46 protein-coding genes are annotated in these 41,308 nt (G+C 64.8%); 23 read left to right on the top strand and 23 right to left on the bottom strand.

Features of this window, described 5'->3' with window-relative positions:
- Window positions 1-910, bottom strand: a 910-nt coding sequence (locus B3E94_RS25095; RefSeq protein WP_286915621.1) for a cbb3-type cytochrome c oxidase subunit I, incomplete at its 3' end; no start/stop codon positions are given.
- Window positions 911-953: 43 nt separating this feature from the next.
- Entirely contained in the window at window positions 954-2,081 is a 1,128-nt protein-coding gene (gene coxB, locus B3E94_RS25090; protein WP_236236224.1) for a cytochrome c oxidase subunit II, read from the bottom strand.
- Between the two features lie 368 nt (window positions 2,082-2,449).
- Between coxB and B3E94_RS25085 the strand changes: the two genes are divergently transcribed.
- The 4 genes from B3E94_RS25085 (at window position 2,450) to B3E94_RS25070 (ending at window position 6,501) form a co-directional block, all read left to right on the top strand.
- Window positions 2,450-3,091 carry a hypothetical protein gene (locus B3E94_RS25085; protein WP_176511701.1) on the top strand — a complete coding sequence of 214 codons (642 nt, stop codon included), beginning with the start codon at window positions 2,450-2,452 and terminating at the stop codon, window positions 3,089-3,091.
- Window positions 3,092-3,200: 109 nt separating this feature from the next.
- The gene (locus B3E94_RS25080) at window positions 3,201-4,562 is read left to right on the top strand and encodes a CHASE2 domain-containing protein (protein WP_286915620.1); all 1,362 of its coding nucleotides are present in this window, start codon (window positions 3,201-3,203) and stop codon (window positions 4,560-4,562) included.
- On the top strand, window positions 4,559-4,924 hold the full coding sequence (locus B3E94_RS25075) for a hypothetical protein (protein WP_176511703.1): 366 nt from the start codon (window positions 4,559-4,561) through the stop codon (window positions 4,922-4,924). Before B3E94_RS25080 ends, B3E94_RS25075 begins: the two co-directional genes overlap by 4 nt.
- Entirely contained in the window at window positions 4,921-6,501 is a 1,581-nt protein-coding gene (locus B3E94_RS25070; protein ID WP_286915619.1) for a M48 family metallopeptidase, read from the top strand. The genes B3E94_RS25075 and B3E94_RS25070 overlap by 4 nt, the downstream gene beginning before the upstream one ends.
- Before the next feature lie 6 nt (window positions 6,502-6,507).
- Here B3E94_RS25070 and B3E94_RS25065 read toward each other — a convergent pair whose 3' ends face one another.
- From B3E94_RS25065 to prlC, 5 genes are all read right to left on the bottom strand, one after another.
- Window positions 6,508-8,028, bottom strand: coding sequence for a SulP family inorganic anion transporter (locus tag B3E94_RS25065; protein WP_286915618.1), 1,521 nt, complete (start codon window positions 8,026-8,028; stop codon window positions 6,508-6,510).
- Between the two features lie 196 nt (window positions 8,029-8,224).
- Window positions 8,225-8,944 carry a carbonic anhydrase gene (locus B3E94_RS25060; protein WP_008092112.1) on the bottom strand — a complete coding sequence of 240 codons (720 nt, stop codon included), beginning with the start codon at window positions 8,942-8,944 and terminating at the stop codon, window positions 8,225-8,227.
- Between the two features lie 271 nt (window positions 8,945-9,215).
- On the bottom strand, window positions 9,216-10,274 hold the full coding sequence (locus tag B3E94_RS25055) for a PA0069 family radical SAM protein (protein WP_236236220.1): 1,059 nt from the start codon (window positions 10,272-10,274) through the stop codon (window positions 9,216-9,218).
- 80 nt (window positions 10,275-10,354) lie between these two features.
- Window positions 10,355-10,636 (bottom strand): YheV family putative zinc ribbon protein, encoded by a 282-nt coding sequence (locus B3E94_RS25050; protein WP_176511707.1) that lies wholly within the window; start codon window positions 10,634-10,636, stop codon window positions 10,355-10,357.
- A complete protein-coding gene (gene prlC / locus B3E94_RS25045) occupies window positions 10,633-12,720 on the bottom strand; it encodes an oligopeptidase A (RefSeq protein WP_286915617.1) in 2,088 nt (695 codons plus the stop codon). The genes B3E94_RS25050 and prlC overlap by 4 nt, the downstream gene beginning before the upstream one ends.
- A 66-nt stretch (window positions 12,721-12,786) precedes the next feature.
- Here prlC and B3E94_RS25040 point away from each other — a divergent pair, with 66 nt between their 5' ends.
- On the top strand, window positions 12,787-13,335 hold the full coding sequence (locus B3E94_RS25040; protein WP_286915616.1) for a gamma carbonic anhydrase family protein: 549 nt from the start codon (window positions 12,787-12,789) through the stop codon (window positions 13,333-13,335).
- A 19-nt stretch (window positions 13,336-13,354) separates the two neighbouring features.
- Window positions 13,355-14,005 (top strand): HAD family hydrolase, encoded by a 651-nt coding sequence (locus B3E94_RS25035; protein WP_176511710.1) that lies wholly within the window; start codon window positions 13,355-13,357, stop codon window positions 14,003-14,005.
- A gap of 32 nt (window positions 14,006-14,037) precedes the next feature.
- On the opposite strand, the gene B3E94_RS25030 is transcribed toward B3E94_RS25035, so the two are convergent.
- Window positions 14,038-15,111 carry an aminopeptidase gene (locus B3E94_RS25030; RefSeq protein ID WP_286915615.1) on the bottom strand — a complete coding sequence of 358 codons (1,074 nt, stop codon included), beginning with the start codon at window positions 15,109-15,111 and terminating at the stop codon, window positions 14,038-14,040.
- Window positions 15,112-15,195: 84 nt separating this feature from the next.
- On the opposite strand from B3E94_RS25030, the gene B3E94_RS25025 reads away from it, so the two are divergent.
- Both B3E94_RS25025 and B3E94_RS25020 read left to right on the top strand, forming a co-directional pair.
- Window positions 15,196-15,609, top strand: coding sequence for a hypothetical protein (locus B3E94_RS25025; RefSeq protein WP_286915614.1), 414 nt, complete (start codon window positions 15,196-15,198; stop codon window positions 15,607-15,609).
- Window positions 15,610-15,663: 54 nt separating this feature from the next.
- On the top strand, window positions 15,664-16,077 hold the full coding sequence (locus tag B3E94_RS25020) for a hypothetical protein (RefSeq protein ID WP_286915613.1): 414 nt from the start codon (window positions 15,664-15,666) through the stop codon (window positions 16,075-16,077).
- A 28-nt stretch (window positions 16,078-16,105) separates the two neighbouring features.
- Here the strand turns inward: B3E94_RS25020 and B3E94_RS25015 are convergent, their stop codons facing one another.
- Window positions 16,106-16,339: a DUF1161 domain-containing protein gene (locus B3E94_RS25015; protein WP_236236214.1), complete on the bottom strand. Its 234-nt coding sequence runs from the start codon at window positions 16,337-16,339 to the stop codon at window positions 16,106-16,108.
- A 74-nt stretch (window positions 16,340-16,413) separates the two neighbouring features.
- The gene (locus B3E94_RS25010) at window positions 16,414-16,839 is read right to left on the bottom strand and encodes an OsmC family protein (RefSeq protein WP_286915612.1); all 426 of its coding nucleotides are present in this window, start codon (window positions 16,837-16,839) and stop codon (window positions 16,414-16,416) included.
- 153 nt (window positions 16,840-16,992) lie between these two features.
- On the opposite strand from B3E94_RS25010, the gene B3E94_RS25005 reads away from it, so the two are divergent.
- Window positions 16,993-17,997: an LLM class flavin-dependent oxidoreductase gene (locus B3E94_RS25005; protein ID WP_286915611.1), complete on the top strand. Its 1,005-nt coding sequence runs from the start codon at window positions 16,993-16,995 to the stop codon at window positions 17,995-17,997.
- A 72-nt stretch (window positions 17,998-18,069) separates the two neighbouring features.
- On the opposite strand, the gene B3E94_RS25000 is transcribed toward B3E94_RS25005, so the two are convergent.
- Both B3E94_RS25000 and B3E94_RS24995 read right to left on the bottom strand, forming a co-directional pair.
- Window positions 18,070-18,291 carry a DUF1161 domain-containing protein gene (locus B3E94_RS25000; protein WP_176511717.1) on the bottom strand — a complete coding sequence of 74 codons (222 nt, stop codon included), beginning with the start codon at window positions 18,289-18,291 and terminating at the stop codon, window positions 18,070-18,072.
- Between the two features lie 103 nt (window positions 18,292-18,394).
- On the bottom strand, window positions 18,395-18,610 hold the full coding sequence (locus B3E94_RS24995; RefSeq protein WP_176511718.1) for a dodecin: 216 nt from the start codon (window positions 18,608-18,610) through the stop codon (window positions 18,395-18,397).
- A 150-nt stretch (window positions 18,611-18,760) separates the two neighbouring features.
- Between B3E94_RS24995 and B3E94_RS24990 the strand changes: the two genes are divergently transcribed.
- Window positions 18,761-19,084, top strand: coding sequence for a DUF883 family protein (locus B3E94_RS24990; RefSeq protein ID WP_176511719.1), 324 nt, complete (start codon window positions 18,761-18,763; stop codon window positions 19,082-19,084).
- On the opposite strand, the gene B3E94_RS24985 is transcribed toward B3E94_RS24990, so the two are convergent.
- Complete coding sequence (locus B3E94_RS24985) at window positions 19,081-19,977, bottom strand: LysR family transcriptional regulator (protein WP_286915610.1); 897 nt, start codon at window positions 19,975-19,977, stop codon at window positions 19,081-19,083. The genes B3E94_RS24990 and B3E94_RS24985 overlap by 4 nt on opposite strands.
- Before the next feature lie 109 nt (window positions 19,978-20,086).
- Here B3E94_RS24985 and trpB point away from each other — a divergent pair, with 109 nt between their 5' ends.
- Both trpB and trpA read left to right on the top strand, forming a co-directional pair.
- Window positions 20,087-21,304 (top strand): tryptophan synthase subunit beta, encoded by a 1,218-nt coding sequence (trpB, locus tag B3E94_RS24980; RefSeq protein WP_176511721.1) that lies wholly within the window; start codon window positions 20,087-20,089, stop codon window positions 21,302-21,304.
- Window positions 21,301-22,110: a tryptophan synthase subunit alpha gene (gene trpA / locus B3E94_RS24975; protein ID WP_236236210.1), complete on the top strand. Its 810-nt coding sequence runs from the start codon at window positions 21,301-21,303 to the stop codon at window positions 22,108-22,110. The genes trpB and trpA overlap by 4 nt, the downstream gene beginning before the upstream one ends.
- A gap of 106 nt (window positions 22,111-22,216) precedes the next feature.
- On the opposite strand, the gene B3E94_RS24970 is transcribed toward trpA, so the two are convergent.
- A complete protein-coding gene (locus B3E94_RS24970; protein WP_176511723.1) occupies window positions 22,217-22,546 on the bottom strand; it encodes a DOPA 4,5-dioxygenase family protein in 330 nt (109 codons plus the stop codon).
- 52 nt (window positions 22,547-22,598) lie between these two features.
- On the opposite strand from B3E94_RS24970, the gene B3E94_RS24965 reads away from it, so the two are divergent.
- The gene (locus B3E94_RS24965) at window positions 22,599-23,216 is read left to right on the top strand and encodes an NAD(P)-dependent oxidoreductase (protein ID WP_176511724.1); all 618 of its coding nucleotides are present in this window, start codon (window positions 22,599-22,601) and stop codon (window positions 23,214-23,216) included.
- An 80-nt stretch (window positions 23,217-23,296) separates the two neighbouring features.
- Here B3E94_RS24965 and B3E94_RS24960 read toward each other — a convergent pair whose 3' ends face one another.
- On the bottom strand, window positions 23,297-24,196 hold the full coding sequence (locus B3E94_RS24960) for a choline sulfate utilization transcriptional regulator (RefSeq protein ID WP_286915609.1): 900 nt from the start codon (window positions 24,194-24,196) through the stop codon (window positions 23,297-23,299).
- Window positions 24,197-24,305: 109 nt separating this feature from the next.
- On the opposite strand from B3E94_RS24960, the gene betC reads away from it, so the two are divergent.
- The 3 genes from betC to B3E94_RS24945 all read left to right on the top strand — a co-directional run bounded on the left by betC (window position 24,306) and on the right by B3E94_RS24945 (window position 28,385).
- The gene (gene betC, locus B3E94_RS24955; protein WP_286915608.1) at window positions 24,306-25,823 is read left to right on the top strand and encodes a choline-sulfatase; all 1,518 of its coding nucleotides are present in this window, start codon (window positions 24,306-24,308) and stop codon (window positions 25,821-25,823) included.
- A gap of 15 nt (window positions 25,824-25,838) precedes the next feature.
- Window positions 25,839-26,729, top strand: coding sequence for a choline ABC transporter substrate-binding protein (gene choX, locus B3E94_RS24950; protein ID WP_286915607.1), 891 nt, complete (start codon window positions 25,839-25,841; stop codon window positions 26,727-26,729).
- 90 nt (window positions 26,730-26,819) lie between these two features.
- Window positions 26,820-28,385, top strand: coding sequence for a SulP family inorganic anion transporter (locus tag B3E94_RS24945; RefSeq protein ID WP_286915606.1), 1,566 nt, complete (start codon window positions 26,820-26,822; stop codon window positions 28,383-28,385).
- Window positions 28,386-28,503: 118 nt separating this feature from the next.
- Here B3E94_RS24945 and aroE read toward each other — a convergent pair whose 3' ends face one another.
- Both aroE and hemF read right to left on the bottom strand, forming a co-directional pair.
- Window positions 28,504-29,328 carry a shikimate dehydrogenase gene (aroE, locus tag B3E94_RS24940; protein ID WP_286915605.1) on the bottom strand — a complete coding sequence of 275 codons (825 nt, stop codon included), beginning with the start codon at window positions 29,326-29,328 and terminating at the stop codon, window positions 28,504-28,506.
- Between the two features lie 25 nt (window positions 29,329-29,353).
- Window positions 29,354-30,265, bottom strand: a complete 912-nt coding sequence (hemF, locus tag B3E94_RS24935) for an oxygen-dependent coproporphyrinogen oxidase (RefSeq protein ID WP_286915604.1) — start codon at window positions 30,263-30,265, stop codon at window positions 29,354-29,356.
- A gap of 134 nt (window positions 30,266-30,399) precedes the next feature.
- Here hemF and B3E94_RS24930 point away from each other — a divergent pair, with 134 nt between their 5' ends.
- Window positions 30,400-31,377, top strand: coding sequence for an NADPH:quinone reductase (locus B3E94_RS24930; protein WP_286915603.1), 978 nt, complete (start codon window positions 30,400-30,402; stop codon window positions 31,375-31,377).
- A 164-nt stretch (window positions 31,378-31,541) separates the two neighbouring features.
- Here B3E94_RS24930 and B3E94_RS24925 read toward each other — a convergent pair whose 3' ends face one another.
- The 4 genes from B3E94_RS24925 to dprA all read right to left on the bottom strand — a co-directional run bounded on the left by B3E94_RS24925 (window position 31,542) and on the right by dprA (window position 34,712).
- Entirely contained in the window at window positions 31,542-31,985 is a 444-nt protein-coding gene (locus B3E94_RS24925) for a hypothetical protein (protein ID WP_286915602.1), read from the bottom strand.
- A gap of 204 nt (window positions 31,986-32,189) precedes the next feature.
- The gene (locus tag B3E94_RS24920) at window positions 32,190-32,498 is read right to left on the bottom strand and encodes a hypothetical protein (protein ID WP_286915601.1); all 309 of its coding nucleotides are present in this window, start codon (window positions 32,496-32,498) and stop codon (window positions 32,190-32,192) included.
- 521 nt (window positions 32,499-33,019) lie between these two features.
- Window positions 33,020-33,577, bottom strand: coding sequence for an L-threonylcarbamoyladenylate synthase (locus B3E94_RS24915; RefSeq protein ID WP_286915600.1), 558 nt, complete (start codon window positions 33,575-33,577; stop codon window positions 33,020-33,022).
- Between the two features lie 37 nt (window positions 33,578-33,614).
- Complete coding sequence (gene dprA, locus B3E94_RS24910; RefSeq protein WP_286915599.1) at window positions 33,615-34,712, bottom strand: DNA-processing protein DprA; 1,098 nt, start codon at window positions 34,710-34,712, stop codon at window positions 33,615-33,617.
- Window positions 34,713-34,918: 206 nt separating this feature from the next.
- On the opposite strand from dprA, the gene def reads away from it, so the two are divergent.
- Genes def through B3E94_RS24885 form a run of 5 tightly spaced genes read left to right on the top strand, consistent with a single transcriptional unit; the run spans window position 34,919 to window position 39,440 of the window.
- Entirely contained in the window at window positions 34,919-35,425 is a 507-nt protein-coding gene (gene def / locus B3E94_RS24905) for a peptide deformylase (protein ID WP_176511735.1), read from the top strand.
- Between the two features lie 60 nt (window positions 35,426-35,485).
- On the top strand, window positions 35,486-36,418 hold the full coding sequence (gene fmt, locus B3E94_RS24900) for a methionyl-tRNA formyltransferase (RefSeq protein WP_236236198.1): 933 nt from the start codon (window positions 35,486-35,488) through the stop codon (window positions 36,416-36,418).
- A complete protein-coding gene (gene rsmB, locus B3E94_RS24895; RefSeq protein WP_286915598.1) occupies window positions 36,415-37,725 on the top strand; it encodes a 16S rRNA (cytosine(967)-C(5))-methyltransferase RsmB in 1,311 nt (436 codons plus the stop codon). Before fmt ends, rsmB begins: the two co-directional genes overlap by 4 nt.
- A gap of 21 nt (window positions 37,726-37,746) precedes the next feature.
- Window positions 37,747-39,120, top strand: coding sequence for a Trk system potassium transporter TrkA (gene trkA / locus B3E94_RS24890; RefSeq protein WP_176511738.1), 1,374 nt, complete (start codon window positions 37,747-37,749; stop codon window positions 39,118-39,120).
- 11 nt (window positions 39,121-39,131) lie between these two features.
- Window positions 39,132-39,440, top strand: a complete 309-nt coding sequence (locus B3E94_RS24885; protein ID WP_236236196.1) for a tetratricopeptide repeat protein — start codon at window positions 39,132-39,134, stop codon at window positions 39,438-39,440.
- A 122-nt stretch (window positions 39,441-39,562) separates the two neighbouring features.
- Here the strand turns inward: B3E94_RS24885 and B3E94_RS24880 are convergent, their stop codons facing one another.
- Window positions 39,563-40,450, bottom strand: coding sequence for a lysophospholipid acyltransferase (locus B3E94_RS24880; protein WP_176511740.1), 888 nt, complete (start codon window positions 40,448-40,450; stop codon window positions 39,563-39,565).
- A gap of 41 nt (window positions 40,451-40,491) precedes the next feature.
- Entirely contained in the window at window positions 40,492-41,043 is a 552-nt protein-coding gene (locus B3E94_RS24875) for a DNA-3-methyladenine glycosylase I (RefSeq protein WP_176511741.1), read from the bottom strand.
- An 83-nt stretch (window positions 41,044-41,126) separates the two neighbouring features.
- Between B3E94_RS24875 and B3E94_RS24870 the strand changes: the two genes are divergently transcribed.
- Window positions 41,127-41,308 (top strand): glycine--tRNA ligase subunit alpha (locus tag B3E94_RS24870; RefSeq protein ID WP_286915597.1); only part of this gene is annotated, 182 nt, incomplete at its 3' end.

Raw genomic sequence — 41,308 nt, 5'->3', positions numbered from 1 at the left:
AGACGATGAACGACAGGAAGGCGATCGCGCCGGTGGCGTAGACCATCGAGGTGTAGCCGAACAGCGGCTTGCGCGAGAACGCCGGGATGATCGAGCTGACCGCGCCGAAGGCCGGCAGGATCATGATGTACACCTCGGGGTGGCCGAAGAACCAGAACACGTGCTGGAACAGTACCGGGTCGCCGCCGCCGGCGGCGCTGAAGAAGCTGGTGCCGAAGTGGATGTCCATCAGCATCATGGTCACCACCCCGGCCAGCACCGGCATCACCGCAATCAGCAGAAACGCGGTGATCAGCCAGGTCCAGACGAACAGCGGCATTTTCATCAAGGTCATGCCGGGCGCGCGCAGGTTGAGGATGGTGGCGATCACGTTGATCGCGCCCATGATCGAGCTGATGCCCATCAGGTGGATGGCGAAGATGAAGAAGGTCACGCTGGCCGGGGCGTAGGTGGTCGACAGCGGGGCGTAGAAGGTCCAGCCGAAGTTCGGCCCGCCGCCGGGGCTGAACAGGGTCGAGACCAGCAGCAGGAACGCCGCCGGCAGCAGCCAGAAGCTGAAGTTGTTCATGCGTGGCAGGGCCATGTCCGGCGCCCCGATCATCAGCGGGATCATCCAGTTGGCCAGGCCGACGAAGGCCGGCATCACCGCGCCGAACACCATGATCAGGCCGTGCATGGTGGTCATCTGGTTGAAGAACGCCGGCTCCACGATCTGCAGCCCGGGCTGGAACAGCTCGGCGCGGATGACCATGGCGAACGAGCCGCCGAGCAGGAACATCATGAAGCTGAACCACAGGTACATCGTGCCGATGTCCTTGTGGTTGGTGGTCAGCACCCAGCGCATCAGGCCCTTGGCGGGGCCGTGCGCGTGGTCATGGCCGTGGGCGTGGTCGTCGATCACTGCACTCATGTCCTGTCTCCTGCAATCCACTGACTGCGGCGAATGGCCCGGCTCATTTCGCTTCTGCCTGCTTGAGCGCCAGCACGTCCTTCGGCGTGACCATGTCACCCTTGTTGTTGCCCCAGGCGTTGCGCTCGTAAGTGACCACGGCGGCAATGTCGACTTCCGAGAGCTGCTTGCCGAACGCCGCCATGGCCGTGCCCGGGCGGCCATGGAAGACCACGCTCAGGTGTTCTTCCTTCGGCCCGGTGGCCACCTTCGAGCCCTTGAGCGCCGGGAACATCGGCGGCAGGCCCTGGCCTTCGGCCTGGTGACAGGCCACGCAGGTGGTGTGGTAGATCTTGTCGCCACGCTCGACCAGCTCCTGCAGCGTCCATTCCTTGCTGGTCAGCTCCTTGAGCTTGGCCGCCTCGGCCTTGCGCTCGCCGAGCCAGGTGTCGTAGTCGGCCTTGGACTTGACCTCGACCACCACCGGCATGAAGCCATGGTCCTTGCCGCACAGCTCGGTGCACTGGCCGCGGTAGATGCCGGGCTTTTCGATGCGCGCCCAGGCTTCGTTGACGAAGCCTGGGATGGCGTCACGCTTGACCGCGAACGCCGGGACCCACCAGGAATGGATCACGTCGGCGGCGGTCACCAGAAAGCGCACCTTGGCGCCGACCGGCAGCACCAGCGGCTGGTCGACCTCGAGCAGGTAGTGCTCGTCCTTGGGGGCCTTGTTGTGGATCTGCTCGGTGGGGGTGGCCAGGTTGCTGAAGAACTCCACATCCTGGCCCAGGTATTTGTAGTGCCACTTCCACTGGTAGCCGGTGACCTGGATGTCGATGTCCGACTCGCTGGCGTCGTAGATGTCGATCAGGGTCTTGGTGGCGGGGATGGCCATGGCCACCAGAATCAGGAACGGGACAACGGTCCAGAGGATTTCCACCCAGGTATGCTCGTGGAAATGCGCCGCCTGCTGGCCGGTGGAACGCCGGTGCAGGACCATCGACCAGAACATCGCGCCGAACACCACGATGCCGATGATCACGCAGATCCAGAAGATGGTCATGTGCAGGTCGAACACGGCGTTGGAGACTTCCGTCGCCCCTGGCGCCATGTTCACGGTCCAGGCGGCGTTGGCCTGACCGAAAACCGACCACAACAGAAGGCCCATCCAGACATGTGGATGTCGCATCATTGCGGGTTCCCCTTTTAATTCTTGTTGTCCCGAAGGCATGGCCTGCGGCAAGCGGGAACGGCGGTCAAGACTGCCTGGCTTCGACGACCGAGCCCCTGCGAAAGCAGACGGGCCTCATCAACGAATCACGTTCAACCCGAGTATAGACACCGACCAATGGCACGCAACGCGAGGGGAGTAATGAACTGCACGAAATCGTGAAATGGCACGCAACGCGCGTGCTAGAGAGGGTCTGGCATAATGGTGGCACTTGGTTATACCCAACAGCGCACACGTTTGCGAGATTTATAACAAATGAGTCTTAGGTATTCGGTATACCGAGCTAATTTAGTGTCTTCCGTTTGAAACGTCTTGTCCCTGGAGTTGTCATGAACATCGCTGCTGTACGCGAGCAGATTAGCCAAGCCCACGATCACGAAGGCCGAACCGGCCAACTGAAAGAGCGTCTCGAGCTGCAACTGCCCCACCTGCACCCCTCGATTCAACTGCCTGAGCAGGACGCCCAGGGTACTTTGGCGCGCTTCGTCAGCGCTTACATCGACCAGGTTCCAGAACTGCTCGAGGCCGCCCACGAGGTAGCCCGCGAGGCTGGCATCGAGTCGCAGATCAAGCCGGTGCTGAAAATTGCCGAGGCTTATTTCCTGCAGCCGCCGAGCATGATGCAGGGCCATGTGGGCCTGGATTGCCTGCTGGATGAAGCCTACCTCGCCCATCGCCTGGTGGAGGAGGTGAACGACCTGTACATCCGCCACTTCCAGCAGCCGCTGATCCCCTTCGATACCACCCTGGCCAACCTGATCGCTCACCAGCTGATCGGCGAGACCTTCGCCAACCAGCTCGATGAGGTGGTGCACCATTCGGTGGACGAGATGCTCGATGACGAGAGTTTCGCCGCCGAGTCGGTGGAGGCCTACCGCGAGGCCCTGTGCAGCCCGCAAACCGGCGCAGCCTGGAAGCGCTGGCCGTGCCTGTCGCGCCAGCTCGGCGTGGAGCTGGGCCAACCCGCCTGACCGCTTCCCCGCCGCTCGCCTGCGGGCGGCGGGGCGCCGCGCGGTAATAGCACTTTCGAATCAGTGGCCAATAGTGGCAAAATGCCTCATACCCTGATTCGAGGCATGGATGCTGACGTCTTCGCGCTTTTCCTTGCGCCAAATGCTGTTCGGCCTTTCGCTGATACTGATCGCACTGCTCGACCCGATCGGCCTGGCCAGCTCCACCGATGAGGCTTCATCGCGCTGGCTGAACCGCTTGCTGGCGAACTGGTACGCCGATGCGGGGCAGCGCCAGGTCGTGGTGGTGCTGATCGACGACGAGTACCTGCAGCAGAACGACACCTTCTGGCCGCTGCCCTATGCCGAGCAGAGCCGGCTGTTCAAACGCCTGCTGGCCTACCAGCCCGGGGCAGTGTTCATCGACCTGCTCTACAGCCACGACCATTCCCAGGCCACCCCCGGCCAGGCGCCGCGCGTGCAGAGCCAGGCCCTGGCCAACGTCTTCGAACGCTACTGGCAGCAGGGCATCCCGCTGATCGTGGCGAATACCGGCGTCGAGCGCGGGGCCCAGGGCGGGGTCAACACGTTGCCCAGCCTGGCCCAGGTCAGCACGCCGGCGCTGGTCAGCTGGAGCGGGTTCGGCAGCCAGTATCCGCTTGCCGTCAACACCGACCTGGGCGCCATGGAAACACCGGCGCTGGTGATGTACCGCCAGTACTGCCACTTGCATGGCTGCCCCGAGCTGCCCGCCGACGCCCAGGCGGCAGCCCTTCGCCCGCCCATGGCCGTGCAGTGGGGCGTGCACCAGTCGCCGCTGCAGGCGCAGGTGTCGGACATCAGCGACTGCAAGGTGCCTGGCCTGCTCGATCAACTGCTGCAGGCGTTGTTCTGGAAACTGGGGAGCAACGCCCAGGCCAACTGTGCCTACAACCTGACCCTCAATGCCCGCGACCTCGAGGTGACCGATCCCGATGAGCAAGCCCTACTCAGGCAACTGCTGCAGGGCAAGCAGGTGCTGGTCGGCGCGCGCATCGCCGGTACCGGCGACGTCACCCAATCGCCCCTGCACGGCAAGGTGCCGGGGGTGTACCTGCATGCCATGGCGCTGGACAACCTGATCAACTGGGGCATGGGCTACTACCGCGCCACACCCAGCCTGCCCGGCAGCGTTTCGGTGGATGTCCTGGACGTCATCGAACTGGCCTTGCTGGGCCTGCTCACCTACCTCAAAGGCACGCTCGATGCGCCCCTGCTGGCCGGCAACGGCCGGCACGCCCGTCTGCGGCTCCGGCCACTGACCGCCTGGGCCCTGGTCGTCGTGCTGCTCGGCAGCCTGAGCGCCGGCCTGTGGCTCAACAACTTCACCCCCGCCAACGTGCTCGGCCTGTTACTGCTGTCGATGACGCTGTTCAGCCAGCGCATCCAGGCCGCGATCGAAAGCGATGTGCCCGGCCGTTCGATTTTCTCCAGCCAAGGAACCCAGCGATGAGCAAGACCTTCCTATTCCTGTTTTCCCTGTTGTTCAGCCACAGCCTGCTCGCCGCCGGCCCCATGGTCGATGCCTTCCTCCAGGACCCGGTGCCGGTGCTCGATGACCAGGGCAAGTCGCTGCGCGACATCGCCCGCGCCAGCCTGCCCAAGCAGGCGCTGCCGGTGCTGCAGTACAACAAGGAGCTGGACCTGGTGCAGGTCGACCTGGGGAGTGAGAAGGTCTGGCTGGACCCAATGACCGTGCGCGTCAACCCGCCGCTGAACGTGGTCAAGCTGCCCTGCCAGAAACTCTCCAGCAGCCTTGCCGAAGATCACCAGAACAACTCCACCATCGGTTTCGGCGCCGGGTGCGCCAAATGAAGGGCATCAAGCGCATCGCCGCTGTGCTTGGCGCCGCCACCCTGGCCCAGCTGGCCGGCTGCCAGACGCTCAATGGCGCCAATGATGCCTTCCAGAACCTGGTCGGCCCCTCGACCCAGTCGCGCCTGCAGGGCCGCTACCTGGACCAGCCCGAAGTCCACCAGTACTACCGCCTGGACCCACAGCATGCCGGCCAGCTGCGCCTGAGCTTCGATGGCCGCACATTGCCTGCAGACGAAATCCGCCAGCAGAACCTGGTGCAGATCCCCGAGCTTCAGGCCTACCTGCAGCGCATCGTCGTGCGCCTGGCCAAGGGCTGGCCGGGCGAAGCGCCGGCGTTGCAGGTGCGTATCGTCGACAGCTACGCCTTCGGCCCCTCGGCAGACCCTTACGGCAACGTGTTCGTGCCATTGGGCATGCTCGACAACGTCGAGAGCGAGGACGAGATCGCCGCCATGCTCGGCCACGAGATGAGCCATGTGCTGCTGCGCCATCACGACCGCCTGGCGGCGTTCCAGCAGCAAAAAGAGCTGGTGACCAACATCGCCAGCACCGTGGTGATCGCCGCCGTGGTCAAGAACACCGGCAGAAACAGCGCCACCGGCCAGTTTTTCAGCAAAGACCCGCAAGCCACGCAGAAGACCATCGGCAACACCGTGCTCTATACCGCGCTGGCCAACAGCTTCTCCGACAACGTCTGGAGCACGGCCTGGGGCCGTACCCAGGAAGACCAGGCCGACCTCTTGGGCGCCGACCTGATGGTGCGGGCCGGCTATGCGCCGCGCGCCTCCAGTGTCAGCCTGCAGCGGCTGAACGACTTCCAGGGCAAGCAGAAGCCGCTTTTGAGCAGCTTCCTGCAAGAACGCCAGCTGGCCGTGACCGAGTCGCTCAAGCAGTTCGACATCAACCGCACCACCCGCGAGATCCAGACCTTGCTCAACCAGGGCGTGGGTACCGCCCTGGCCTCCACGGGCCAGTACTTCAACCGCTCGCACATGTCGCCCGTGCAGCGCGACGAGGAGCTGCGCCAGTACCTGCAACGCGAGTACAAGCAGCAGTCACGGGCACGCGTGGACCGCCGCAGCTGGCCGCAGGTGCGCGACAGCGCCGCCGTGCAGCGCGCGTTGCAGGGCTACCGGGACGCCTATGCGGCCACCACTGCGCTCGATCAGAAAAAGCTCCCGGAGGCCTCGACCTTCGTCACCCGCGCCCTGGCCTCGCCGGTTGCTGACCAGCCAGGCATCCGCCGCGCCGCCTTCAGCCTGCACATGGCCCAGGGCAAGAGCCGCGAGGCGCTGGCCGATCTGCAATCGATCCGCGACTGGACCCTGGCCAGCCCCTCGATCTACGACCTGATGATTGGCCACCACCTGCGCAACGGCGACCCGCAAGCTGCGCTGGCGATGATCGACAAGGCCGAGCGCACCCTGGGTTCGGAGGAGCTGTTCATCACCGAAAAGCTCATGGCCAACCGGCAGCTCAAGGCCGGCAACGAGGTGCAGGAGGTACTGCGCAAGTGCGAGCAGTACCCAAGCCGCAAGGAAGGCTGCCGCAAGCTGGTGCCGAAATCGGCGTGATGCCGGTCAGTGCTGAGGGACGGCGCGCAAGCGCCCCTCGACCCTGCGCTTGAGGCCCCGTGGCTCGATGATCAGGCGCGAGCCACAGTGGCGCTGGGTGCGCGCCCAGTCTTCCAGCAGCTCCATCACCGAGTGGTCGATGTAGCGCAGGTGAGTCATCGGCACATGCAGCTGGGTGCCCGCCGGTACGCTTTCCAGTACCTGCGTCAGCGCCGGCACCTTGAGGAAGGTGGCCGCTCCGCCCAAGCGCAGCTCCATGTGCCCCGGCTGCTCCAGGGCCACCAGGCTGATCTTCAGCCGCGCCGCTTTGAAGGCCAGTTTCAGCAAGGTCAGCCCGAAGCCCACCAGCACACCGGTGAGCAGGTCGGTGAAGATGATCGCCAGCGCCGTTGCCGCGTAGGTGAACATCGGCATCCGCCCGTAGCGGCCCAGCCCGCGCAAGGCCTTCACATCCACCAGCTTGATGCCCGTGTACACCAGCACACCGGCCAGGCTGGCCACCGGAATCTGCTGCAGCACGCTGCTGAGCACCACCACGAACGCCAGCAGCCACAAGCCATGCAGGATCGCCGAAGCGCGGGTCTGGGCGCCGGCCTGGACATTCGCCGAGCTGCGCACGATCACCCCGGTCATCGGCAGGGCACCCAGCACCCCGCAGAGCATGTTGCCGATGCCCTGGGCCGACAGCTCGCGGTCGAAGTCCGAACGCTGGCCGCTGTGCATGCGGTCTACCGCTGCGGCCGAGAGCAGCGTCTCGGCACTGGCGATGAAGGCCAGCGCGAAGGCCGCCACCAGCAAGGTGGGGTCGGCGAGTTTGAGCAGGTCGCCAGGGCGCAGCCAGTCGATGGCTTGCGACAAGTCGGCTGGCACCTGCACGCGGTTGACCGGCAGCGCCAGCCACAGGCTGACCGCCGTCATCGTCGCCACCCCCAGCAAGGCGCCGGGGATGAAGCGCAGCTTCTGCGGGCGCAAGCGCTCCCAGCCCCACATCAGGGCGATGGTGCCCAGGCCCAGCGCGCCGGCTTGCCAGCCCGCGCCTGCGCTTTCGATCGGCAGGGCATCGGCGACGGTCGCCGGAAACGCCAGCAGGTTCTGCAGGCCCGAGGGCTGCGGCGTGGTGTCGAACATCACATGCACCTGTGACAGCACGATCAGCACGCCAATGCCGGCCAGCATGCCGTACACCACCGCCGGCGCCGTGACGCGGAACCAGCAACCCAGGCGCAGGCGCCCGGCCAGCAATTGCAACAGCCCGGCCAGCAGCAGGATCGGCCCGAGCATGGCCATGCCATGCTGGCGCACCAGCTCGAACACCAGCACGGCCAGGCCCGCCGCGGGGCCGCTGACCTGCAGCGGCGAGCCGGCCAGAAAGCCCACCACGATGCCACCGATGATGCCGGTGATCAGGCCCTTGGCCGGCGGCATGCCCGAGGCGATGGCAATGCCCATGCACAACGGCAGGGCCACCAGAAATACCACCACCGAGGCCAGCAACTCACGCGGCAGGGCCGCTTTCAACTGTGTCATGTTCACTGTGTTTCTCCTTTCTCAATCGCACGGCCATTCCTCTGGCCGTGGGCACGTTGGCCCCTGACGAACGCGCAGGCGCGGGCCGCCAGCGGGCTTGCCGGCAGGGCAGTCAGGGAATTCAAGGCAGCCGAAGGCCGCGCCACACCCTAGCGGGTGCAGCCGGCTATCAAGGTTCTAGCGTTGGATGGGTCGCTTAGTAGCGGCCTCTCGGCGTGGCGCAGGGTACCGGTTCGCCGGCAGCCAGGGGCAGGAAGCTGTCGCTGAGGGCGTCGTAGGCTTCGATCTTGCTGGTCTCGATGTCGTACACCCAGCCGTGGATGTACAGCTCGCCCGCCGCCAGGCGCGATGCCACGGACGGGTGGGTGCGCAGGTGGTGCAGCTGGGCGATGACGTTTTCCTTGGTCAGCACCTGCATGGTTTCGTGCTCGCTGCCGCAGGAGCAGTTGTTCTCGACCACGGTGCGCGCCACTTCGGCATGCCGCAGCCAGGCGGAAACGGTCGGCATCTTGGCCAGCGACTGCGGGTTGAGTACCGCGCGCATGGCGCCACAGTCGGAGTGGCCGCAGATGATGATGTGGTGAACCTTCAGCGCCGAGACGGCGTATTCGATGGCGCTGGAAACACCGCCGTTCATCTGGCCATAGGGCGGTACCACGTTACCGACGTTACGGGTCACGAACAGGTCGCCTGGCGAGCTCTGGGTAATCAGCTCGGGGACGATGCGCGAGTCGGCACAGGTGATGAACATGGCGCGCGGGGTTTGCGCGGTGGCGAGCTTCTTGAACAGCTCTTGTTGCTCGGGAAAGACGTCATGGTGAAAACGCAGGAAGCCGTCGACGATGTGCTTCAGGGCGGCATCGGCGCTTTCCGCCGGAGCCTGCGGAATGACCTTGGATGGGTCCTTGACGGGCATGATTCATCCTCTTGACGGTGTTGTGGTAAATCCAGTTTACCGGTGAAAGATTCTGGCTATGCAGGGTTTTAGATGACACGCACGAGCCATAGATCACAGTCTTCGTGGACTGGTTTCCTACGCTAGCGGGGAAAACTTAACTGAAACTTAATTCGAAGGCTCTAGAACAGGCGTTCCAGAAGGAAAAGGCGGGAGCTGAATAATAGCAAAAAAGCATCAGCTGCCAAGACCCTCGAATGGAATTATGTGCTTGGATTAGCCAGGCTGAGGATCAGAACAGCGCCATCTGCCCACCCGGCGGGCAGAATGCCGAGCAGTCCAGCGCCTGCGCCTCGCGCCCGGCGAATTCCAGCCGCCGCATGGCCTTGGCAAAGCGTTGCGCCAGCAGTTCGGCGAACACACCTTCCCCGCGCATCCGCGAGCCGAACCGGCTGTCGTAAAGCTCGCCACCGCGGCTCTGCCGGATGAGGCTGAGCACATGGGCTGCACGCTGGGGGTAGTGGTCCTGCAGCCATTGCTCGAACAGCGGCGCCACCTCCAGCGGCAGGCGTAGCATCATGTAGGCCGCACTCTGCGCGCCAGCCTCCTTGGCGGCTTCGAGCAGGCGTTCCAGTTCGCTGTCGTTGATCATCGGAATCATCGGCGAGCACAGCACCCCCACCGGCACCCCCGCCTCGCGCAGCACCCGAATCGCCCGCAGCCTGGCCTTGGGCGATGCCGCGCGCGGTTCGAGCACGCGCTTGAGGTCGTCATCCAGGGTGGTCAGGCTGATCATCACCCGCGCCAGGCGCTGGCGGGCCATCTCGGCCAGCAGGTCGAGGTCGCGCAGCACCAGCGAGCCCTTGGTGACGATGGTTACCGGATGGCGAAAGCGCAGCAGCACCTCCAGCAGGCGCCGGCTCAGTTGCTGCTCGCGCTCGATCGGCTGGTAAGGGTCGGTGTTGGCGCCCAGGTTGATCGGCGCGCAGACGTAGCCGGGCTTGCTCAACTGTTGCGCGAGCACCTCGGCGGCGTTGGTCTTGGCGATCAGCTTGGTTTCGAAGTCCAGCCCCGGGGAAAGGTCCCAATAGGCATGGGAAGGGCGGGCGTAGCAGTAGATGCAGCCATGCTCGCAGCCCCGATAGGGGTTGATCGAGCGGTCGAAGGGCAGGTCGGGCGAGGTATTGCGGGCGATGATGGTCTTGGCGGTTTCGATGCGCACCTCGGTGCCCTGGGTGAAGGGCACTTCCTGGTACCAGCCGTCATCCTCCACCACCGAATGGCTCGGGGCGAAGCGGTTGTGCGGGTTGTGTGCCGTGCCACGGCCTTTCTGCGGTGCTGGAGGCATCATTGCTCACCCCGATACTGTACCTATATACAGTATCGCGGCGAGCAGGATTGTTCCAGCGCCTCTGGTCAGCCCGGCAGCTTTCAGTCGGCCGGTTTCTTCAGCTTCGGATTAGGGAAGAACTGCACCGTCTGCACCTTGGCGGGGGCGGCCTTGGGCGCGAGGTGGTTGACCCGGGTACCCAGCTCCTTGGGTACCGACAGGCCCTGTTCGTTGAGGGTGTCGGTGAAGCCGCAGGCCACGCATTCGCGGTGCGGCACACCGTCCTCGTTCCACATCATCAGCTTGTCCGGCTCGCTGCATGCCGGGCATACGGCCCCGGCGATGAAGCGCTTCTTGGTCTTGTTCACGACTACCTCGCTCATGCCGCCGCGTCCTCGCTCAGGCCGCTGTGGCGCAACAGTGCATCGATGGAAGGCTCGCGGCCACGGAAGTCGACGAACAGCACCATCGGCTCGCGCGAACCACCACGGGCCAGGATCGCCTCGCGGAAGGCGCGGCCGGTTTCAGCGTTGAGCACACCTTCTTCCTCGAAGCGCGAGAAGGCATCGGCCGACAGCACTTCGGCCCACTTGTAGCTGTAGTAGCCCGCGGCGTAACCGCCGGCGAAGATGTGCGCAAAGCTGTTGGGGAAGCGGTTGTACGCCGGTGGGCGCATGACCGACACCTCGTCGCGCACCCCTTCGAGCACCTGCAGCACGCTGCGCCCGTCGCCGTGGCTGGCGTGCAGCTCGAAGTCGAACAGCGAGAACTCCAGCTGGCGCACCATCATCATGCCCGACTGGAAGTTCTTCGCCGCCAGCATCTTGTCCAGCAGGTCCTGGGGCAGGGCGGCGCCAGTCTCGTAGTGGCCGGAAATCAGCGCCAGGCCTTGCGGCTCCCAGCACCAGTTTTCCATGAACTGGCTCGGCAGCTCGACGGCATCCCAGGCCACGCCGTTGATGCCGGAAACGCCGGCATGCTCGATGCGGGTGAGCAGGTGGTGCAGGCCGTGGCCGAACTCGTGGAACAGGGTGGTGACTTCGTCGTGGGTCAGCAGCGCAGGCTTGCCGGGCGCGGCCGGGGTGAAGTTGCACACCAGGTTGGCCACCGGGCTCTGCAGCGCGCCTTCGGCGGTGCGGCGGCGGTCGCGGGCGCCGTCCATCCAGGCGCCGCCACGCTTGTTGGCGCGGGCATAGAGGTCGAAGAAGAAGCGCCCGACATGCTGGCCGTTTTCCTTGATCTCGAACAGGCGCACGTCCGGGTGCCAGCTGTCGAAGCCCTTGAGTTCGGCGATTTCGATGCCGTACAGGCGCTGGACGATGCTGAACAGGCCAGACAACACCTTGTCGATCGGGAAGTAGGCGCGCAGGGCTTCCTGCGACACGCTGTAGCGCTGCTCGCGCAGTTTTTCGCCAAAGTAGCCGGCATCCCAGCTGGCCAGCTCGGCGCAGCCTTGCTCGGCGGCATAGGCCTTGAGCTGCGCCAGGTCCTGGGCGGCAAAGGGCTTGGAACGCTTGGCCAGGTCACGCAGGAAGCTCAGCACCTGGTCGCTGGACTCGGCCATCTTGGTGGCCAGGCTCAGTTCGGCGTAGTTCGGGTAGCCCAGCAGCTCGGCCAGCTCCTGGCGCAGGTCGAGGATCTCGCGCATCACCGGGCCATTGTCGAACTGGCCGGCATTCGGGCCCTGGTCGGAGGCGCGGGTGCAGTAGGCGGCGTACAGCTCTTCACGCAGGGCGCGGTCGCTGGCGTAGGTCATCACCGCGTAGTAGCTGGGGAACTCCAGGGTGATCAGCCAGCCGTCGAGGCCCTTGGCCTGGGCAGCGGCGGCCATCTGCGCCTTGGCCGAATCGGTCAGGCCGGCGAGGGCGGCTTCGTCGGTGACGTGCTTGCTCCAGGCCTGGGTGGCGTCGAGCAGCTGGTTGGAGAAGCGGCTGCCCAGTTCGCTGAGCTTGCTCTGCACTTCGGCATAGCGCTGCTGCTTGTCGGCCGGCAGGTCGATACCCGACAGGCGGAAGTCACGCAGGGCATGCTCGAGAATGGTCTTCTGCGCCACGTCGAAGCCTTTGGCCTCGGGGCTGTTCACCAACGCCTGGTAGGCGTCGAACAGTGCGCGGTTCTGGCCAAGCTCGGTGGAGTAGGCGCTCAACGCCGGCAGGCACGACTCATAGGCCTCGCGCAGCTCGGGGCTGTTGCACACCGCATTGAGGTGGCTGACCGGGCTCCAGGCTGCGCCCAGGCGGTCGTTGAGTTCGTCCATGGCCAGCACCAGGCCGGCCCAGGTGGGCTGCTGGCCTTGCTTTTCGAGGATCTGGGCAATGGCCTTGCGGTTATCGGCCAGGATCTGTTCGATGGCCGGCAGCACGTGTTCGGCACGGATCGCCGAGAAGGGCGGCAGATCATAGGATTGCAGAAGCGGGTTGTTGGCACTCACGGTTTGGATACCTTGGCAGAAGAAACACTTCACCATCTTAATTACAATCGACGCCGACCGCAGCAGGCAGCCTGCCTATCGGCACAGATGAGAGACGCTATCATGGCCATCCGACGCTTCCAGCAACACACTCCGAAAGTTGCACCACGGGCCTTCGTCGACCGTTCGGCGGTGGTGCTGGGCGATGTTGAAATCGGCGAGGACAGCTCGGTGTGGCCGCTGACGGTAATCCGCGGCGACATGCACCGCATCCGCATTGGCGCGCGCACCAGCGTGCAGGACGGCAGCGTTCTGCACATCACCCATGCCGGGCCGTTCAACCCCGACGGCTTCCCGTTGATCATCGGCGACGAGGTGACCATCGGTCACAAAGTCATGCTGCATGGCTGTACCCTGGGCAGCCGCATCCTGGTGGGCATGGGCAGCACCATCATGGACGGCGCCATCGTCGAGGACGAGGTGATCATCGGTGCCGGCAGCCTGGTGCCGCCGGGCAAGCGCCTGGAAAGCGGCTACCTGTACGTGGGCAGCCCGGTGAAACAGGCCAGGGCGCTGACCGACAAGGAACGGGCGTTTTTCCCCTACAGCGCCAGCAACTACGTGAAGCTCAAGGACCAGCACCTGGCCGAAGGCTACGACCAACCTGAATGACTTGAGTGGACCCTCAGACATGCACCAGCAGAACATCCTATTCGACCTCGACGGCACCCTGACCGACCCGCGCCTGGGCATCACCCGCTCGATCCAGTACGCCTTGGCCAAGCTGGGCATTGACGAGCCGGACCTGACGCGCCTCGAGCACTTCATCGGCCCACCCCTGCTGCAGGCGTTCATGCAGTACTACAGCTTCGACGAAGCCAAGGCGTGGGACGCGGTGAACTTCTATCGGGAACGTTTCCGCGTTACCGGCCTGTACGAGAACCTGGTGTTCGACGGCGTGCCCGAGCTGCTGCAGGCGCTCAATGGCCAGGGCCGCACCCTGTACATCGCCACTTCCAAGCCTTGGGAGTTCGCCCGCGAAATCGCCCGGCACTTTGCCTTCGACCATCACTTCAAGGTGATCTACGGCAGCGAGCTGGACGGTACGCGCACCAACAAGGTCGAGCTGATTCGTCACCTGCTCGACGAAGAAGGGCTGGACCCGGCGCAGACGCTGATGATCGGTGACCGCAAGCACGACCTGATCGGCGCGCGCAGCAATGGGCTGCAGGCGGTGGCGGTGGGGTACGGGTTTGGTAGCGAGGAAGAACTAAGGGCCGAGGAACCGGCCTTCCACTTTGCCACCGTGGCAGATATGCACCAGGCCTTCATCAAGGGTTGAGTCCATTGGGGCTGCTTTGCAGCCCCAAAATCTCACTGCCTCCCCACCAATCGCATCAACGCCGCCTTGCGTTCCTCAGCCGGCAACCGCCCCAACGCCTCAACCCGCTGATAGAACCGCGCCCAATCCCCGCCAACCTCGCCAAACAGCGCCGCAAACGCCGGCACCCACTGGTCATACAGCCCGAACGGCAACAGCTTGGCATTGCTCATGGGCCCATACATCCAGGCGTCATAGGGCTTGTCTCCAGCCCACTGTTCGTCACGCACCTGCCGGTACTCACGCCGTAACCGCTCGAATTCCGCCCGCTTGGCCGCACGCTTGTGCGCGTCATCCAGCGGCCCGGCATAAATCGCCTGCAGCCGATCACGGCTCGCCAACACCAGGCCAATGAACTGGTCCTGCTGCCCTGGCAGCTGGCTCTCGCTGGCCGCAAGCCCACGCGCTGCGCGCCATTGCCGCGTGCCCTCCTGCTCGACGAAGGTGGCGAACGACTCGTTGAACGCCGTGTCGTCCTGCAGGTAGAAGCGCTGGTGCGCCAGCTCATGGAAGATCAACGTAGCCAGGCGTTCGTCGCCCCAGCCCAGCATCGTCGACAAGATCGGGTCATCGAACCAGCCAAGCGTCGAGTACGCCTCGACACCGCCCACATACACATCCATGCCGTCCTCACGCATCAAGGCCGCAGCGCCTCGGGCCGCGCCCTTCTGGTAATAGCCGCGGTAGGCGACGCAGCCGGCAACCGGGAAGCAGTGAGTCACAGGTTGCAGGGACAGCTCGGGCGTGGCGAACACGTTCCACACCACGTAGGGGCGGCCCAGGTCGGCATACACCCGGTAACTGCGGTTATCCGGCAGTTTCAGGTGCTCGCTGGCGAACACCCTGGCCTGTTCGGCGTGCTGCAGACGGGCGCGCAACTGCGCGCTGCTGGCCGGGTCGTCAATCACCTGCTGCACCGGTTGGCGTGCACGCAACAGCTGCCACTGCCCCTCGGCCAGCTGGCCGTAATAGCCCAGGGTGCTGCAACCGCCCAGCAGAAAAGCGCCCAGCACGGGAACCAAAGCGCTGAAAACACGGTCGAGTGGCCCAGGGCCTGAGCGCTTCAAAAGAAAAAACCACACCATCTTGGGCTGTCCAGATCGCTCACGGCCGATGCGCTCCAAGACTATCCGCCACGGGGGAGTTTCGCCATGCGTGCATTGTTCGTCGCCGGTTCACTGTTGCTGGTCTCGGCCTGTTCGACCCTGCCCGACCCAGACCCGAACCAGGCCTGGATCGACCTGACCCCGCACGACAACACCTCGCTGCACGCAGTGCAGGTGGACGAACGCGACTGGGCCGACAACCGCTATTTCGAAGTGCAGCCCGGCAGCCACGAACTGACCGTGCGCTACCAGTTCCCGGTCACCCCGAGCAATATCGGCCCAGTCGACGAGCCCCTGTGGCGCGACTGCCAGCTCAACCTGACCTTCAAGGACTTCAACGCCGGCCAGCGCTACGAGCTGCAAGCGGGCAGCATCGGCTTCCGCCCGTGGGTCAAGCTGTATGACCAGCAGCAGAAACTGCTCGGCCAGGGCATGCCGGCAGGCTGCCAACGCACCTGAATGGCGCAAACGGCGCTATGCTTTTAGCTTGTGTGTTGCAAGTGGAGTTTCACCATGCGCCAGCCCATGATGCTGATCGCCCTCAGTGCACTGGGGGCTTGCGCCAGCCCCTTGCCCCCCGTTGACCCCAAGCAAGCCTGGGTCGACCTCTACACCATGACACCCGGCCGCGTGATAATGGCCGACCGCCTCGACGGCAAGCGCCTGGAAGACGGGCGCTACTTCCAGGTGACGCCTGGCAAGCACGAATTGGTGGTGCGTTTCGATTATGAAATCTACGCCGGCGGCATGCTGACCTCGCCCAAAGACCGCACCTGCTACCTGACGGTACGTTTCGACGACTTCAAGGCCGGCGAGCGCTATCGCCTGGAGGCCCGCGCCCCGGTGATGGAGCCGCAGGTGCTGCTGTACGACGCCAGCCGCAAGGTCCTGGTCAACGAGCCCAGCGACGTGTTCTGCATCCCATGAAGAAAGGGCCGCCAGGCGGCCCCCTCAGCTACCGGTCATTTTTCTGGTAGATGATCTTCTTGGTGCCGGCATCGCAGCTGCCAACGACCATGTTCTGGTCCTTGACGTCGCTGTTGGGCACGATCTCCAAGGTGTATGACGGCACGCCCTGGGCCTGGATCTTGGCTTCGATCTCGGCCTTCAGTTCCTCGCACGGTTTGACCGCCGCCAGTGCAGATGTGGCCAGCAGGGATGCCAGCACGGCGATTGCTACGCGAATCATGGAACGGCTCCTGGAAGGGCAGCATTGGCTGCCGACACCTTTTAGACTACAGGAAACCGCCCCCGTTGCGCCGCTCAGCCCACCAGCGTGGCGTCCAGGCTGATCTTGGCATTGAGCACCTTGGAGACCGGGCACCCGGCCTTGGCCTTGTTGGCGATTTCCACAAACTGCGCCTCGCTCGCCCCCGGCACCTTGGCCTTGAGAATCAGGTGCACGGCGGTGATGGCAAAGCCATCGGGCTGCTTGTCGAGGGTGACCTCGGCAATGGTGTCGATCCGCTCAGGGGTCAGCCCGGCCTCGCCGAGCATCATCGACAGCGCCATCGAGAAACAGCCGGCATGGGCTGCGCCGATCAGTTCCTCCGGGTTGGTCCCGGGCGAGCCCTCGAACCGCGTGTTGAACCCATAGGGGTTCTGCTTGAGCGCGCCACTCTCCGTCGAGAGCAGGCCCTTGCCATCCTTAAGGCCACCTTGCCAGATCGCCGATGCTGTCTTTTTCATGCTGCCTCCTGGTCACTCGGTTACTTGCCTAAGGTTCAGAGGACAGCGCCCTACGGCAAGTTCAGCCCAATCTCGCTGCAGGCATTGAATACGCCGAATGTGCCCATACACAGATAAAAAGGCCTCAGGCCTTCCCCCTTCATGGAGGCTTCGATGACGACGCTGCGTGACCTGAAAATTTCCACCCTCGACCTGGTGCCCGTGCGCGCCGACGCGGGGCCTGCACAATCGCTGCGCAACTCCCTGGACCTGGCCCAGCACGCCGAGCGCTTCGGCTACCACCGCTTCTGGGTGGCCGAGCACCACAACATGGATGGCATCGCCAGTTCGGCCACCTCGGTGCTGATCGGTTACCTGGCCGGCGGCACCTCGACCATCCGCGTGGGTTCCGGCGGGGTCATGCTGCCCAACCACGCGCCACTGGTGATCGCCGAGCAGTTCGGCACCCTGGCCAGCCTGTACCCGGGGCGCATCGACCTGGGCCTGGGCCGAGCGCCCGGCTCCGACCAGATGACCGCCCGCGCCCTGCGCCGCGAGCGCTCGGGCAGCGCCGACGACTTCCCAGACGATGTCGAGGAGCTGTCACGCTACCTCGGCCCGCGCACCGATGATCAAAAAGTGATCGCCGTGCCCGGCCACGACACCGACGTGCCGATGTGGCTGCTCGGCTCCAGCCTGTTCAGCGCGCAATTGGCCGGCATGCGCGGCATGCCCTACGCCTTTGCCTCGCACTTCGCGCCGCGCTACATGCACGAGGCGATTCGCATCTACCGCGACCACTTCAAGCCTTCGACCACGCTGGACAAGCCTTACGTGATGCTGGGCATTCCGATGGTGGTGGCCGAAACCGACGAGAAGGCCGAATACCTGGCCACTTCGGTGTACCAGCGCATCCTGGCCCTGATTCGCGGGCAGAGCCTGATGCAGCGCCCGCCGGTGGCGAGCATGGACGGGCTGTGGCTGCCCCATGAGCGGGACGCGGTGGGTAGTTTCCTGGGCCTGGCGATGGTGGGCAGCCCGCAGAAGGTGCGGGCCAAAGTTGAGGTGCTGCTGGAGCAGACCGGGGCGGATGAGCTGATCTTCACCTGCGACCTGTATGAGCATGCGGACCGGGTGCGGTCTTATGAGTTGCTGGCGCAGGCATTGAAAGCCGAGTAGGCCGCAATCGCCGGCAAGCCAGCTCCCACGGGGTCATTGTGGGAGCCGGCTTGCCGGCGATCGGGCCACCGCTCAATTGCGCCGGTAGATGATTTCCTTGGTACCGGCTTCACAGCTACCAATCACCTTGCCAGCCCCTTTACCCTTCTCGGCGATCTCCAAGGTGTAGCCCTTCACCCCCTTGGCATCCAGCTTCGCCGCAAGCTCCGCCTTCAAATCCTCGCAAGGCTTGCCCGCCGCCAGCGCACCACCGGCCAGCACCATCAGACCTACTGCCAGAACCAACTTCTTCATCACTCGCTTTCCTTGTGCAGATGAAAATCGAAAAGGGCGCCGGCCAGGCGCCCCTTTGACTGTATTACGCCATCACGCCGGGCATTACCAGCCCGGCGCTGTTTCAGCTGTTGGCGATACGGAAGCCCACCTTGAGCGTGACCTGAAAATGCGCCGCCTTGCCGTCGCGGATATGGCCACGGGTATCGATCACCTCGAACCACTCCAGATGCTTGATGCTCTTGCCGGCTTCGGCCAGGGCATTGTTGATCGCCTCTTCGATGCTGGTAGGCGAAGACCCCACCAGCTCGATCTTCTTGTAGGTGTGATGATCGGACATGAGCGCTCTCCTTGATTGACGGTGAGATTGAGCCTAGCAGCGCAGGCCTGGTTTACCTGCGAGCCGTCGCCCAGGGTGAAAGTTCCATCGCACTTTCGGCGCAGCGCGCAGTCGCAATCCTTACAGTCCATTCTGCAAAGGAGAGTCAACATGCACCGCAACTCGCTGCGTAAAACGTCCCTGGAAAGCATGGAAGCGGAGATCGAAAGCCTTCTGAAAAGCCTGGAAACCCTCAAGCATGACGCTTCGGAGGAATCCCAGAAGTCGGTGAAGGCCATCCGCAGCAACGCGGAAAGCGCGCTGAAACACTCGCGCAGCCTGCTCAGCGATGCCTACGAGGAAGTGAAGACCCGCACCCGCCAGACCGGCATCGCCACCCGCGACTACGCCCAGGAGCACCCCGTCACCACCGCCGGCGTGGCAATTGGCGCGCTGGGCCTGCTGGCCGCCTACCTGCTGTACCGCCGCAACTAACCCGCCTGCCTTTCCAGTTCACGGCGCAGCCACTGCGCCAACTGCTCGGCGCGCCCGTCCGCGGCGCGCCGTGGCACCCACAGCGCCAGCGCTGCGGGGGTCGGTGAAAACCCCCAGGGTGCGCACAACCTGCCTGCGCGCAAGTCGTCAGCCACCAGCGGCTGGGGCGCAATTGCGACGCCAAGCCCGGCTACCGCGGCTTCGAGCAAGTAGTACAAGTGCTCGAAAGCCTGGCCGTATTGCAGCTCGCCCACTTCCAGATCCTGTTCTTCAGCCCAGGTCGGCCATGCCTGCGGGCGCGAAGTGGTATGCAGCAAACTCTCGCCGAGCAAGGCCTTGGCCGGGGCGCCGCGCAAGCGTTCGAAGCCCGCGTAGTGGGGGCTGAGAACCGGCCCGATGCGCTCCTCGGCCAGCACATGCACCTGCATGTCTGCAGGCCACGGCGGCTCGGCGTACACCAGCAGCGCATCCAGCCCTGGCCGGCGAGGGTCAAGGTCGCCTTCGCCCGCCGACAGGTGCAGGCGCAGCTCGGGCAGGTCGGCCTTGAGCCGGCCGAGCCTGGGGATGAACCAGCGCGCCAGCAGGCTGCCCGAGCACCCCAGCACGAACGGCGCCTCGCTGTTGTCGCGGCTCAACTCGGCACACACCCCGCGCAGCTTGTCGAATGCCTCGCCACTGGCATCGCGCAGCCGGGCACCGGCATCTGTGAGTTTGATGCCGCGCCCGTCCTTGACGAACAGGGCCACGCCCAAGTGCGCCTCGAGCACCTTGATCTGCCGGCTCACCGCCCCATGGGTCACGTGCAGCACTTCGGCAGCCTGGCTGACGCTGTTGAGCCGGGCGGTGGCCTCGAAGGCCCGCAGGGCATTGAGGGGAGGGAGGTCGTGGGCCATTTACGTGTGAGTTTTCCTGACAGGTTTGCGCAATCTTATCGGTTTTCAGCCGGGCTTGCCGTGGTTAGAGTAAAGCCCATCACTCATTCATCACGCCCTGGAGCGACCCATGACCCAGACCCAATACCGCGCCGGCCCAGACGCCAACGGCCTGTTCGGCTCGTTCGGCGGCCGCTACGTGGCCGAAACCCTGATGCCGCTGGTGCTGGACCTGGCCCGCGAGTACGAAGCGGCCAAGGCCGACCCGAAATTCCTCGAAGAGCTGGCCTACTTCCAGCGCGACTACATCGGCCGCCCCAACCCGCTGTACTTCGCCGAGCGCCTGACCGAGCACTGCGGCGGCGCCAAGATCTTCTTCAAGCGTGAAGAGCTCAACCACACCGGCGCACACAAGGTGAACAACTGCATCGGCCAGGTGCTGCTGGCCAAGCGCATGGGCAAGAAACGCCTGATCGCCGAAACCGGCGCCGGCATGCACGGCGTGGCCACCGCCACCGTCGCGGCGCGCTTCGGCCTGCCCTGCGTGATCTACATGGGCGCCACCGACATCGAGCGCCAGCAGGCCAACGTGTTCCGCATGAAACTGCTGGGCGCCGAGATCGTGCCGGTCACCGCCGGTACCGGCACCTTGAAGGACGCCATGAACGAGGCCCTGCGCGACTGGGTCACCAACGTCGACGACACGTTCTACCTGATCGGCACCGTCGCCGGCCCGCACCCGTACCCGGCCATGGTCCGCGACTTCCAGTCGATCATCGGCAAGGAAACCCGCGCCCAGCTGCAAGAAAAGGAAGGCCGCCTGCCTGACAGCCTGATCGCCTGCGTGGGCGGTGGCTCCAACGCCATGGGCCTGTTCCACGACTTCCTCGACGATGCAAGCGTGCAGATCATCGGCGTCGAAGCCGGCGGCCACGGGGTCGATACCGACAAGCACGCTGCCAGCCTCAATGGCGGGGTACCGGGCGTGCTGCACGGCAACCGCACCTACCTGCTGCAGGACGACGATGGCCAGATCACCGACGCCCACTCGATTTCCGCCGGCCTCGACTACCCAGGCATCGGCCCGGAGCACGCCTACCTGCACGAAGTGAAGCGCGTGGAATACGTCAGCATCACCGATGACGAAGCCCTCGACGCGTTCCACGCCACCTGCCGCCTGGAAGGCATCATCCCGGCCCTGGAAAGCTCCCACGCGCTGGCCGAAGCGATCAAGCGCGCGCCGCAGCTGCCCAAGGACCACCTGATGGTGATCTGCCTGTCCGGCCGCGGCGACAAAGACATGCAAACCGTGATGAACCACATGGCAGCCCAGGAGAAACAGGCATGAGCCGTCTTGAACAACGCTTCGCCGAGCTGAAGGCCGAAGGCCGCGCCGCCCTGGTCACCTTCGTCACCGCTGGCGACCCTGGCTACGACGCCTCGCTGCAGATCCTCAAGGGCCTGCCGGCGGCCGGTGCCGACGTGATCGAACTGGGCATGCCGTTCACCGACCCGATGGCCGATGGCGTGGCCATCCAGCTGGCCACCCTGCGCGCACTGGAAGCCGGCCAGACCCTGGCCAAGACCCTGCAGATGGTGCGTGAATTCCGCATCGGCAACCAGGCCACGCCCATCGTGTTGATGGGTTACTACAACCCGATCCACCGCTTTGGTGTGGACAAGTTCGTCGCCGAGGCGAAAGAGGCCGGTGTCGATGGCCTGATCATCGTCGACCTGCCACCTGAGCACGACGCCGAACTGGCCGCCCCGGCCCAGGCCGCAGGCATCGATTTCATTCGCCTGACCACCCCGACCACCGACGATGCGCGCCTGCCGCGCGTGCTGGAGCGCAGCTCCGGGTTCGTCTACTACGTGTCGGTGGCCGGTGTGACCGGTGCGGGCTCGGCGACCACCGAACACGTGACCGAGGCGATTGCCCGCCTGCGCCGGCATACCGCCCTGCCGATCAGCGTGGGTTTCGGTATTCGCACGCCGGAGCAGGCTGCGGCAATCGCACGCCTGGCCGATGGTGTGGTGGTGGGTTCGGCGCTGGTCGACAAGATTGCCCAGGCCAAGGATGCCGACCAGGCCGTTGGCGATGTATTGAGCCTGTGCTCGGCACTGGCTGAAGGGGTGCGCGGCGCTCGCCGCTGATCCGCTTCGCCTTCATCGCCGGCAAGCCGGCTCCCACAGGGTCAGTGCTGCACATGCCCACTGTGGGAGCCGGCTTGCCGGCGATAGGGCCAGCAAAACCAACCTATTACTCAAAGATCGACAGATCCAAGGGCCGCACGGCCCCCATCCAGATCGCATGATCGCGGTGGTCCGCCAATTCATCCCCAGTCAGCGGATGCAGAAACACCACCAACCCCTTCCGGTACAACGCCAACCACGGCAGCACCACCCCCACCACCTCCGGCCCGAACGCCAGCTGGCAGCTCCAGTCCGGGTGCGGCCCGACCGGCTTCTGGTGCATGCGGCCCATGGTCACGGGAAACAGCCGCGTGGCCTCTTCGCACAGCTCGCGGGCCTGCTCGAGGGTCGCTGCGTCGTAATAGATGTGGGCGTGGTAACCCTTGATCCTCTGCACGATAACTCCTGATTGCGGTCAAACCATCACCACCTGCAAAGGGAGTGACGTGGTGAAAAATGCCGAAACCCCAGTGTTCAAACTGGTGCTGTTCGGGGCTGAAAGCAGCCTGGGCAGTGCCCTGATGGTCGAGCTGCTGTCGCGCCAGCACGAGGTCACCGCAGTGGTCGACGACCTCAACCGCCATGCGCCGCGCCCGGGCCTGCATTTCAAGATAGGCGGGCTGGCCAGCGCTGACCAGGCCGAACAAGGCGCCGCAGGGGGCTCGGCGGTGATTGCCTTGCTGCCGGCGCTGGCGCCGGGCGACCTGCCTGGGCAGTGGCGAATGGCCGAGGCGCTGGTGGCCGGGCTGGGCCGCACGACTATACGCCGGCTGTTGCTGGTGGGCGATTTTGCCGTGCTGGATACGCCGGGCCGCTACAGCGATGAACAGCGCGGAGGGGCGGACCAGGTGGTCGATACCCTGCAGCGCAGTGCCCTGCACTGGACGCTGATCAATGCGCCGGCGGATTGGCCTGGCATGGGCATGGAGCACTTTCGCACGGCCAGCGGCACGGTGGATCCGCAGCTGGAGGCGCCGTTGCGGCGCTTGGCCGGGGTGGCGGCGGGGATGGTCGACATGCTGGAGCTGGGGCTGCATCGGGGCGAGCATCTGAACTTCGTATCCTGAGGCCTCATCGCCGGCAAGCCGGCTCCCACGGGGCCTTGTGGGAGCCGGCTTGCCGGCGATGGGCTGCACAGCAGCCCCTGTCACACCCCCCGCTCATTTTCCAGCCAATCCACAAACCGCTCGATCAACGCCCCCCGCCGCTTGCGCGGCGGCAGCACCGCGTAATACCCCCGCTGCGAGCGCAAACTCCCCTCCAGCGGCCGGCACAAAAGCCCTTGCTCGACCAGCCCATCAACCAGGTGCCCCCAGCCAATCGCCACCCCCTGGCCGGCAATCGCCGCCTGGATCAGCAAGGTGTAGTTATCGAACCGCAACTGCCCCGGCGGTGGCGGGCTAGCCAGGCCGAACCCACGGAACACCCCCGCCCAATCGAACCAGCGGCTGGCCTGTTCACCGCGCAAATGAAGCAACGGCAAACGCTGCAAAGCCACGGCTGACGTGGGTTTGCCATGAATCAAGCGAGGGCTGCAGACCGGGAAGACCTCCTCATCGAACAACCAGCGGCTCTCGCCCTGATGAAAACGCCCATCACCGAACAGCACCGCCACATCAATGTCGGGCCGCAACATCGCCTGGCTGCGCTCGCCGGTCACCAGGCTCACGTCCACCTGTGGATAAGCCTCATGAAAACGCTGCAGGCGGGGCATCAACCAGAACGCCGCAAAGGCGAAGTCGGTGGCCACCTGCAGCACCTCGCGCTGGCCGCGCCCGCTGACTTCGGCAATGCCATCGTCCATGGCCTGCAAGCCTTGGTGAACCTGCTCGAACAGCAACTGGCCCGCTTCGGTCAGCTCGATACCCCGGTAGATGCGGTCGAACAACCGCGTGCCCAGCTGCGCCTCCAGGCGTTTGACCTGCTGGCTCACCGCCGGCTGCGTGGTGCCCAGCTCCAGCGCGGCAGCCGTGAAGCCACGCAGGCGGGCAGCGGCCTCGAACACACGCAAGGTATCCAGTGACAGCTCGGCAAGGTGGTCAAACATAAGCGTGGCTAATCCCAGTCATTGCCCGGTGTGGGCTTTACCCATGTTAGCCACAGCCGCATCTTGGTAGGCAAGCGGTTCGCATAACCCAAAACAATGGAAGCCTCCCATGACGCGCCCGAATATCCTGTTCATCATGGCCGACCAGATGGCCGCCCCGCTGTTGCCGATCTACGCCCCTTCGCCCATCCAGATGCCGCACCTGAGCCGCCTGGCCGAACGGGCGGTGGTGTTCGATTCGGCCTACTGCAACAGCCCACTCTGTGCACCTTCACGTTTCACCCTGGTCAGCGGCCAGTTGCCCCGCCGGATCGGCGCCTACGACAACGCCGCTGATTTCCCCGCCGATATCCCGACTTATGCCCACTACCTGCGCCGCCTGGGCTACCGCACGGCGCTGTCGGGCAAGATGCATTTCTGCGGCCCCGACCAGCTGCACGGCTACGAACAGCGCTTGACCTGCGACATCTACCCCGCCGACTACGGCTGGGCGGTGAACTGGGATGCCCCGGACGAACGCCCCAGCTGGTACCACAACATGTCGTCGGTGCTGCAGGCCGGCCCCTGCGTGCGCACCAACCAGCTGGATTTCGACGAAGAAGTGGTGTTCAAGGCCCGCCAATACCTCTACGACCATGTGCGCGAAAACGATGGCCGGCCGTTCTGCCTGACCGTGTCCATGACCCACCCCCACGACCCGTACACCATCCCCAGGCGCTACTGGGATCGCTACGAGGGTGTGGATATCCCCATGCCGCACGACGTGTACGCCCAGCAAGCCCTCGACCCCCATTCACAACGCCTGCTCAAGGTCTACGACCTGTGGGACAAGCCCCTGCCTGTGGACAAGATCCGCGATGCCCGCCGCGCCTACTTCGGCGCCTGCAGCTACATCGACGACAACATCGGCCAGCTGCTTGAGACCCTGGAGGAATGCAACCTGGCCGACGACACCCTGATCGTGTTCTCCGGCGACCACGGCGACATGCTTGGCGAGCGCGGGCTCTGGTACAAGATGCACTGGTTCGAGATGTCGGCGCGGGTGCCGCTGCTGATCCACGCGCCCAAGCGCTTTGCCGCCGCGCGCGTGAGCGCCTCGGTGTCCACCTGCGACCTGCTGCCGACCCTGGTCGAGCTGGCCGGCGGGGCTGTGGATAAAACGCTGCACCTGGATGGCCGCTCGCTGCTCGGCCACCTGCAAGGGCAGGGCGGCCACGACGAAGTGATTGGCGAATACATGGCTGAAGGCACGGTCGGCCCGCTGATGATGATCCGCCGCGGCGCCTACAAGTTCATATACAGCGAAGATGACCCCTGGCTACTCTATGACCTGAGCCGCGACCCGCACGAGCGGGAGAACCTCGCCGGCAGCCCCGACCACCAGGCGCTGCTGCAGGCATTTGCCGATGAAGCCCGGCAGCGCTGGGATATCCCCAGCCTGCGCCAGCAGGTACTGGCCAGCCAACGGCGCCGCCGCCTGGTGGCCGAAGCGCTAGCCATCGGCACGCTGAAAAGCTGGGACCACCAACCCTGGGTGGACGCCAGCCAACAGTACATGCGCAACCACATCGACCTCGACGACCTCGAGCGCAAGGCACGTTATCCACAGCCCGCACCCATGGATTGATGAAGAGAGGCCGCCATGCACAAGTTCTCCACCGTCGTGTTCGCCCTGGCCCTGGGCCTGGGCCTGGGCACTGCCGGCGCCCACGCCGACGACGCGCAATGCCGCACCGTGAAACTGGCCGACCCCGGCTGGAGCGACATCGCCGCCACCAACGCTGTCGCCCGGGTGCTTCTGGAACGCCAGGGCTACCAGGTCAAGGTCGACAGCCTGGCGGTGCCGATCATCTATGGCGGCCTCAAAGACGGCAAGGTCGATGCCTTCCTCGGCAACTGGATGCCGGCGCAACAGGGCTTTCATGACAAGTTCGTCGCCAATGGCGACGTGCAGCGGCTTTCGCGCAACCTGGAGGGAACCGAATTCACCCTGGCGGTGCCCGACTACGTGTGGAATGCCGGGGTGAAGGATTTCGCCGACCTGCAGAAACACGCAGGCGAGTTCGACAAGAAACTCTACGGCATCGGCTCCGGCGCCCCGGCCAACTTGTCGCTCAAGCAGATCATCGACAACAACGACTTCAACCTCGGCCAGTGGAAGCTGGTGGAGTCGAGCGAGCAGGCGATGCTGGCGCAGGTGGACCGGGCGGTGAAGAAGAACCAGTTCATCGTTTTCCTCGGCTGGACCCCGCACCCGATGAACGTGAAGCTCAAGATGCACTACCTGACGGGCGGGGAGCAGTGGTTCGGCAGCAAGGGCGAGGTCTATACCCTGACCCGCAAGGGTTATCCACAAGCCTGCCCGAATGCGGCTAAGCTGCTGGGCAATCTGCAATTCACCCTGGACATGGAAAACAGCATCATGGCCGAGGTTGTGGATAAGAAGATCAGCTTCGATGAAGCGGCCAAGGCTTGGGTCAAGGCGCATCCGCAGGTAGTCGAGGGTTGGTTGGCTGGGGTGCAGCAGCAGTGAGCCCAGGCCTTGTGCAATCCTTGTAGGAGCCGGCTTGCCGGCGATGAGGCCAGAACAGCCAGCACAAGCCCCCCCAATGCGAGTTACCCAATGATTCACCTGACCCACCTACTGCCCTTCCTCACCTGGCTGCCCCGCCAATCGGGCCGCAGCCTGCGCCAGGACCTGCTGGTGGGCCTGAGCGGGGCGATCCTCGCCCTGCCGCAATCGATCGCCTACGCCCTGATCGCCGGCCTGCCTGCCGAATATGGCCTGTACGCGGCAATCGTGCCGGTGCTGATCGCCTGCTTGTGGGGCTCCTCCTGGCACCTGATTTGCGGCCCGACCGCCGCCATCTCCATCGTCCTCTACGCCAGCATCAGCCCCTTGGCCGTGGCCGGCAGCGCCGACTACGTGACCCTGGTGCTGCTGCTGACGTTCCTCGGCGGCATCTTCCAGCTGCTGCTCGGCCTGCTGCGCTTCGGCGCGCTGGTGAACTTCGTCTCCCATTCGGTGGTGCTCGGCTTCACCCTGGGCGCGGCCATCGTCATTGCCCTGGGCCAGTTGCCCAACCTGCTGGGCATGGACCTGCCGAGCCAGGCCACGGCGCTGAAGACCGTGCAGGACCTGGCCAGGCATGCCGGCGAGGTCGATGTGCCGTCGCTGCTGCTTGGCCTGGCGACCGTGGTGATCGGCGTGGCCTTGAAACTCTGGCGCCCGCGCTGGCCGAGCCTGTTGATAAGCCTGATGGTGGTCAGCGGGGTCGCCTGGCTGCTGCCAGGTTTCTTCGGCCATGTGGCGCGGGTACCGGCGTTCACCGGCCAGTTGCCGCCGCTCAGCCCCTTGCCGTTGCTGGACCTGGAGCTGATCCTGCGCCTGCTGCCCAGTGCCGTTGCGGTGGGCATGCTTGGCCTGGTGACCAGCCTGTCGATCGCCCGCTCACTGTCGGCGCGCTCGGAGCAGTTGATCGACGCCGACCAGGAAATCCGCGCCCAGGGCCTGTCGAACATCGTCGGTGCGTTCTTTTCGGGCTACCTGTCATCCGGCTCGTTCACCCGTTCGGGCCTGAGCTACGACGCCGGCGCCCGCTCGCCCCTGGCCGGCGTGTTCTCGGCGCTGTGGGTGGCGCTGTTCGCGGTGACCGGGGCCGGGCTAATCGCGCACCTGCCGATCCCGGCCATGGCCGGCAGCATCCTGCTGATCTGCTGGGGGCTGGTGGATCACCGGGCGATTCGTGCGTTATTCCGGGTCAGCCGCTCGGAGTTTCTGGTGATGGCGCTGACGGCGGCGGCGACCTTGCTGCTGGAGCTGCAGACGGCGATTTATGCCGGGGTGCTGGCATCGCTGTTCTTCTACCTCAAGCGCACTTCGCGCCCGCGCGTGCAGCAGAGCCGGGAAGGGCAGGCGGATGTGCTGCGGGTGGGTGGGTCGATCTTCTTTGGTGCGGCGCATTACCTGCAGGTGCGCTTGCAGCGCTGCCAGGGGCCGCATGTGGTGATCGATGCGCGGCAGGTGAACTTCATCGATTATTCGGGGGTGGATATGTTGCACCGCGAGGCGCGGCGGCTGCGCCGGGCGGGGGGGAGTTTGACGTTGCAGCGGGCCAGGCCGCAGGTGATCGAGGAATTGCAGAAGTTGGAGGGGGGGGAGCTGTGTCCCATTCGGTTTGCCGAGTGATGAAGGGGGCCGCTTTGCGGCCCATTCGCGGGCAAGCCCGCTCCCACAAAGACCGTAGCACTTTCATCTGTGGGAGCGGGCTTGCCCCGCGAATGGGCTGCGAAGCAGCCCCACAACATCAACCCCGCGCCAGCTGCCGGCGCAACTCGTCCAGCACCGGCCGCGTATCCGGCCGAACCCCACGCCAGATGTAGAACGCCTCGGCCGCCTGCTCGGCCAGCATGCCCAGCCCATCCAGCACCTTCACCGCCCCCAGCTTGCTCGCCCACTGGCAGAACGGCGTCGGCTCCTTGCCGTACATCATGTCGTAGCACACCGTGCGCCCGGCCTCGACCAGGCTTTCGGCAATCGGCGGCAACTCGCCCGCCAGGCTGGCCGAGGTGGCGTTGATGATCACGTCCAACGGCTCCTGCAGCCAGCCATACCCACTGGCCACCACCGGCCCCAGTTCGGCGAATTCGCGCGCCAGCACCTCGGCCTTTTCCACCGTGCGGTTGGCGACCACCAGCGATTGCGGGTCCAGCGCCAGGATCGGCTCCAGCACGCCGCGTACCGCACCGCCCGCGCCGAGGATGAGGACGCGCTTGCCGGCCAGCTCGACCCCGGCATTCACCGTCAGGTCACGCACCAGCCCGGCGCCATCGGTGTTGTCGCCCTGCAGCGTGCCGTCGGCCAGCTTCTTCAGGGTATTCACCGCCCCGGCGCGCTGGGCGCGTGGGGTCAGGCTGTCGCACAGGCGGTAGGCCTCTTCCTTGAACGGCACGGTCACGTTGGCACCGCTGCCTTGCTTGAAGAACCCGCGGGCGCAGTCGCTGAACTCGTCCAGCGGCGCCAGCAGGGTGCTGTACTCCAGGTCCTGGCCGGTCTGCTCGGCGAACAGCCGGTGAATCAACGGCGACTTGCTGTGGCCGATGGGGTTGCCGAAAACGACGTACTGGTCCATGGGAGCTCCTCGGTTATCCACAGGCTTACTGGGCGAGCCAGTCGCGGTCTTGCAGGAAGTAGTCGGTCAGGCGCGCTTCCTCGCTGCCGGGCGCGGCCTTCCAATCGTAACCCCAGCGTACCTGCGGCGGCAGCGACATGAGGATCGACTCGGTACGCCCACCGGACTGCAGCCCGAACAGGGTGCCGCGGTCGTAGACCAGGTTGAACTCCACGTAGCGGCCGCGGCGGTACTCCTGGAATTCGCGCTGTTGGGCAGTGTAGGGCGTGTGCTTGCGGCGCTGCACGATCGGCAGGTAGGCATCGACATAGGCATCGCCGATGGCGCGGATGAAGGCGAAGCAGGTGTCGAAGTCCCACTCGTTCAGGTCGTCGAAGAACAGCCCGCCGATACCGCGTGGCTCGCCCCGGTGCTTGATGTGGAAGTAGCGGTCGCACCAGGCCTTGTAGCGCGGGTACACGTCGGCGCCGAACGGCGCGCAAGCCTGCTCGGCCACGCGGTGCCAGTGGATGCAGTCTTCTTCATTGCCGTAGTACGGGGTCAGGTCAAAGCCGCCACCGAACCACCAGACCGCTTCTTCGCCTTCTTTCTCGGCGATGAAAAAGCGCACATTGGCGTGGGAAGTGGGCACATGCGGGTTGTGCGGGTGGATCACCAGCGACACGCCCAGGGCCTCGAAGCCGCGGCCCGCCAGCTCGGGGCGGTGGGCACTGGCCGACGGCGGCAGGCCGGCGCCGAACACGTGGGAGAAGTTCACACCGCCTTTCTCGATCACCTGGCCCTCGCCGATCACCCGCGTGCGCCCCCCGCCACCGGCTTCGCGCACCCAGGCATCCTCGACGAAGCGGGCGCCGCCGTCTTCGGCTTCGAGGGCAGAGCAGATGCGGTCTTGCAGGTCGAGCAGGTAGGCTTTCACGGCCTCGGTGCGGCTAGTCATCGGGTCACCAGGAACGGGCAGGGAAGAATTCGGCGCGTAGCATACCACCGCCAACCCGCGCGCCGCAGTTGACGGCGATCAAGCAAAGGCGTCCGATAGAAGGCCTTTCCCGATCCCGACAACAGGAGTGCGAGATGGCCAAGCGTATCCAGTTCAGCCAGCATGGCGGCCCGGAAGTACTGCAGCTCGTGGAGTTCGACCCGCCAGCCCCCGGCCCGCAGCAAGTGCGTGTGCGTAACCATGCGGTCGGCTTGAACTTCATCGATACCTATTTCCGCAGCGGGCTGTACGCCCCACCCGCGCTGCCTTCTGGCCTGGGCACCGAAGGTGCCGGGGTGGTCGAGGCCGTGGGCGAGGGCGTCACCCGCTTGAAGGTGGGTGACCGCGTGGCCTACGCCGGTGGCCCGCTGGGCGCCTACAGCGAGGTGCATACGCTGCCCGAAGCCAACCTGGTGAAACTGCCCGACGACATCAGCTTCGAACAGGCGGCGGCGGTGATGCTCAAGGGTTTGACCGTGCAGTACCTGCTCAAGCAGACCTACGCCGTGCAACCGGGCGATGTGATCCTGTTCCACGCTGCTGCCGGGGGCGTCGGCTCGCTGGCCTGCCAATGGGCCAAGGCGCTCGGGGCCAAGCTGATCGGCACCGTCAGCTCCGCCGAAAAGGCCGAGCGGGCCAAGGCACTGGGGGCGTGGGCGACCATCGACTACAGCCGCGAGGACGTGGCCAAGCGCGTGCTTGAACTGACCGACGGCAAGAAATGCCCGGTGGTGTATGACGGCGTCGGCGCCGACACCTGGCTGACCTCGCTCGACTGCCTGCAGCCGCGCGGGTTGATGGTGAGCTTTGGCAATGCATCCGGCGCGGTGACCGGGGTGAACCTGGGGATCTTGTCGCAGAAGGGTTCGCTGTATGTCACCCGACCGACCCTGGCCGGCTATGCCAACAATGCCGAGAACACCCAAGCCATGGCCGATGACCTGTTTGCCATGATTGGCAGTGGCAAGCTGGTGGTGGATATCCAGCAGCGGTATCCGCTGAGCGAGGCAGCCAAGGCGCAGACCGAGCTCTCGGCGCGGCGGACGGTGGGGTCGACTGTGCTGCTGCCCTGAATGTCGGAGAACATGAGGCGTTACGCCTCATGCAAGTAAAAGGCCTCGCTTGACCCTGCAGGTTGGCAGGCGTAGCCTCTCTTCCGAGGTTGTACTGGTGCGCCGGTTGAGTTTCAAGTTATCCGGGCGAGTGCATCCTTACCCTTTGGCCGCGTAAGCGGCCTTTATTTTTTGGGCTTGTTTCTATCTCCTTTAGGGACGATGGAATAGAGCTCTGCCTTTGGCTTGCGAGCCGTCAGTTCAAAAATCGCCTCATCAAAAACTTCATTGCCGTAACCATCGTTTCGCCCGATGGTGCTGCGAAGGGCTGTCATCTGCGTGGCACTCTTGCAAATCGATGTCGCCGCCAGTGCTGCCTTGATTTGCAGCACCATGTCATCAATGGTGTATCCATCTCGTATCACCCGGCTTCTGTAGGCATGGCTGCCTATGAACACGATGCCCGGGTCTTCCAGCAGTGGTAAATCCTGCCCTTCTTTCTGGCGGTTGATGGCTTCGAACTGATCGGCAGTAAACCTACCTACTTCCACTGCTCTGACCCGATGGTTGGACGCAAGCTGTTCCAGATTCGCCCTTATCAGGTATTCGGCATTCTCGAATAGCGGCATTGTCCTGGGTGCTCCAGCCGGTTTGCGACGCATGGCGAGCAAACTAGGAGCAGGGGTCACTGCACGGAAGGTGACGAAAAAGGACGGTGGAAGTAGGACTTTTCCCGATTGGACGGGCAGACGGCTATTTACAAAACAGGCGGTGGACTCAAAGGCAAGCCCGCATACGCTGTGGGAGCGAGCTTGCCCTGTGAATACGGTGGCTCAGCCAGCTGAATTGTTCGCCGCTGAACCCGATTCGATGACATCCAACATCGCCTCTACCAACCCCTCCGCCATCTCGATCGCATGCAGGTTCGACCAGTACATGCCGCGGCCTTCTTCGCGCAGGAAATCGAGGGTCTTGTAGCCCGTCTCGTAGGCGCAGCGCAGGTAGAGGGCGACATGGACCAGGGCGTCGGCGGCGCAGATGTCGGGGTTTACGGTGAAGAGTGGAGGGTGACCGGCGTCGCAGCGGCCGAAGGGGCGAGTGGAGGTGCTGGGGATGGGTGGGTCGGGGACTATCTTTTTCATCGGAAACTCTCGCTTCAATGCCCCACCTAGTCGTTACCACACGATTAGGTGGCAGCTGTACACGGGGTGGTAAACCGGAGAGAGTTCCCAAACCCGGCAGGCACGAGGCCTCCCGCGTACAGCCGCCATTGACTGCGAGGAACTCTCCAGGTTCGGGTTACCACACCCGGTCGCCAAGTCATTTGGCGACGGTCTGAAGCCTAGAGGCAGGAGTTCCTACTGAGAAGGTGATGGTATTCGATACCAGCTGTAGGAATTTTCCCAAATTTAAGAATGGGCCGTTTGCGGCCCAATCGCCGGCAAGCCGGCTCCCACAGGATTGAGTGGCGCTCTTGCAGGCGGCGGGGTACCTGCGGCACTTCAGAAAAGCCAGCGCCCCTTTTTAGGAGCGGCCTTGTGTCGCGAAAGGGCCGCAAAGCGGCCCCCGAGTGCAATACCGGTGCGGAAATTGATGGGGCTGCTGCGCAGCCCTTTCGCGACACAAGGCCGCTCCTACAGCAATTAGCGCTCACCCAAGAGGATCAGCCCGGGCGCACGACCTCGCCGGTCACCAGGTCACGAATCACGCTCGGATTCTTCCGCCCACCCAGCGCCCCACCCAGCACCAAGTCCAGCTGGCCATGGAAGTACTGCTCCACCCGCAACCGCGTCTTCGCCGCCGGCCGCCCACCCGGGTTGCACGACGTGGAAATCAGCGGCCCCACCAACGCACACAACTCGCGCACCTGGGGATGATCACTGACCCGCAGCGCCACCGAGTCATGCTGCCCCGTCACCCACTCCGGCAACAGGTCCTGGTGTGGCACCAGCCAGGTATTGGGGCCAGGCCAGGTGCTGCCCATGCGGTCGATCCAGTCTTCGGGGAAGTCCTCGAACAGGAAGTCGAACTGGCGGATGTTGTCGGCCACCAGAATCAGCCCCTTATCCACAGGCCGCGACTTCAGCGCCAGCAGGCGATACACCGCGTCCTCGTTCCATGGGTCGCAGCCCAGGCCCCAGACCGCTTCCGTCGGGTAGGCGATTACCGCGCCGGCCCGGATCTCACGTGCGGCTTGTTGCACACGCCAACTGCTCACCATTTTGTATCTCCGCATTTAAGCCATGGGCGCAGTTTACTTAGCCCACGCGGGCAAACCAACGCCCGGCTTCATTACTGACCCGGCCTTCGAGCTCCAGCTCGGTCAATTGCGCCAGCACCTGGGCCAAGGGTAGCTCGCTACCGGCGGCCAGCGCCTCGCTGGTCTGCGGCGCGGCATGTAGCAAAGCGAGCAGGGGATGGGAGGGTTTATCCACAGCGGGCGGCGGCAGGTTCTGCCATCCCTGCAAGGTTTCCAGAATCTGCTCCACACTCTCCACCAGCAGCGCGCCATCGCGGATCAACTGGTGGCAACCCTTGGCGCCGGGATGGTGGATGGAGCCGGGGATGGCATACACCTCGCGGCCCTGTTCGGCTGCCAGGCGTGCAGTGATCAACGAGCCGCTGGCAAGGCTGGCCTCGACCACCAGCACACCCAGCGACAAACCACTGATGATGCGATTGCGCCGCGGGAAGTTGCCCGGCAGCGGGCCGGCATCCAGCGGGTACTCGGAAACCAGCGCGCCACCGCTGTCGATCATGGCCTTGGCCAAGTCGCGGTGGCGCTGTGGATAAAGTTTTTGCAGGCCCGTGCCCAGCACCCCGATCGTGCTCCCCCCAGCCTGCAGCGCCGCCCGATGAGCGGCACCGTCGATGCCCAGGGCAAGGCCACTGGTGATGGTGAACCCGGCCTGCGCCAGGTAACGCGAGAATGCCCGGGCGGTGTCGAGTGCCGGCGGTGAAGCACGCCTGCTGCCCACTATCGCCAGCTGCGGCCGCTCGAGCACGGCAGGCTCGCCGGCGACGAACAACAGCGGCGGGGGATCATCGATTTCGGCCAGCAAGGCCGGGTAGCCAGGGCTGTCCCACATCAGCAAATGCTGGCCGGGGCGCTCTAACCAGGCCATTGCGGCCAGTGCGGCGTCGCGCACGGCGGCGCTGCGCCGGGCATCGGCGGCGGCCTGCCCAAGACCCAGGGCACGCCAGGCACCCGCCGGTGCACTGAGAGCCGAAGAGGCACTGCCGAACGCTTCGAGCAGGGTGTGAAACCTTCGCAATCCGGTTTCCGGCAGGCAATGCAGGCGCAATCGGGCCTCCAGCTCAGCCGGCGGGCAAAGCGACAAATGGTGAAACGGCATGGTGATCATCCTTGATCGAAACAGGGCCATCTACGTGGCACAACCTGTGGATAACTGTGTGGGTAACACTTTGAAAAGCTGTCCATTAAATGCGGGCTATCAAGCCTATAGACACCCTAGACGAGCTTGCCAGGTGCCGAAATCGTCGATTCCCTTTATTATGTGTGTTCAGTTTTCAACCGAACGCACAGTGACTGCCTGACCTTATGGCCATCTTGAACATTCTCGAATTCCCGGACCCGCGCCTGCGCACCCTTGCCAAACCGGTGACGGAGTTCGACGACGCCCTGCGTCAGCTGATCGACGACATGTTTGAAACCATGTACGAAGCCCCTGGCATCGGCCTGGCCGCGACCCAGGTCAACGTGCACAAGCAGGTCGTGGTCATGGACCTGAGCGAAGACCGCAGCGAACCGCGCGTCTTCATCAACCCCACCGTCGAAGAGCTGACCCACGACATGGGCCAGTACCAGGAAGGCTGCCTGTCGGTACCGGGCTTCTACGAGAACGTCGACCGCCCCCTGCGCGTGCGGGTCAAGGCCCAGGACCGCGACGGCAAGCCGTTCGAACTGGAATGCGAAGGCCTGTTGGCGGTGTGCGTGCAGCACGAGTTCGATCACCTCAACGGCAAGCTGTTCGTCGACTACCTGTCGCAACTCAAACGCGACCGGATCAAGAAGAAGCTGGAAAAGCAGCACCGCCAGCAAGCCTGATCCCGACCTTCCAGAAGGCTTGCTCCGGCAAGCCTTTTTCTTTTTTGAAGCGAGAACTCCATGCGCATCGTCTTTGCAGGCACTCCAGAGTTTGCCGCCGAACACCTCAAGGCCCTGCTCGACAGCCCGTACCAGATCGTGGCTGTCTACACCCAGCCCGACCGCCCTGCCGGCCGCGGCCAGAAGCTCATGCCGAGCCCGGTCAAGCAATTGGCCGTGGCCCATGACATCCCGGTGTTCCAGCCGCCAACCCTGCGCAACGAAGACGCCCAGGCCGAACTTGCCGCGCTCAAGCCAGACCTGATGGTGGTGGTAGCCTACGGCCTGATCCTGCCCCAGGCCGTGCTGGATATCCCGCGCCTGGGCTGCATCAACAGCCACGCCTCGCTGCTGCCACGCTGGCGCGGTGCGGCGCCGATCCAGCGCGCCGTGGAAGCCGGCGATGCCGAGAGCGGCGTGACCGTGATGCGCATGGAAGCGGGCCTGGACACAGGCCCGATGCTGCTCAAGGTGGTGACCCCGATCAGCGCCGACGACACCGGCGGCAGCCTGCACGACCGCCTCGCCGAAATGGGCCCGCCGGCTGTAGTCCAGGCCATCGCCGGCCTGGCAGACGGTTCGCTGCAAGGTGAAGTGCAGGACGATGCCCTGGCCACTTATGCACACAAGCTGAACAAAGACGAAGCGCGCATCGACTGGAACCGCCCGGCTGCGGAACTGGAGCGCCTGATCCGCGCCTTCAACCCCTGGCCGGTGTGCCACAGCACCCTGGACGGCGAGAGCGTGAAGGTGCTGGCCGCCAAGTTGTCCACAGGCCAGGGCGCCCCCGGCGAAATCCTCGAAGCCAGCAAGGACGGCCTGGTGGTCGCCTGCGCCGACCAGGCGCTGAGCCTCACCCGCCTGCAATTGCCTGGCGGCAAGGCCCTGGCCTTCAGTGACCTGTTCAACAGCCGCCGCGAGAAGTTCGCCAGTGGCAAGGTGCTCGGCCAATGAACCCACGCCTCGCCGCCGCCCGTGCCTTGGCCGCTGTCCTCAGCGGCAAGGCCTCGCTGAACAGCTCGCTGCCGGCGCAACTGGACAAGGTCGAAGAACGCGACCGTGGCCTGACCCAGGACCTGGCGTTCGGCACCGCCCGCTGGCAGCCGCGCCTGGACCTGCTCGCCGCCCAGTTGCTGCAAAAACCCTTCAAGGCCGCCGATGCCGATGTGCAGGCGCTGCTGCTGGTCGGCCTGTACCAGCTGTTCTACACGCGCATTCCGGCCCACGCCGCCATCGGTGAAACCGTCGGGTGCGCCGACAAGCTGAAAAAGCCCTGGGCCAAGGGCCTGCTCAACGCCGTGCTGCGCCGCGCCCAGCGCGAAGGCGAGGCACTGCTGGCCGACATGGAACGCGACCCGGTGGTGCGCACCGCCCACCCGCGCTGGCTGCAAAAGCAGCTCAAGGCCTTCTGGCCAGAGCAGTGGGAAGCGATCTGTGCGGCCAACAACGCGCACCCGCCGATGATCCTGCGGGTCAACCGTCGCCATCACAGCCGTGACGCCTACCTGGCGCTGTTGGCCGAAGCCGGCATTGCCGCCAGCGCTTGCCAGTACAGCCGCGATGGCATCGTGCTGGGCGAAGCCTGCGACGTGCGCGGCCTGCCGGGCTTCGCCAAAGGCTGGGTGAGTGTGCAGGACGAAGCGGCGCAGCTGTCTGCCGACCTGCTCGAACTGGCCCCCGGCCAGCGCGTGCTCGACGCCTGCTGCGCCCCCGGCGGCAAGACCTGCCACCTGCTCGAAGCCGAAGCAGGGCTGGCGCACCTGGTGGCCATCGACCTGGAAGCCAAGCGCCTGACCCGCGTGCGCGAAAACCTCGAGCGCCTCAAGCTGGACGCCGAACTGATCGCCTGCGATGCCCGCGACACCGCCAGCTGGTGGGACGGCAAACCGTTCCAGCGCATCCTGCTCGACGCCCCGTGCTCGGCCACCGGCGTGATCCGCCGCCACCCGGACATCAAGCTGACCCGCCAGGCCGATGACATCCCCGCCCTGGCCACGCTGCAAGGCGAGCTGCTCGATGCCCTGTGGCCGACCCTGGAAGTGGGCGGCATGCTGCTGTACGCCACCTGCTCCAGCCTGCCGACCGAGAACACCGAGGTGATCGGCGCCTTCCTCGCCCGCACCCCCGGTGCCCGCGAACTGGCCCTGGCCACCGAAGCCGGCCTGCCCCAGCCGCACGGGCGCCAGCTGCTGGCCCAGGAAGGCGGCCACGACGGCTTCTACTATGCCAAGCTGATCAAGATCGCCGCCTCGCGCGGGTAAGCACACGTTAGGGAGTAGCGGATGAAGATCATCATCCTCGGCGCAGGGCAGGTGGGCGGTACGCTGGCGGAGCACCTGGCGAGCGAAGCCAACGACATCACCGTGGTCGATACCGACGGCGAGCGCCTGCGCGACCTGGGCGACCGCCTCGACATCCGCACCGTGCAGGGCCGTGGCTCGCTGCCCACGGTGCTGCGCCAGGCCGGTGCCGACGACGCCGACATGCTGGTGGCAGTGACCAACAGCGACGAAACCAACATGGTCGCCTGCCAGGTGGCCTACACGCTGTTCCACACCCCGACCAAGATCGCCCGGGTGCGCGAATCGGCCTACCTCACCCGTGAAGAGCTGTTCGACAACGACCACATCCCGGTGGATGTGCTGATCAGCCCCGAGCAGGTGGTGACCAACTACATCAAGCGCCTGATCGAGCACCCGGGCTCGCTGCAGGTGATCGACTTCGCCGAAGGCAAGGCCCAGCTGGTGGCGGTCAAGGCGTACTACGGCGGGCCGCTGGTGGGCCAGCAGCTGCGCCAGATCCGCGCACACATGCCCAACGTCGACACCCGCGTGGCGGCGATCTTCCGCCGCGACCGGCCGATCACGCCACGCGGCGATACCTTGATCGAAGCGGACGACGAGGTGTTCTTCATTGCCGCACGCAAGGACATCCGCGCGGTGATGGGCGAGCTGCGGCGCATCGATGAAACCAACAAGCGTGTGGTCATCGCCGGTGGCGGGCAGATCGGCGAGCGCCTGGCCGAGGCCATCGAAAGCCGCTACCAGGTGAAGATCATCGAGATGAGCCCGGCCCGCTGCCGGCACCTCTCCGACACCCTGGAAAGCACCGTGGTGCTGCAGGGCAGTGCCTCGGACAAGGACCTGATGCTCGAAGAGAACATCGCCGATGCCGACATCTTCCTGGCCCTGACCAACGACGACGAGGCCAACATCATGTCGTCGCTGCTGGCCAAGCGCCTTGGCGCGCGCAAGGTGATGACCATCATCAACAACCCGGCTTACGTCGACCTGGTGCAAGGCGGCGACATCGATATCGCCATCAGCCCGCAGCTGGCCACCATCGGCACCTTGCTGGCGCACGTGCGCCGCGGCGACATCGTCAGCGTGCACTCGCTGCGCCGCGGCGCGGCCGAGGCCATCGAGGCGGTGGCGCATGGCGATTCGAAGTCGAGCAAGGTGGTCGGCAAGGCCATCGAGGACATCGCCCTGCCGCCGGGCACCACCATCGGCGCGATCATCCGCGACGAAGAAGTGATGATCGCCCACGACGACACGGTGATCGAGTCGGGTGACCATGTGATCCTGTTCGTTGTGGATAAAAAGCATATTCGGGATGTGGAGAAGCTGTTCCACGTCGGCTTGAGTTTCTTCTAGGGGAAGAGGGCATGCGCGAATCGCTGGAGAAGATGCTGGCCAAGGGTGTGGATAACCCTTTGCTGAGGTTTGGTTTGGGCAAGGCCTGGCTGGACGAGGGCAATGGGGCCGAGGCGGCGGTGCACCTGGCGCGCTGTGTGGAGCAGGACCCGAAGTATTCGGCGGCCTGGAAGCTGCTGGGCAAGGCGTATCAGTTGCAGGGCGATGTGGCGGCGGCGCGCAAGGCCTGGGAGGACGGGATCGTGGCGGCGCAGGCCCATGGCGACAAGCAGGCCGAGAAGGAAATGGCGGTGTTTTTGAAGAAACTGAACAAGGCCTGAGATTTTGGGGCTGCTTTGCAGCCCATCGCCGGCAAGCCGGCTCCCACAATGGGCCTGCTCAGCTCGATCCTTGTGGGAGCCGGCTTGCCGGCGAAAAGGGGCGCAAAGCGCCCCCAAAAATCTCAATACCAGCGCGGCTCCCCGGCCGGCCGCTTCTTGAAGCGCTTCATGCTCCACATGTACTGGCTCGGGTACTCACGCACATAACGCTCGACCACCTTGCTCATGGCCGCCGCCGACACGTTCACATCGGTGCTGTACATCTCTTCCGGCGCCGCCTCCAGAAACACCTTGAAACCCGAACCATCCGGCAGCCGCAGGGCATGCAGGAACACCCCCACCGCCTTGCCCCCGGCCAGCATGTTCGGCACGAACTTGCTGGTCAGCGCCTGGGTCCCGAGAAACGGCACGAACACCCCCGCCGACTCGGCCGGCTCCGGGTCGGCAGGGATGCCCACCTGGCCACCGCGGCGCACTTCCTTGATCACACTGAGGATGCCTTCCTTGGTCGAAGGCGCCACGCGGTTGCCCATCTGCACGCGCTGCTCGCGCAGCAGGTCATCCACCGCCTTGAGCTTCGGCGGGCGGTAGAAGATGATCGGTTTGCACTGGCTGCAATAGAAGTGGTTGAGCACTTCCCAGTTGCCCAGGTGGCTGGTGATGCCGACCACGCCCTTGCCCGAGGCCAGGGCCTGCTCCAGCACTTCCAGGCCGTGCACTTCCTTGACCAGGTCCAGCGAACGCTGCGGCGGCCAGATCCAGGCACAGGCGCTTTCGACGAAGGACTTGCCGATATCTTTCAGCGCGCGGCCCACCAGCTGCTCGCGTTCGACCGGGTCCATCTGCGGGAAGCACTTGGCCAGGTTGATGCGCACCACGTTGCGCGAGCCATTGGGGACTTTCCACATCAGCCAGCCGATACCGGCGCCAACACGCTGTACAGCGCCCCAGGGCAGCTTGGCGAACAGGCGTAGCACCCCGACCATCAGGGCGCCCTTGAACTTTTCCACAGGCGAATTCCTTATTTCAGCAAGGCGCGCATTGTAACCCCTCAGCGCAGCAAGGCGGCGTAGCGATCGCAATCGGTGGTGTGGTCCATGACCATGCCGGTAGCCTGCATGAAGGCGTAGCAGATGGTCGGGCCGACGAAGGTGAAGCCGGCTTTCTGCAGGGCCTTGCTCATTGCCTTGGCCTCGTCGGTGACGGCCGGCACTTCGCCGCGGCTGGTGAAGTGGTTGATCTTCGGCTCGCCGCCGACGAACGACCACAGCCATTGGCCAGGGTTGTCCAGCGCCAGCCAGGCCTGGGCATTGCGGCGCACGGCCTTGAGCTTGAGGCGGTTGCGGATGATGCCGGTATCGAGCATCAGCTCTTCGACCCGTTCGTCGCTCATCTGCGCCAGCAGGTGCGGGTCGAAGCCGTGCAGAACCTCGCGATAGCGCTCGCGTTTGCGCAGCACGGTGATCCATGACAACCCTGCCTGGAACCCTTCGAGCAAAAGCATCTCGAAGAGCAACGCCGGGTCACGCTGTGGCGTTCCCCATTCCTGGTCGTGGTAGGCCTGGTACAACGGATCGTCGGTACACCAAAAGCAGCGTGGCATAAGGCTCCAATGAGTAGAGGGCGAAGCGAATCAGGTTATACTCCCGCTCTTTACATCCGCATCCCCAGATACAGGTGAATTTCGTGAGCCAGCCTACGCCAGCCGTGCGTACCTTCCAAGACCTGATCCTCGCCCTGCAGCAGTACTGGGCCGAGCAAGGTTGTGTGGTGCTTCAGCCCTACGATATGGAAGTAGGCGCCGGCACCTTTCACACCGCCACCTTCCTGCGCGCCGTAGGCCCGGAGAGCTGGAACGCTGCCTACGT

This window comes from Pseudomonas sp. UBA6315 (assembly GCF_002438125.1).
GTDB classification, from domain to species: domain Bacteria; phylum Pseudomonadota; class Gammaproteobacteria; order Pseudomonadales; family Pseudomonadaceae; genus Aquipseudomonas; species Aquipseudomonas faucium.
Note: the sequence above shows the minus strand (reverse complement) of the source record. Positions and strands in the feature narration are given on the sequence as shown.

What these genes read in the sequence shown, in the direction of transcription:
- coxB (WP_236236224.1), bottom strand. Translation starts at nt 2,081, where the DNA reads ATGATGCGACATCCACATGTCTGGATGGGCCTTCTGTTGTGGTCGGTT.
- B3E94_RS25085 (WP_176511701.1), top strand. Translation starts at nt 2,450, where the DNA reads ATGAACATCGCTGCTGTACGCGAGCAGATTAGCCAAGCCCACGATCAC.
- B3E94_RS25080 (WP_286915620.1), top strand. Translation starts at nt 3,201, where the DNA reads ATGCTGACGTCTTCGCGCTTTTCCTTGCGCCAAATGCTGTTCGGCCTT.
- B3E94_RS25075 (WP_176511703.1), top strand. Translation starts at nt 4,559, where the DNA reads ATGAGCAAGACCTTCCTATTCCTGTTTTCCCTGTTGTTCAGCCACAGC.
- B3E94_RS25070 (WP_286915619.1), top strand. Translation starts at nt 4,921, where the DNA reads ATGAAGGGCATCAAGCGCATCGCCGCTGTGCTTGGCGCCGCCACCCTG.
- B3E94_RS25065 (WP_286915618.1), bottom strand. Translation starts at nt 8,028, where the DNA reads ATGACACAGTTGAAAGCGGCCCTGCCGCGTGAGTTGCTGGCCTCGGTG.
- B3E94_RS25060 (WP_008092112.1), bottom strand. Translation starts at nt 8,944, where the DNA reads ATGCCCGTCAAGGACCCATCCAAGGTCATTCCGCAGGCTCCGGCGGAA.
- B3E94_RS25055 (WP_236236220.1), bottom strand. Translation starts at nt 10,274, where the DNA reads ATGATGCCTCCAGCACCGCAGAAAGGCCGTGGCACGGCACACAACCCG.
- B3E94_RS25050 (WP_176511707.1), bottom strand. Translation starts at nt 10,636, where the DNA reads ATGAGCGAGGTAGTCGTGAACAAGACCAAGAAGCGCTTCATCGCCGGG.
- prlC (WP_286915617.1), bottom strand. Translation starts at nt 12,720, where the DNA reads ATGGTGAAGTGTTTCTTCTGCCAAGGTATCCAAACCGTGAGTGCCAAC.
- B3E94_RS25040 (WP_286915616.1), top strand. Translation starts at nt 12,787, where the DNA reads ATGGCCATCCGACGCTTCCAGCAACACACTCCGAAAGTTGCACCACGG.
- B3E94_RS25035 (WP_176511710.1), top strand. Translation starts at nt 13,355, where the DNA reads ATGCACCAGCAGAACATCCTATTCGACCTCGACGGCACCCTGACCGAC.
- B3E94_RS25025 (WP_286915614.1), top strand. Translation starts at nt 15,196, where the DNA reads ATGCGTGCATTGTTCGTCGCCGGTTCACTGTTGCTGGTCTCGGCCTGT.
- B3E94_RS25020 (WP_286915613.1), top strand. Translation starts at nt 15,664, where the DNA reads ATGCGCCAGCCCATGATGCTGATCGCCCTCAGTGCACTGGGGGCTTGC.
- B3E94_RS25015 (WP_236236214.1), bottom strand. Translation starts at nt 16,339, where the DNA reads ATGATTCGCGTAGCAATCGCCGTGCTGGCATCCCTGCTGGCCACATCT.
- B3E94_RS25010 (WP_286915612.1), bottom strand. Translation starts at nt 16,839, where the DNA reads ATGAAAAAGACAGCATCGGCGATCTGGCAAGGTGGCCTTAAGGATGGC.
- B3E94_RS25005 (WP_286915611.1), top strand. Translation starts at nt 16,993, where the DNA reads ATGACGACGCTGCGTGACCTGAAAATTTCCACCCTCGACCTGGTGCCC.
- B3E94_RS25000 (WP_176511717.1), bottom strand. Translation starts at nt 18,291, where the DNA reads ATGAAGAAGTTGGTTCTGGCAGTAGGTCTGATGGTGCTGGCCGGTGGT.
- B3E94_RS24995 (WP_176511718.1), bottom strand. Translation starts at nt 18,610, where the DNA reads ATGTCCGATCATCACACCTACAAGAAGATCGAGCTGGTGGGGTCTTCG.
- B3E94_RS24990 (WP_176511719.1), top strand. Translation starts at nt 18,761, where the DNA reads ATGCACCGCAACTCGCTGCGTAAAACGTCCCTGGAAAGCATGGAAGCG.
- B3E94_RS24985 (WP_286915610.1), bottom strand. Translation starts at nt 19,977, where the DNA reads ATGGCCCACGACCTCCCTCCCCTCAATGCCCTGCGGGCCTTCGAGGCC.
- trpB (WP_176511721.1), top strand. Translation starts at nt 20,087, where the DNA reads ATGACCCAGACCCAATACCGCGCCGGCCCAGACGCCAACGGCCTGTTC.
- trpA (WP_236236210.1), top strand. Translation starts at nt 21,301, where the DNA reads ATGAGCCGTCTTGAACAACGCTTCGCCGAGCTGAAGGCCGAAGGCCGC.
- B3E94_RS24960 (WP_286915609.1), bottom strand. Translation starts at nt 24,196, where the DNA reads ATGTTTGACCACCTTGCCGAGCTGTCACTGGATACCTTGCGTGTGTTC.
- betC (WP_286915608.1), top strand. Translation starts at nt 24,306, where the DNA reads ATGACGCGCCCGAATATCCTGTTCATCATGGCCGACCAGATGGCCGCC.
- choX (WP_286915607.1), top strand. Translation starts at nt 25,839, where the DNA reads ATGCACAAGTTCTCCACCGTCGTGTTCGCCCTGGCCCTGGGCCTGGGC.
- B3E94_RS24945 (WP_286915606.1), top strand. Translation starts at nt 26,820, where the DNA reads ATGATTCACCTGACCCACCTACTGCCCTTCCTCACCTGGCTGCCCCGC.
- aroE (WP_286915605.1), bottom strand. Translation starts at nt 29,328, where the DNA reads ATGGACCAGTACGTCGTTTTCGGCAACCCCATCGGCCACAGCAAGTCG.
- hemF (WP_286915604.1), bottom strand. Translation starts at nt 30,265, where the DNA reads ATGACTAGCCGCACCGAGGCCGTGAAAGCCTACCTGCTCGACCTGCAA.
- B3E94_RS24930 (WP_286915603.1), top strand. Translation starts at nt 30,400, where the DNA reads ATGGCCAAGCGTATCCAGTTCAGCCAGCATGGCGGCCCGGAAGTACTG.
- B3E94_RS24925 (WP_286915602.1), bottom strand. Translation starts at nt 31,985, where the DNA reads ATGCCGCTATTCGAGAATGCCGAATACCTGATAAGGGCGAATCTGGAA.
- B3E94_RS24920 (WP_286915601.1), bottom strand. Translation starts at nt 32,498, where the DNA reads ATGAAAAAGATAGTCCCCGACCCACCCATCCCCAGCACCTCCACTCGC.
- B3E94_RS24915 (WP_286915600.1), bottom strand. Translation starts at nt 33,577, where the DNA reads ATGGTGAGCAGTTGGCGTGTGCAACAAGCCGCACGTGAGATCCGGGCC.
- dprA (WP_286915599.1), bottom strand. Translation starts at nt 34,712, where the DNA reads ATGCCGTTTCACCATTTGTCGCTTTGCCCGCCGGCTGAGCTGGAGGCC.
- def (WP_176511735.1), top strand. Translation starts at nt 34,919, where the DNA reads ATGGCCATCTTGAACATTCTCGAATTCCCGGACCCGCGCCTGCGCACC.
- fmt (WP_236236198.1), top strand. Translation starts at nt 35,486, where the DNA reads ATGCGCATCGTCTTTGCAGGCACTCCAGAGTTTGCCGCCGAACACCTC.
- rsmB (WP_286915598.1), top strand. Translation starts at nt 36,415, where the DNA reads ATGAACCCACGCCTCGCCGCCGCCCGTGCCTTGGCCGCTGTCCTCAGC.
- trkA (WP_176511738.1), top strand. Translation starts at nt 37,747, where the DNA reads ATGAAGATCATCATCCTCGGCGCAGGGCAGGTGGGCGGTACGCTGGCG.
- B3E94_RS24885 (WP_236236196.1), top strand. Translation starts at nt 39,132, where the DNA reads ATGCGCGAATCGCTGGAGAAGATGCTGGCCAAGGGTGTGGATAACCCT.
- B3E94_RS24875 (WP_176511741.1), bottom strand. Translation starts at nt 41,043, where the DNA reads ATGCCACGCTGCTTTTGGTGTACCGACGATCCGTTGTACCAGGCCTAC.